The organism is Streptomyces sp. CAI-85, from assembly GCF_013363615.1.
GTDB classification, from domain to species: domain Bacteria; phylum Actinomycetota; class Actinomycetes; order Streptomycetales; family Streptomycetaceae; genus Streptomyces; species Streptomyces antibioticus_B.
In genome coordinates this window covers 1-55,609 of the sequence record NZ_JAANNX010000033.1, presented here as the reverse complement: position 1 = coordinate 55,609, position 55,609 = coordinate 1, and the positions used below count along the sequence as shown (strand labels likewise).

Annotated in this window: 55 protein-coding genes (1 of these 55 cut by a window edge); 17 read left to right on the top strand and 38 right to left on the bottom strand. The window is 71.8% G+C overall.

Translation table 11 applies throughout. The features are described from left to right. Both G6W55_RS26715 and G6W55_RS26710 read right to left on the bottom strand, forming a co-directional pair. A protein-coding gene (locus G6W55_RS26715) for an aldehyde dehydrogenase (protein WP_175523366.1) crosses the window boundary here: on the bottom strand, positions 1-1,323 show its 5' portion. It extends 93 nt beyond the left edge of the window; 1,323 of the gene's 1,416 nt are visible here — the first part of the coding sequence; the start codon lies at positions 1,321-1,323; its stop codon lies beyond the left edge, outside the window. 11 nt (positions 1,324-1,334) lie between these two features. Next, a complete protein-coding gene (locus G6W55_RS26710) occupies positions 1,335-2,696 on the bottom strand; it encodes a glutamine synthetase family protein (protein WP_175523365.1) in 1,362 nt (453 codons plus the stop codon). A gap of 128 nt (positions 2,697-2,824) precedes the next feature. Here G6W55_RS26710 and G6W55_RS26705 point away from each other — a divergent pair, with 128 nt between their 5' ends. Both G6W55_RS26705 and G6W55_RS26700 read left to right on the top strand, forming a co-directional pair. Continuing rightward, the gene (locus tag G6W55_RS26705) at positions 2,825-3,574 is read left to right on the top strand and encodes a FadR/GntR family transcriptional regulator (protein WP_175523364.1); all 750 of its coding nucleotides are present in this window, start codon (positions 2,825-2,827) and stop codon (positions 3,572-3,574) included. Positions 3,575-3,625: 51 nt separating this feature from the next. After that, positions 3,626-4,321: a gamma-glutamyl-gamma-aminobutyrate hydrolase family protein gene (locus G6W55_RS26700; protein WP_175523363.1), complete on the top strand. Its 696-nt coding sequence runs from the start codon at positions 3,626-3,628 to the stop codon at positions 4,319-4,321. Between the two features lie 12 nt (positions 4,322-4,333). Here G6W55_RS26700 and G6W55_RS26695 read toward each other — a convergent pair whose 3' ends face one another. Next, complete coding sequence (locus tag G6W55_RS26695; RefSeq protein ID WP_175523362.1) at positions 4,334-5,257, bottom strand: LysR family transcriptional regulator; 924 nt, start codon at positions 5,255-5,257, stop codon at positions 4,334-4,336. Positions 5,258-5,327: 70 nt separating this feature from the next. Between G6W55_RS26695 and G6W55_RS26690 the strand changes: the two genes are divergently transcribed. Continuing rightward, positions 5,328-6,506: a TDT family transporter gene (locus tag G6W55_RS26690; RefSeq protein ID WP_175523361.1), complete on the top strand. Its 1,179-nt coding sequence runs from the start codon at positions 5,328-5,330 to the stop codon at positions 6,504-6,506. Here the strand turns inward: G6W55_RS26690 and G6W55_RS26685 are convergent. From G6W55_RS26685 to G6W55_RS26670, 4 genes are all read right to left on the bottom strand, one after another. Next, positions 6,418-7,137, bottom strand: coding sequence for a helical backbone metal receptor (locus G6W55_RS26685; protein ID WP_175523360.1), 720 nt, complete (start codon positions 7,135-7,137; stop codon positions 6,418-6,420). The two genes, G6W55_RS26690 and G6W55_RS26685, sit on opposite strands and share 89 nt — an antisense overlap. After that, positions 7,137-7,724: a helix-turn-helix domain-containing protein gene (locus G6W55_RS26680; protein ID WP_175523359.1), complete on the bottom strand. Its 588-nt coding sequence runs from the start codon at positions 7,722-7,724 to the stop codon at positions 7,137-7,139. The genes G6W55_RS26685 and G6W55_RS26680 overlap by 1 nt, the downstream gene beginning before the upstream one ends. A 450-nt stretch (positions 7,725-8,174) precedes the next feature. Next, complete coding sequence (locus tag G6W55_RS26675) at positions 8,175-9,989, bottom strand: ABC transporter permease/substrate binding protein (protein WP_175523358.1); 1,815 nt, start codon at positions 9,987-9,989, stop codon at positions 8,175-8,177. Continuing rightward, entirely contained in the window at positions 9,982-11,091 is a 1,110-nt protein-coding gene (locus tag G6W55_RS26670; protein ID WP_175523357.1) for a glycine betaine/L-proline ABC transporter ATP-binding protein, read from the bottom strand. Before G6W55_RS26670 ends, G6W55_RS26675 begins: the two co-directional genes overlap by 8 nt. A gap of 216 nt (positions 11,092-11,307) precedes the next feature. On the opposite strand from G6W55_RS26670, the gene G6W55_RS26665 reads away from it, so the two are divergent. The 3 genes from G6W55_RS26665 to G6W55_RS26655 all read left to right on the top strand — a co-directional run bounded on the left by G6W55_RS26665 (position 11,308) and on the right by G6W55_RS26655 (position 14,965). Further along, positions 11,308-12,213 (top strand): 5'-3' exonuclease, encoded by a 906-nt coding sequence (locus tag G6W55_RS26665; RefSeq protein ID WP_175523375.1) that lies wholly within the window; start codon positions 11,308-11,310, stop codon positions 12,211-12,213. Positions 12,214-12,360: 147 nt separating this feature from the next. Then, positions 12,361-13,206 carry a siderophore-interacting protein gene (locus tag G6W55_RS26660; RefSeq protein ID WP_175523356.1) on the top strand — a complete coding sequence of 282 codons (846 nt, stop codon included), beginning with the start codon at positions 12,361-12,363 and terminating at the stop codon, positions 13,204-13,206. 181 nt (positions 13,207-13,387) lie between these two features. Continuing rightward, complete coding sequence (locus G6W55_RS26655; protein WP_175523355.1) at positions 13,388-14,965, top strand: amino acid permease; 1,578 nt, start codon at positions 13,388-13,390, stop codon at positions 14,963-14,965. On the opposite strand, the gene G6W55_RS26650 is transcribed toward G6W55_RS26655, so the two are convergent. Beyond that, positions 14,856-16,172 (bottom strand): site-specific integrase, encoded by a 1,317-nt coding sequence (locus tag G6W55_RS26650; RefSeq protein WP_175523354.1) that lies wholly within the window; start codon positions 16,170-16,172, stop codon positions 14,856-14,858. The genes G6W55_RS26655 and G6W55_RS26650 overlap by 110 nt on opposite strands. Then, entirely contained in the window at positions 16,165-16,632 is a 468-nt protein-coding gene (locus G6W55_RS26645; protein ID WP_175523353.1) for a helix-turn-helix domain-containing protein, read from the bottom strand. The genes G6W55_RS26650 and G6W55_RS26645 overlap by 8 nt, the downstream gene beginning before the upstream one ends. A 127-nt stretch (positions 16,633-16,759) precedes the next feature. On the opposite strand from G6W55_RS26645, the gene G6W55_RS26640 reads away from it, so the two are divergent. The 4 genes from G6W55_RS26640 (at position 16,760) to G6W55_RS26625 (ending at position 20,575) form a co-directional block, all read left to right on the top strand. Then, complete coding sequence (locus tag G6W55_RS26640; protein ID WP_254876461.1) at positions 16,760-16,969, top strand: AlpA family transcriptional regulator; 210 nt, start codon at positions 16,760-16,762, stop codon at positions 16,967-16,969. Positions 16,970-17,960: 991 nt separating this feature from the next. Beyond that, complete coding sequence (locus G6W55_RS26635) at positions 17,961-18,269, top strand: HNH endonuclease (protein WP_175523351.1); 309 nt, start codon at positions 17,961-17,963, stop codon at positions 18,267-18,269. A 187-nt stretch (positions 18,270-18,456) separates the two neighbouring features. Next, a complete protein-coding gene (locus tag G6W55_RS26630; protein WP_175523350.1) occupies positions 18,457-18,948 on the top strand; it encodes a hypothetical protein in 492 nt (163 codons plus the stop codon). Positions 18,949-19,120: 172 nt separating this feature from the next. Then, a complete protein-coding gene (locus G6W55_RS26625) occupies positions 19,121-20,575 on the top strand; it encodes a phage major capsid protein (protein ID WP_175523349.1) in 1,455 nt (484 codons plus the stop codon). A gap of 34 nt (positions 20,576-20,609) precedes the next feature. Here the strand turns inward: G6W55_RS26625 and G6W55_RS26620 are convergent, their stop codons facing one another. Beyond that, the gene (locus tag G6W55_RS26620; RefSeq protein WP_175523348.1) at positions 20,610-20,858 is read right to left on the bottom strand and encodes a winged helix-turn-helix domain-containing protein; all 249 of its coding nucleotides are present in this window, start codon (positions 20,856-20,858) and stop codon (positions 20,610-20,612) included. Between the two features lie 171 nt (positions 20,859-21,029). Between G6W55_RS26620 and G6W55_RS26615 the strand changes: the two genes are divergently transcribed. Next, positions 21,030-21,629: a hypothetical protein gene (locus G6W55_RS26615; protein ID WP_175523347.1), complete on the top strand. Its 600-nt coding sequence runs from the start codon at positions 21,030-21,032 to the stop codon at positions 21,627-21,629. A 134-nt stretch (positions 21,630-21,763) separates the two neighbouring features. On the opposite strand, the gene G6W55_RS26610 is transcribed toward G6W55_RS26615, so the two are convergent. From G6W55_RS26610 to G6W55_RS26595, 4 genes are read right to left on the bottom strand one after another with little or no spacing between them, the layout of a single operon-like run. Then, positions 21,764-22,021 (bottom strand): hypothetical protein, encoded by a 258-nt coding sequence (locus tag G6W55_RS26610; protein WP_175523346.1) that lies wholly within the window; start codon positions 22,019-22,021, stop codon positions 21,764-21,766. After that, positions 22,018-22,209, bottom strand: coding sequence for a hypothetical protein (locus tag G6W55_RS26605; protein WP_175523345.1), 192 nt, complete (start codon positions 22,207-22,209; stop codon positions 22,018-22,020). The genes G6W55_RS26610 and G6W55_RS26605 overlap by 4 nt, the downstream gene beginning before the upstream one ends. Beyond that, entirely contained in the window at positions 22,206-22,580 is a 375-nt protein-coding gene (locus G6W55_RS26600; protein WP_175523344.1) for a hypothetical protein, read from the bottom strand. The genes G6W55_RS26605 and G6W55_RS26600 overlap by 4 nt, the downstream gene beginning before the upstream one ends. After that, positions 22,577-22,846 carry a hypothetical protein gene (locus G6W55_RS26595; protein ID WP_175523343.1) on the bottom strand — a complete coding sequence of 90 codons (270 nt, stop codon included), beginning with the start codon at positions 22,844-22,846 and terminating at the stop codon, positions 22,577-22,579. The genes G6W55_RS26600 and G6W55_RS26595 overlap by 4 nt, the downstream gene beginning before the upstream one ends. A gap of 496 nt (positions 22,847-23,342) precedes the next feature. Here G6W55_RS26595 and G6W55_RS26590 point away from each other — a divergent pair, with 496 nt between their 5' ends. Next, positions 23,343-24,326, top strand: coding sequence for an RluA family pseudouridine synthase (locus G6W55_RS26590; RefSeq protein ID WP_175523342.1), 984 nt, complete (start codon positions 23,343-23,345; stop codon positions 24,324-24,326). On the opposite strand, the gene G6W55_RS26585 is transcribed toward G6W55_RS26590, so the two are convergent. The 6 genes from G6W55_RS26585 to G6W55_RS26560 all read right to left on the bottom strand — a co-directional run bounded on the left by G6W55_RS26585 (position 24,320) and on the right by G6W55_RS26560 (position 30,005). Beyond that, entirely contained in the window at positions 24,320-25,840 is a 1,521-nt protein-coding gene (locus G6W55_RS26585; protein WP_175523341.1) for a cytochrome P450, read from the bottom strand. The genes G6W55_RS26590 and G6W55_RS26585 overlap by 7 nt on opposite strands. 75 nt (positions 25,841-25,915) lie before the next feature. Beyond that, positions 25,916-26,536: an ATP/GTP-binding protein gene (locus tag G6W55_RS26580; protein WP_175523340.1), complete on the bottom strand. Its 621-nt coding sequence runs from the start codon at positions 26,534-26,536 to the stop codon at positions 25,916-25,918. Continuing rightward, positions 26,517-27,065 (bottom strand): DUF742 domain-containing protein, encoded by a 549-nt coding sequence (locus tag G6W55_RS39635; protein WP_254876460.1) that lies wholly within the window; start codon positions 27,063-27,065, stop codon positions 26,517-26,519. Before G6W55_RS39635 ends, G6W55_RS26580 begins: the two co-directional genes overlap by 20 nt. Then, entirely contained in the window at positions 27,062-27,469 is a 408-nt protein-coding gene (locus G6W55_RS26570) for a roadblock/LC7 domain-containing protein (protein ID WP_030795547.1), read from the bottom strand. Before G6W55_RS26570 ends, G6W55_RS39635 begins: the two co-directional genes overlap by 4 nt. After that, a complete protein-coding gene (locus G6W55_RS26565; RefSeq protein ID WP_175523339.1) occupies positions 27,466-29,106 on the bottom strand; it encodes an ATP-binding protein in 1,641 nt (546 codons plus the stop codon). Before G6W55_RS26565 ends, G6W55_RS26570 begins: the two co-directional genes overlap by 4 nt. Positions 29,107-29,378: 272 nt before the next feature. Continuing rightward, positions 29,379-30,005: a TetR/AcrR family transcriptional regulator gene (locus G6W55_RS26560; protein ID WP_175523338.1), complete on the bottom strand. Its 627-nt coding sequence runs from the start codon at positions 30,003-30,005 to the stop codon at positions 29,379-29,381. A gap of 188 nt (positions 30,006-30,193) precedes the next feature. Here G6W55_RS26560 and G6W55_RS26555 point away from each other — a divergent pair, with 188 nt between their 5' ends. From G6W55_RS26555 to atzF, 4 genes are read left to right on the top strand one after another with little or no spacing between them, the layout of a single operon-like run. Beyond that, a complete protein-coding gene (locus G6W55_RS26555) occupies positions 30,194-31,018 on the top strand; it encodes an urea amidolyase associated protein UAAP1 (protein WP_175523337.1) in 825 nt (274 codons plus the stop codon). After that, entirely contained in the window at positions 31,015-31,617 is a 603-nt protein-coding gene (locus G6W55_RS26550) for an urea amidolyase associated protein UAAP2 (RefSeq protein ID WP_175523336.1), read from the top strand. Before G6W55_RS26555 ends, G6W55_RS26550 begins: the two co-directional genes overlap by 4 nt. Further along, complete coding sequence (locus G6W55_RS26545) at positions 31,614-35,120, top strand: 5-oxoprolinase/urea amidolyase family protein (protein WP_175523335.1); 3,507 nt, start codon at positions 31,614-31,616, stop codon at positions 35,118-35,120. Before G6W55_RS26550 ends, G6W55_RS26545 begins: the two co-directional genes overlap by 4 nt. A gap of 14 nt (positions 35,121-35,134) precedes the next feature. After that, a complete protein-coding gene (gene atzF / locus G6W55_RS26540) occupies positions 35,135-36,787 on the top strand; it encodes an allophanate hydrolase (RefSeq protein ID WP_175523334.1) in 1,653 nt (550 codons plus the stop codon). A gap of 186 nt (positions 36,788-36,973) precedes the next feature. Here the strand turns inward: atzF and G6W55_RS26535 are convergent, their stop codons facing one another. From G6W55_RS26535 to G6W55_RS26475, 13 genes are all read right to left on the bottom strand, one after another. After that, complete coding sequence (locus G6W55_RS26535; RefSeq protein WP_175523333.1) at positions 36,974-39,823, bottom strand: RNA helicase; 2,850 nt, start codon at positions 39,821-39,823, stop codon at positions 36,974-36,976. A gap of 44 nt (positions 39,824-39,867) precedes the next feature. Further along, positions 39,868-40,812 (bottom strand): twin-arginine translocase subunit TatC, encoded by a 945-nt coding sequence (gene tatC, locus G6W55_RS26530; protein ID WP_175523332.1) that lies wholly within the window; start codon positions 40,810-40,812, stop codon positions 39,868-39,870. A gap of 47 nt (positions 40,813-40,859) precedes the next feature. Then, the gene (gene tatA, locus G6W55_RS26525; protein WP_175523331.1) at positions 40,860-41,150 is read right to left on the bottom strand and encodes a Sec-independent protein translocase subunit TatA; all 291 of its coding nucleotides are present in this window, start codon (positions 41,148-41,150) and stop codon (positions 40,860-40,862) included. Between the two features lie 961 nt (positions 41,151-42,111). Next, positions 42,112-42,306 carry a hypothetical protein gene (locus tag G6W55_RS26520; protein WP_175523330.1) on the bottom strand — a complete coding sequence of 65 codons (195 nt, stop codon included), beginning with the start codon at positions 42,304-42,306 and terminating at the stop codon, positions 42,112-42,114. A gap of 19 nt (positions 42,307-42,325) precedes the next feature. Beyond that, positions 42,326-42,616 (bottom strand): hypothetical protein, encoded by a 291-nt coding sequence (locus G6W55_RS26515; protein ID WP_085208284.1) that lies wholly within the window; start codon positions 42,614-42,616, stop codon positions 42,326-42,328. Further along, the gene (locus tag G6W55_RS26510; RefSeq protein WP_175523329.1) at positions 42,613-43,668 is read right to left on the bottom strand and encodes a YafY family protein; all 1,056 of its coding nucleotides are present in this window, start codon (positions 43,666-43,668) and stop codon (positions 42,613-42,615) included. Before G6W55_RS26510 ends, G6W55_RS26515 begins: the two co-directional genes overlap by 4 nt. Before the next feature lie 18 nt (positions 43,669-43,686). Further along, a complete protein-coding gene (locus G6W55_RS26505; protein WP_175523328.1) occupies positions 43,687-44,640 on the bottom strand; it encodes a YafY family protein in 954 nt (317 codons plus the stop codon). A gap of 223 nt (positions 44,641-44,863) precedes the next feature. Further along, positions 44,864-45,235, bottom strand: a complete 372-nt coding sequence (locus G6W55_RS26500) for an FKBP-type peptidyl-prolyl cis-trans isomerase (protein ID WP_030795519.1) — start codon at positions 45,233-45,235, stop codon at positions 44,864-44,866. Positions 45,236-45,290: 55 nt separating this feature from the next. Continuing rightward, positions 45,291-46,271 (bottom strand): FKBP-type peptidyl-prolyl cis-trans isomerase, encoded by a 981-nt coding sequence (locus tag G6W55_RS26495; protein WP_175523327.1) that lies wholly within the window; start codon positions 46,269-46,271, stop codon positions 45,291-45,293. 158 nt (positions 46,272-46,429) lie between these two features. Continuing rightward, positions 46,430-47,098 (bottom strand): hypothetical protein, encoded by a 669-nt coding sequence (locus G6W55_RS26490; RefSeq protein ID WP_175523326.1) that lies wholly within the window; start codon positions 47,096-47,098, stop codon positions 46,430-46,432. Positions 47,099-47,115: 17 nt separating this feature from the next. Then, a complete protein-coding gene (locus G6W55_RS39455; protein WP_175523325.1) occupies positions 47,116-47,748 on the bottom strand; it encodes a matrixin family metalloprotease in 633 nt (210 codons plus the stop codon). Between the two features lie 219 nt (positions 47,749-47,967). Continuing rightward, the gene (pafA, locus tag G6W55_RS26480) at positions 47,968-49,329 is read right to left on the bottom strand and encodes a Pup--protein ligase (RefSeq protein WP_030795508.1); all 1,362 of its coding nucleotides are present in this window, start codon (positions 49,327-49,329) and stop codon (positions 47,968-47,970) included. Positions 49,330-49,338: 9 nt separating this feature from the next. After that, on the bottom strand, positions 49,339-50,607 hold the full coding sequence (locus G6W55_RS26475) for an MFS transporter (protein ID WP_175523324.1): 1,269 nt from the start codon (positions 50,605-50,607) through the stop codon (positions 49,339-49,341). 78 nt (positions 50,608-50,685) lie between these two features. Between G6W55_RS26475 and G6W55_RS26470 the strand changes: the two genes are divergently transcribed. Next, the gene (locus G6W55_RS26470; RefSeq protein WP_217687389.1) at positions 50,686-51,741 is read left to right on the top strand and encodes a LacI family DNA-binding transcriptional regulator; all 1,056 of its coding nucleotides are present in this window, start codon (positions 50,686-50,688) and stop codon (positions 51,739-51,741) included. 106 nt (positions 51,742-51,847) lie between these two features. Here G6W55_RS26470 and prcA read toward each other — a convergent pair whose 3' ends face one another. The 5 genes from prcA to dop all read right to left on the bottom strand — a co-directional run. Next, positions 51,848-52,600, bottom strand: a complete 753-nt coding sequence (prcA, locus tag G6W55_RS26465; RefSeq protein WP_175523322.1) for a proteasome subunit alpha — start codon at positions 52,598-52,600, stop codon at positions 51,848-51,850. 62 nt (positions 52,601-52,662) lie between these two features. Beyond that, positions 52,663-53,508 carry a proteasome subunit beta gene (gene prcB / locus G6W55_RS26460; protein WP_175523321.1) on the bottom strand — a complete coding sequence of 282 codons (846 nt, stop codon included), beginning with the start codon at positions 53,506-53,508 and terminating at the stop codon, positions 52,663-52,665. Continuing rightward, complete coding sequence (locus G6W55_RS26455) at positions 53,460-54,065, bottom strand: endonuclease VII domain-containing protein (protein WP_175523320.1); 606 nt, start codon at positions 54,063-54,065, stop codon at positions 53,460-53,462. Before G6W55_RS26455 ends, prcB begins: the two co-directional genes overlap by 49 nt. 48 nt (positions 54,066-54,113) lie before the next feature. Then, complete coding sequence (locus G6W55_RS26450; RefSeq protein ID WP_030795495.1) at positions 54,114-54,332, bottom strand: ubiquitin-like protein Pup; 219 nt, start codon at positions 54,330-54,332, stop codon at positions 54,114-54,116. Positions 54,333-54,521: 189 nt separating this feature from the next. Then, a partial coding sequence (dop, locus tag G6W55_RS26445; RefSeq protein WP_175523319.1) for a depupylase/deamidase Dop occupies positions 54,522-55,609 on the bottom strand: 1,088 nt, incomplete at its 5' end.

Genomic DNA, 55,609 nt, shown 5'->3' with positions numbered 1-55,609 from the left:
CTGCTTGTAGCCGCCGAAGGGGGTCCAGTAGCGGACGCTGGAGTGGGAGTTGACGGACAGGTTCCCGGCGCGCACGGCCCCCGCGACGCGCAGGGCGCGGCCGATGTCCCGGGTCCACAGGGATCCGGAGAGGCCGTAGGGGGTGTCGTTCGCGAGCCGGATCGCGTCCGCCTCGTCGGTGAAGGGGAGCAGGACGGCCACCGGGCCGAAGATCTCCTCGCGGGCGGCGTCGGAGTCGGGCGCGGCGTCCGTGAGGACGGTCGGCGGGAACCAGAAGCCGGGCCCCTCGGGTGCCGTGCCGCGCAGGGCGGTGGCGCCGTGGGGCACGAACGACCGTACGCGGTCCACCTGTTGACGGGAGATCAGCGGGCCCATTTGGGTCGCCTCGTCGGCGGGGTCGCCGACCACGACGGCCGACAGTTCCCGGGCGAGCAGCTCGGCGACCTCGTCGTGGACGGTCTCCTGGACGAGGATCCGGGTGCGGGCGCAGCAGTCCTGGCCGGAGTTGTCGAGGAACGAGAAGGGGTCGACGGCCGACTTCAGATCGGCGTCGGCGAAGACGATGTTCGGGCTCTTGCCGCCGAGTTCGAGGGTGACGGGCTTCACCTGGCGGGCGCAGCGCTCCATGACCTCGCGGCCGGTGCGGGTGGAGCCGGTGAAGACGATCTTCGCCACGCCGGGGTGGTCGACGAGCGCCCGTCCGGCCACCGCGCCATGGCCGGGCAACACCTGGAAGAGGTGCTCGGGCAGGCCCGCGTCCAGGGCGAGTTCGGCCAGTCTGAGCGCGGTCAGCGGGGTGGTCTCGGCGGGTTTGAGGACGACCGCGTTGCCGGCGGCGAGGGCCGGGAAGGCGCCCCAGGCCGCGATCGGCATGGGGAAGTTCCAGGGGGCGATCACGCCGACGACGCCGAGCGGTTCGTGGAAGGTGATGTCCCAGCCGCCGGGGACGGGGATCTGCCGGCCGGTGAGGCGCTCGACGCCGCCGGCCGCGTAGAGCAGCAGGTCGCGAGCGTTGCCGGCCTCCCAGCGGGCGTTGCCGAGGAGGTGTCCGGCCTCGCGGACCTCCAGGCGGGCCAGCTCTTCGAGGTGGCTGTCGACGGTGTCGGCGAAGCGGCGCAGCAGCCGGGCCCGGTCGGCGGGGGCGGCGGCGGCCCAGCCGGTCTGGGCGGCGCGGGCGCGGACGACCGCGCGGTCCACGTCGGCGGCGTCGGCGGCCGGGACGGTGGCGACGACCTCCTCGGTGGCCGGGTCGAGGACGATCAGCTCATGCGGATACGGGCCGGACTGGTCTGGCTGGTCTGGCTGGTCTGGCTGGTCGGACACGGAGGGACCCTTCACAGGCGTTCGAAGGAGCGGCGCAGCTCCCAGTCGGTGACGGCGGCGTCGAAGGCGTCCAGCTCGACGCGCGCCATGTTGCGGTAGTGGGCGACGACGTCCTCGCCGAACGCGGCCGCGGCGAGCGGGCTGGCCGACCACAGCTCGGCGGCCTCGCGCAGGGTGGTGGGGACGTGCGCGAGTCCGGCGGCGTAGGCGTTGCCGGTGCAGGGCTCGGGCAGTTCGAGCTTCCGCTCGATGCCGTGCAGTCCGGCGGCGACGAGCGCGGCGACCGCGAGGTGCGGGTTGACGTCCCCGCCGGGCAGCCGGTTCTCGAACCGCAGCGACCGGCCGTGTCCCACGACGCGCAGGGCGCAGGTGCGGTTGTCGTGGCCCCAGGCGACGGCGGTGGGGGCGAAGGAGCCGGGCTGGAACCGTTTGTAGCTGTTGATGTTGGGGGCGTGGAGCAGGGAGAAGTCGCGCAGCGCGGCGAGCTGTCCGGCGAGGAAGTGCCGCATGGTGTCGGTCATGCCGCCGTCGGCGGCGGCGAAGGCGTTGCGGCCGTCGGCGTCCGTGAGCGAGAGGTGGATGTGGCAGGAGTTGCCCTCGCGCTCGTTGTACTTCGCCATGAAGGTGAGCGAGACGCCCTCCTGGGCGGCGATCTCCTTGGCGCCGGTCTTGTAGATCGCGTGCTGGTCGCAGGTGACGAGCGCCTCGTCGTAGCGGAAGGCGATCTCGTGCTGGCCGGGGTTGCACTCGCCCTTGGCGGACTCGACGGTGAGGCCGGCGCCGGCCATCTCGTTGCGGATCCGGCGCAGCAGCGGCTCGACCCGGCCGGTGCCGAGGATCGAGTAGTCGACGTTGTACTGGTTGGCCGGGGTGAGGCCGCGGTAACCGGCGTCCCAGGCGGCCTCGTAGGTGTCCTTGAAGACGATGAACTCCAGCTCGGTGCCGACCTGGGCGGTCAGTCCGTGCTCGGCGAGGCGCTCCAGTTGGCGGCGCAGGACCTGGCGGGGCGCGGCGACCACGGGCGCGCCGTCGTTCCAGGCGAGGTCGGCGATGACGAGGGCCGTGCCGGCGTTCCACGGGACCCGGCGCAGGGTGGTGAGGTCGGGGCGCATGGCGAAGTCGCCGTAGCCGTTGTCCCAGGAGGACATGGCGTAGCCGTCGACGGTGTTCATCTCGGTGTCGACGGCGAGGAGGTAGTTGCAGCCCTCGGTGCCGTGCCGCAGGACCTCGTCGAGGAAGAAGCGGGCGGCGAACCGCTTGCCCTGGAGCCGCCCTTGCATGTCGGGGAAGGCCAGGACGACAGTGTCGATCTCACCGCTCGCGACGAGGGCGTGCAGTTCCTCGACGGCGAGCGGGGGTGTGCGGTCTGCCACGGGAGGGCCTCCTTCGGGGCTTTCCTCGGCTTTCCTCGGCGTTCCCCGGCCCGCCTGGGCTGTTTTCCGGACGGCCGGGAGCCATAAGGTATTGCGGAGAACCATTGCTTGGGAAGGGGGCACGGCCGGTGCCGGTGGACGCGGACGGATCGGCGAGCGGGTCGTACGGCGACCGGCTGACGCGGGTGCTGCGCCCGGTGCGGGCCGGCAACGGCTTCGAGGAGGCGCTGGAGCAGATCCTCCAGGTGGTCCGTCTGGGCCTGGTGCCGGCGGGCGGGCGGCTGCCGGCCGAACGGGAGCTGGCGGAGCGGCTCGGGATCAGCCGGGTCACGCTGCGCGAGGTGCTGAAGGTGCTCCAGGACCAGGGGCTGCTGGAGTCCCGGCGCGGCCGGTACGGCGGGACGTTCGTGCTGCCCCGGCCGGACGGGGGCGGCGGCGAGGCCGCGCTGCGGCGCCGGATCGCCGAGGTCGACGTCGAGGACGTGCTGCGGTTCCGGGAGGTGCTGGAGTCCGGGGCGGCGGGGCTGTGCGCGGCGCACGGGCTGACCGGTGAGCGCGCGGACCGGCTGCGCGAGGCGCTCGCGCGGACCGCGGACGCCCCGCTGGCCGACTACCGGCGGCGGGACACCCTGCTCCATCTCACCCTGGCGGAGCTGTGCGGTTCGCCGTCGCTGGCGGCCCGGTACGCGGCGGTGCGGGCGACGGTGAACGACCTGCTCGACTGCATCCCGCTGCTGGTGCGCAACCTGGAGCACTCGCAGCGTCAGCACACGGCCCTGGTGGAGGCGGTCCTCGACGGGGACGCGGACGGGGCGCGGGAGATCGCGCGCGAGCACTGCGCGGGGACGGCGGCCCTGCTCCGGGGGTTCCTGACGTGAAAAGGTTTGCGTAGAGTCCATTGGGACGGTGAGCGGCGTGCGGGAGGGCGGATGGTGAACGGCGGACGGCCGCTGATCGGTGTGAGCACCTATCTGGAGGCCGGTACGCGCTGGGGCGTGTGGGAGCTGGAGGCCGCGCTGCTGCCGGCCGGCTATCCGCGGCTGGTGCAGCGGGCGGGCGGTCTGGCCGCGATGCTCCCGCCGGACGCCCCGGAGCACGCCGCGGCGACGGTCGCCCGGCTGGACGGTCTGGTCGTCGCGGGCGGGCCCGATGTGGAGCCGGTGCACTACGGCGCGGAGCGCGACCCCCGCACCGGCCCGCCGGCCCGGGAGCGGGACGCGTGGGAGCTGGCGCTGATCGACGCGGCGCTGGCGGCGGAGGTGCCGCTGCTCGGCGTCTGCCGGGGCATGCAGCTTCTGAACGTGGCGCTGGGCGGCACGCTGACCCAGCACATCGACGGGCATGTGGAGACCGTCGGCGTCTTCGGGCACCACCCGGTCAAGCCCGTCCCCGGCACGCGCTACGCGGAGGCGGTGCCGGAGGAGAGCGACGTGCCGACCTATCACCACCAGGCGGTGGACCGCCTCGGCTCGGGCCTGCTCGCGTCGGCGCACGCGGCGGACGGCACGGTGGAGGCGATCGAACTGCCCGCCGCCGGATGGGTGCTGGGCGTCCAGTGGCACCCGGAGATGGGCCGGGACCTGCGGGTGATGCAGGCGCTGGTGAGGGCGGCGGCCGCCCGCTGACCAAACGGGGCCCTAACCTCGGGTCAGGGACAGCAGCTCCCGGGCCGGTCCCGTCGGGCGGTGGCCCGTGGGCCAGACCGCGCGCAGGTCGCGGGCGAGGGTGACGCCGTCCACCGGGATGCCGACCAGACGGCGCAGCGCCAGCTCCTCCCCCACCGCGAGTTCGCTCAGGACGGCGGGGCCCGCCCCGCTCACCGCGGCCGCCTTGACCGCGGTGGTCGAGGACAGCTCGATCAGCGGCCGGGCCAGCCCGCCGAGCGCGGTGTCCAGGACCTGCCGGGTGCCGGAGCCCTTCTCGCGCAGGATCAGCGGGGTCGACGCCAGCTCGGCGGCCGGCAGGGCACGGCGTCGGCGGGCCCAGGGGTGCCCGGGGGCGACCACCACGACGAGCTGGTCATGGGCGATGACCGTCGAGTCGAGGCCGCCCGGCACCGTGAGCCCCTCCACGAACCCGAGGTCGGCCTCCCCGGAGAGCAGCCGCCCGGCGACCGCCGCCGAGTTCCCGGCGAGCAGCGAGACGGCCGTGTCGGGGCGCTGGGCGCGCAGCGCGAGGAGCCAGCCCGGCAGCAGGTACTCGGCGATCGTCATGCTGGCCGCCACCCGCAGCCGGGAGTCCCGCCGGTCGCGCAGCGCCTGCGCGCCCGCGTCGAACGCCTCCGCCGCCTCGACGATCCGCCGGGCCCAGTCGGTGACCAGCGCCCCGGCGTCGGTGAGCCGCGAGCCGCGCGGTGAGCGGTCGACGAGGGCCACCCCGAGCTGGCGTTCCATCGAGCGCACCCGGCTGCTCGCGGCGGGCTGGGTGATGCCCAGCTCGCGCGCGGCCTGGCCGAGGCTGCCCAGCCGGGCCACGGCCAGCAGCAGCTCCAGCGCGCCCAGGTCCGGGACCCGGTGGGCCAGGGAACCGACGACCTCGGGCTGTTCCTGCGCACTCCCCATAAGGCCAGTTTATGCCCCCATAGAGTCGTCCTCCCTGGTCGCGGCGGTCCGGGCGGGCGACCGTGGAGCCATGGTCACCGCAGCCCATCCCCTGCCCGCGCACCTCGGCCCCCACCCCGGGCCCCGCGCAGCCGCCGTCCGGCACCTCGGACCGAACTGGTACGCCACCGTCATGGGCACGGCGATCGTGGCCGGTGCGGGGGCCGCGCTGCCGTTCCCGGTGCCGGGGCTGCGCCCGCTGTGCACGGCCGTGTGGGCCCTGTCCCTGATCCTGCTGGTGACCCTGCTGACCGCCCGTGCCCTGCACTGGCGCCACCACCGCGACCGGGCCCGCGCCCATCTGCTCGACCCGGCGACGGCGCCCTTCTACGGCTGTCTCGCGATGGCCCTGCTGTCCGTGGGCGGCGGCGCGCTCGCCGTCGGCCGGGACTGGATCGGCGTCCGGGCGGCGGTCCTGCTCGACGCCGTGCTGTTCACCGCCGGAACGGCCGTGGCGCTCACGGCCGCCGTCGCCGTGCCGTACCTGATGGCCGTACGGCATCGGGTGGCGGCCGCGGAGGCGACGCCCGTGTGGCTGCTGCCGCTGGTGGCGCCCATGGTGTCGGCGGCGCTCGGGCCGTCGCTGGTGCCCTATCTGCCGGCCGGGCAGGCCCGGCAGACGCTGCTGTTCGGCTGTGTCGCGCTGTTCGGGCTGAGTCTGTTCGCGACGCTGCTGATGCTGCCGCTGGTCTTCGCCCGGCTGCTGACGGGCGGGCCGCTGCCGGCGGTGCTGGTCCCGACGCTCTTCCTGGTGCTGGGGCCGCTGGGGCAGTCCACCACCGCGGCCGGGAAGTTCGCCGAGGCCGCCCCGGGGGTGGTGCCCGGCCCGGACGGGCGGGGCTTCGCGGTGTTCGCCGTGCTGTACGGGGTGCCCGTGACGGGGTTCGCGCTGCTGTGGGCGGCGCTGGCGACCGCCCATGTGGTGCGCGCCCGGCGGCGGGGCATGGGGTTCGCGATGACCTGGTGGGCGTTCACGTTCCCGGTGGGCACCTGTGTGACCGGCGCGGCGGCGCTGGCCCGGCACACCGGGCTCGCGGCCTTCGACGTCCTGGCGGGCGTGCTGTACGCCGTGCTGGTGGGCGCCTGGCTGGTGGTCGGGGCGCACACCGTGCGCGGGCTGGTCAGCGGAGAGCTGCTCGCAGGGCCTCGCCCAGCACCCGCGGCGCCTCGGCCAGCGACGGCCCGTACCACGTCAGGTGCCGTCCGCTGACGAGCGCGTGAGGCAGCCCGGGGAACGCCTCGGGGCCGTCGTCCGCGGTGAAGCGGTAGGGCTCGTCGGGCAGCACCACGAGGCCGGGCCTCGCGGCCCGCAGCTCTTCCAGGGGGATCCTCGGGTAGCGCTCCGGGTGGCCGCGGTAGAGGTGGTCGACGCCGAGGCGGGCGAGCACGTCCCCGGCGAAGGTGTCGCGGCCCAGCACCATCCACGGGCGGCGCCAGATCGGTACGACGGCCGTGGCCCGGGGTGTGAGGGGGTCCGGCCGCTCCCAGCGCTCCCGGGCCTCGTCCAGCCAGCGGGGCCGGCCGGCCGTGCCGCAGGCGGTCAGCACCCGTTCCAGCTCGCGGAAGGCGCCGGGGACGTCCCGGACCTCGGTCACCAGCACCTCGGTGCCGGTGGCGCGCAGCGCGTCGAGGTCGGGGGCGCGGTTCTCCTCCTCGTTGGCGATCACCAGGTCGGGGCGGAGCGCGGTGATCCGTTCGAGGTCGGGGTTCTTGGTCCCGCCGATCCGGGTGACGTCGAGGCCCGCCGGACGGCTGCACCAGTCGGTGGCCCCGGCCAGCACCCCCGGCACCGACACGGCGACGGCCTCGGTGAGCGACGGCACCAGCGAGACGACCCGCACTAGCGCTTCCGGCCGCCCTCGCGGTCCCGGACCGCCTCGATGTGTTCCGCGACGGCGACGACGACCACCCGGGTGTCCGGTTCGGTGGCGCGCCAGCGGTGCCGGACGCCGCCGGTCAGGTACAGGGTGTCGCCGCGGCCCAGCCGGTACGCGCGGCCCTCGGCCTCGATCTCGACGGCGCCGTCGGCGACGTACAGGAGCTGGTCGTTGCGGTACTGGAACTCGCGGCCCGGGTCCTGCTCGCCGGTGAACTCGGAGGCGTGCATCTGGTGGTGTCCGCGCACCAGGGACCGGGAGCGCGGCTCGGGTCCCGGCCCGGTGGCCTCGGTGACGTCGGCGCGCACGACGTCGACGCTGCACGCCGGGTCGGCGGCGGCGAGGAGTTCCACGGCGGTGGTGCGCAGCGCGTCGGCGACCTTCTCCAGGGAGCCGGTGGAGGGCCGTGCCCGGTCGTTCTCGATCTGGCTCAGGAACGGCACCGACAGGCCGCTGCGCTCGGCCACGACGGCGAGGGTGAGCTGGAGGGAGCGGCGGCGCCGACGCACGGCCGCGCCCACGCGCAACGGTTGTTCTTTGTGGTCGCCCATCGCTCCGGCTCCCTCCTTCGCTCGTCGCCCGGGCGCCTCGCGCCCTCATGTCCGTCCGCTGTGTTCTCTCCGAGGAGTTCTCTGCACCCTACGCATGTTCGGCAAACCGTTTCATGTGCCCGTCGCATCGAGGGCGCACGGGATGGCGCGCGACCCGACAGTTCACGCCAGCCGACGGGGCGGCCGGTGCGGCGGGCGAGCGCGCGCCCCGGTTCGTTCTCGGTTCAATGCGCGGACGGCCGCGAGTGTTCCCGCTCGTGGCCGCCCGCGCAAGACTCAGGCTCGGGCGAGGGCATGGCTCTGCGTGGTTGGCCGGATCTGTGCCGTGCCGGCGGGGCGGACGGGAGGGGCCGCGGGCCGGGGCGGACGGCACGAGGGGCGGGCACCGGTCCACGTCCGAGAACGTGTTCCGGCGCCCGCCCCTCGTCGGACGGCCGCGGTGCTGTCAGGTCACCGGCCCGCCCCGCTCTTCTCCCCCGATTCGGCCACCGGTACCCACTTCTCGACGAGACCGGGGTGTTCCTTCAGCCAGGTACGGACCGCGTCCTGTTCCCGGCCCTTGCCGGCCTTCTGGATCCGCGCCTCCAGACCGGTGAGCTGTTCCTCGGTCATGGAGAAGTCCTTGAGCCAGGCGCCGACCTCGGGCCGGTCGGCGGCGAGGTCCCGGCGCGCGATCGTGTGCACGCCGTCGCCCTGGCCCCAGGCGCCCTCGGGGTCCTCGAGCTTCTTCAGGTCGTACTCGCTGTACGCCCAGTGCGGCGACCAGAGCGTGACGGCGATGGGCTCCTTCTTGGCGTACGCGCGCTTGAGCTCGGCGAGCATCGCGGGGGTGGAGCCGTCGACGACCTTGTACGTGTCCTCGATGCCGTAGCGCGGGAGGACCTCGTCCTTGAGGAGGCCCATCATTCCGGCGCTGGGCTCGATGCCGGTGATCCGGCCGCCGAACTCGGAGGCGTGCGCCTCGAGGTCGGCCAGCGAGTTCACGTCCTTCATGTAGGCGGGGACGGCCAGCTCCAGGGAGGTGGGTCCGTACCACTTGCCGAGGTCGGCGAGCTGATCGCCGTACTTCTTCCAGTACTCGGCGTGGGTGGTGGGCAGCCAGGCGTCGGTCTGGAAGTCGATCCGGCCGGTGGCGAGGCCGGTGTAGAGGGGGCCCGCGGTGTACTGGGTGGCGGTCACCTCGAAGCCGCGCCGCTCCAGGAGTTCCTTCCAGAGGTAGGTGGAGGCGATGCCCTCGTCCCAGGGGATGTAGCCGATGGTGATCTCCTCGCCCCGGCCGACGTTGGTGGCGGAGGTGTCGGCGGGGCCGTTCTTGGAGCCGGTCAGGCCGAGGCCGCCGGCCGCGAGCGCGAGGACGACCACGCCGACGACGGCGACGGCCGCGCGCGGGCGGTACGTCCACATCGTCGTCCGGGCCCTGGCTGCGGCCCGGCGGCCGAGCGGGGAGATGCGGGTGCCGAGGGCGCCGGTCATCCGGTCCAGGTAGATGGCGAGGACGACGATGCCGAGGCCCGCCTCGAAGCCGAGGCCGATGTCGAGCCGGCCGATGGCCTCGTTGACGGCGCCGCCGAGGCCGCCGGTGCCGACCATGCCGGCGATGACGACCATCGACAGGCCGAGCATGATGACCTGGTTGACGCCCGCCATGATGGTGGGCAGGGCCAGCGGGAGCTGCACGCGCAGCAGGGTGTCGCGGGGCCGGGTGCCGAACGCCTCGGCGGCCTCGACGAGTTCGGCGTCGACCTGGCGGATGCCCAGCTCGGTCATGCGGACACCGGGGGCGAGCGCGAAGATCAGGGTGGCGACGACGCCGGCCGGGACGCCCATGCCGAAGAACAGGATGGCCGGGATCAGCAGCACCATCGACGGCATGGTCTGGAGCAGGTCCAGAACGGGCCGCAGGGCGGTGGCGACCGCCTTGGAGCGGGCGGCCCAGATGCCGAGCGGGACCGAGATCACCAGGGCGATCAGGGTCGCCACGAGCACCAGGGAGAGCGTCGACATCGCCTCGTCCCACAGGGCGAGGGAGTCGATCAGCGCGAATCCGGCGAAGGCCAGGACACCGGCGGCGAGGCCGCGCAGCCACCAGGCGAGCACGGCGAGGATGCCGGCCAGGAGCAGCGGCTCGGGGGCGGTGAGGACGGCGTCGAGACCGTCGTAGAGGCCCTCGACGACGGTCTTGACCGCGTCGAAGAGCCAGGACAGGTGGGTGACGAGCCAGTCGACGCCGGAGTCGACGTGGTCGCCGAGATGGAACCTAGGCACGGGCGGTCACCTTCTTCGTCCCGTCGCAGGGCAGGCCGATGTCCAGGGCGTCCGCCCGGGTGTCGGTCCAGGTGCCGGAGCGGGTGTCGCCGAGGAAGCGGACCAGGCGCTGTCTCGGGACGACGCCGACGAGTCCGCGGGCGCCGTCGACGACGGCCACCGGGTGCGGCAGCCGGGCGCTGAGCGCGCACAGGGCGGTGAAGGGGGTGTCCGGGGTGGCGGTCTCGCAGCCGCAGTCGGCCTCGTCGCCGTCGGTGCGGGTGTCCATGACGGCACCCGCGGTGAGCACCCGGGTGCGGTCGACGTCCTGGATGAAGGAGGAGACGTAGTCGTCGCCGGGGCGCAGCAGGATGTCCTCGGCGGTGCCGGTCTGCACGATGCGGCCGTCGCGCATGACGGCGATGCGGTCGCCGAGGCGCATGGCCTCGTTGAGGTCGTGGGTGATGAAGACGATGGTCTTCTTCAGGGTCTGCTGGAGGGTGAGGAGCTGGTCCTGCATGTCGCGGCGGATCAGCGGGTCCAGGGCGCTGAAGGACTCGTCCATCAGGAGCAGCTCGGCGTCGGTGGCGAGGGCGCGGGCCAGGCCGACGCGCTGCTGCATGCCGCCGGACAGCTCGTCCGGCCAGGACGCCTCCCAGCCGGCCAGGCCGCACAGGCGCAGCGCCTCGGCGGCGCGTTCCTCGCGCTCGGGGCGGGGTACGCCCTGGACGGCGAGGCCGTAGGCGGCGTTGTCGAGGACGCTGCGGTGCGGGAAGAGCGCGAAGTGCTGGAAGACCATGCTGATCTTGCGGGCGCGGACCTCGCGCAGGGCGCGGGCGTCGAGGGCGGTGAGGTCCTCGCCGTCGAAGAGGACGCGCCCCGCGGTCGGCTCCAGCAGCCCGTTGAGCATGCGCAGCAGGGTGGACTTGCCGGAGCCGGACAGGCCCATGACGACGAAGATCTGGCCAGGGTCCACCGTGAAGGAGGCGTCGATGACGGCGGCGGTGGTGCCGTCGGCGCGCAGTTCCTCCCGGTCGGCTCCGCCGCGCAGCCGTTCGACCGCCTCTTCCTCTCGTCCGCCGAACACCTTGTACAGATGGTCGGCCTCAAGCCTGGTGGACACGCGTACCTCATCGTTCGGGGACAGGACCGGAGCGGCACGGGCGAGGGGCCCTGCGCCGCTCCGGGGCGGCGCCTGCCCTGGTCCGAAGGGGTCAAACGTACGAGTGGTCCTCCTCACAGCGGGTTTGCGGGGAGATCCGCGCGTGCCACGGGAGTGAATACCGGCGGGTCACATGGGCACCCGTGAGGCATGATGCGAGGCGTGACCGGACGACTGATGCTCCTCGACACCGCCTCGCTGTACTTCCGCGCCTACTTCGGGGTGCCGGACTCGGTGCGGGCGCCGGACGGCACCCCGGTCAACGCCGTGCGCGGTCTGCTGGACTTCATCGACCGGCTGGTCAAGGACCACCGGCCGGACGAGCTGGTGGCGTGCATGGACGCCGACTGGCGGCCGCAGTGGCGGGTCGATCTGATCCCCTCGTACAAGGCGCACCGGGTCGCCGAGGAGCGCGCGGCGGGTCCGGACGAGGAGGAGGTGCCGGACACGCTCTCGCCGCAGGTGCCGGTCATCGAGGCGGTCCTGGACGCGCTGGGCATCGCGCGGGTGGGGGTCGCCGGGTACGAGGCGGACGATGTGATCGGCACGTTCACGGCGCGGGCGCGCGGCCCGGTCGACATCGTCACCGGTGACCGCGACCTTTACCAACTGGTGGACGACGCGCGCGGGGTGCGGGTGCTGTATCCGCTCAAGGGTGTCGGCACGCTCCAGCTCACGGACGAGTCCTGGCTGCGCGAGAAGTACGGGGTCGACGGGCGCGGGTACGCGGATCTGGCGCTGTTGCGGGGCGATCCGAGCGACGGGCTGCCGGGGGTGCCGGGGATCGGCGAGAAGACGGCGGCCAAGCTGCTGGCGGAGTTCGGCGATCTGGCGGGGATCCTGGCGGCGGTCGACGATCCGGCGGCGCGGCTGACGCCGTCGCAGCGCAAGCGGCTCGACGAGTCCCGGCCGTATCTGGCGGTGGCGCCGACGGTGGTGCGGGTGGCCGCGGACGTGCCGCTGCCGGACGTGGAGACCGTGCTGCCGCGTTCTCCGCGCGACGGGGCGACACTGGAGGGACTGGCGGAGCGGTGGGGGCTCGGCGGGTCGCTCCAGCGGCTGCTGGGCACGTTGGGCGCGTAGGCGCCGCCCACCGGGACCGGGCACCGGGATCGTGCGCCGGGACCGCCCACCGGGAGGGGGAGGCCGACCGACTTTCCGGAGGGTGAGCATCACCAGGGGAGGGGATGCTAACTTAGGTAAACCTAACCATACTGATGGGAGGCCGTCATGGCAGAACGTCCGGCACGGAAGCCCCGGAAGCCGCATTCCGCGCAGGTCGTCCGCACCGAACGGCTGACCCCGCACATGCAGCGCGTGGTGCTCGGCGGCGAGGGTCTGGCCGAGTTCGAGGCCGACACGTGTACCGATCACTACGTGAAACTGCTGTTCGGCCCCGAGGGTGTGACCTACCCGGAGCCGTTCGACCTGGAGCGGATCCGCGAGGAGTTCTCGCCCGAGCAGTGGCCGGTCACCCGGACGTACACCGTGCGGCACTGGGACGCCGAACACCGCGAGCTGACCCTGGACTTCGTCGTCCACGGCGACGAGGGCCTCGCCGGGCCGTGGGCGGCCCGCGTCCAGCCGGGCGAGACCGTGCGCTTCCTGGGCCCCGGCGGCGCCTACGCGCCCGACCCGGCCGCCGACTGGCATCTGCTGGCCGGTGACGAGAGCGCCCTGCCGGCCATCGCGGCGGCCCTGGAGTCGCTGCCCGCCGGTGCCGTGACGCACGCCTTCATCGAGATCGCGGGCCCCGAGGAGGAGCAGAAGATCGACTCCGACGTGGAGGTCACCTGGCTGCACCGCGGCGACCGGCCCGTCGGCGAGCGGCTCGTCGAGGCCGTGCGCGCGCTGGAGTTCCCCGAGGGCCGCGTCCACGCGTTCGTGCACGGCGAGGCGGCGGCCGTGAAGGAACTACGCCGGCTGCTCCGGGTCGAGCTGGCGATCCCGCGCGAGGACCTGTCGATCTCCGGCTACTGGCGCCTCGGCCACAACGAGGACGGCTGGCAGGCGTCCAAGCGCGAGTGGAACGCGCGCGTGGAGCAGGAGCAGGAGGGCGCCGCCCCGGCGGCGTAGTCGGCTCGCCCCCGCATCGGCTGCTCCCTACCCCGCTGACGCGACATATCGCGATCGGGTGGAACCGGTGCGGGAGTGAGCACTTGGGCCCGCCGCGGACACCATGGCGTGACGCGCACGAAACAGGCGGTACCTAATTTCTGTCGCCCGACAGGAATTCGCCTCCAAGGCAGGTGCCGCCGTGACGACCACCTCACCCACCGACGTACGTCCCGATCCGCCGCACTCCCCCGGGCCCGCCGACGCCTCGCTCGCCGAGTTCGGCTACCCCCAGGAACTGCACCGCAGCCTGGGCCGGTACGCCTCGTTCGCCGCCGGGTTCTCCTTCATCTCCGTCCTGACGACGGTCTTCCAGTTCTTCGCCTTCGGATACGCCTTCGGCGGCCCCGTCTTCTTCTGGGCCTGGCCGGTCGTGCTGGCCGGGCAGCTCATGGTGGCCGCCTGCTTCGCCGAACTGGCCGCCCGCTACCCGATCTCGGGCGCGATCTACCAGTGGTCGTCGCGGCTCTCCACGCCCGCCTTCGGCTGGTTCGCGGGCTGGATCATGGTGATCGGGCAGATCGTGGTGGTCGCCGCGGCCGCCCTCGCGCTCCAGATGGTGCTGCCCGCGATCTGGCCGGGCTTCCAGCTCATCGGCACCGACCCCGCCCCCACCTCACCGGACGGCGCGGCCAACGCGGCCCTGCTCGGTGTGGTCCTGCTGGCCCTGACGACCCTCGTCAACGTCGTCGACAACCGGGTGATGTCCGTGATCAACCGGGTCGGGGTGACCGCCGAGATCATCGGCGCGGTGCTCATCGTCGTCCTGCTGCTCACCCACTCCGAGCGCACCCCGACCATCACCTTCCACACCGAAGGCGCCGTGCAGAACGGCCTGTTGGGGGCGCTGCTCGTCGGCTCCTTCACCGCCGCCTATGTGATGATCGGCTTCGACAGCGCCGGTGAGATGAGCGAGGAGACCCACCATCCGCGCCGCACCGCGCCCCGCACGATCCTCACCGCGCTCGGCGCGGCCGGTCTGCTCGGCGGTCTGATCGTCCTCGGCGGTCTGCTCGCCGCCCCCAGCCTCACCGACGGCCGGCTCGCCACCGACGGACTCAGCTACGTCCTGACCAGCAGCCTCGGCGACGGCGTCGGCAAGCTGCTGCTCGCCGACGTGGTGGTGGCGATCGCGGTGGCCACCCTCGCCATCCAGACCTCGGCCTGCCGGATGCTGTTCTCCATGGCCCGCGACGGACAACTCCCCTTCTCGGCCCGCCTCGCCCGGGTCAATCCCCGCACCGGCATGCCCAGCGCCCCGGCGATCGTCGTAGGCACCCTCGCGGCCGCCCTGCTCCTCCTCAACTTCGCCTCCCCCGACGCCTTCCTCGCCATCGGCACGACCTGCATCGTCATGCTGTACCTGGCGTACGCGATGGTCACCGGCCCCCTGCTGGTACGCCGCCTGCGCGGCGAGTTCTCCTCGACCGGCCACGACGAGACCGGCGCCCCCCTCTTCTCCCTGGGCCGCTGGGGCATCCCCGTCAACGCCCTCGCCCTTCTCTACGGCCTCCTGATGACCATCAACCTGGCCTGGCCCCGAGCAGCGGTGTACGACCCGGCGGGCGGGCACTGGTACTTCCAATGGTTCACGATGCTGTTCCTCCTGGTCAGCGTAGGGATCGGGGTCCTGTACCGGTGGCGGCGTGCACAACGCGTGCACTCGGCTCCGGAATCTGCCCCGCAGGCCCGAGAACTGGCCCAAGAACCGACTCCATGACGGACGCCGTGGTGTCCTCGTCGGTCGGCCAGTACCCGACGTACTTGTCGAGCGTGATCGACGGCTTGGAGTGCCCGAGCCGCACCTGAACGGTCTTCACGTCCTCGCGCTTCGTGATCAGCGTGGTGGCGTAGAAGTCTCGGAGGCTGTGCAGCGTGCACTTGTCCGGCACCCGCACGCCCGCCTTCGCACGCTTCAGCTCGGCCTCGGCCTGGTCCCGGATGTCCTTCCAGACACGGGACCAGGTCGACCGGCGTATCGGCCGGCCGTTGTCGTCTGTGAAGAGCAGCCGCGCGGCCCGGGCCCGCGGCTTGAGCGGGTCGGTCCGGTCCTCGATCTCCACAGCCGCCGGCGGGAATTGCGCCACGTGCAACGAGACGACCGTGACCGCCGACTGGGCAAGCGGCACCTCCCGGTACGACTCCGGGGTCTTCAACGGCCCGAGGTACTGCGCGCCCTTGTCCGGCGTCACGAGCTGCTGGAGCACGTCGACCCGGCGGCGCAGGAAGTCGAGGCCGTCTTCGAGACCGAACAGCTCGCCCTGGCGCAAGCCGCTCGAAGCCGCCAGCGCGACCAGCGCCCGGTACCGCGGCGGTGCCGCCTCGATGAGCGCCTGGACGACGAGCAGGTGAGGCACGATCACCTGTCGGCGGATCTCCGGCAGCGTCACCCCGTCGCACGGGTTCACCCGGACCGCGCCGTCGAGAACCGCCGTCCTCATCACCGTGTTGAGCACCTCGAAGTGGCTCGCCACGGTCGTCGGTTCGTAGCGTTGCGCCTGGCCCTTCACCCAGGCCTGAACCTCGCTGCGCTTGATGCCCACCACCGCGCGGGGCCCGAACGTCGGGTAGAGGTGCAGCCGTAGCGTCCGCTCGACACGCGACTCGGTCCGGTCCCGGTGGATCGCCGACGTCCGCCACTGCTCCCCGAGCACCTGGAACGTCTGGCGGCCGGCCACACGGTCGAGGAACTGGCCGCTGTCGAGGTCCGCCTTGATCTTCGCCGCGCGGGTGTCGGCATCGCCCTTCTTCGCGAAGTTCTCGGCGCGCTGCTCGCCGCGCGCGTCCCGGTAGCGGACCTGCCACCGCTTGCCCTCCCCATGGTTCGAGGACGGCACGAGCGTGCGCGTACGGCTGGAGTGCTCGGCGCAGGGCCTGGCGCCCTTCCTGGGCCGCGTCAGGTGCCACCGGTCGTAGACGTCAGCCATCGGTCGACTTCCGGACAGCGTCGCTCTGCGCCTCAATGCTCTCCGGTGTCCACTGTCCGCGAGGCACCTCGAACTCCGAGTCGGGCACCTCGCTGAAGTAGTCGCGGGCGACCACGCGACCGATCGGCGTCTGACCACGGATCCACGCGCGGGCGAACCCCGGAGTCGTCGTCACGCCCTCGATGAACTGGTACGGCACCACTTCGTTCCCATCAACCGGCGGAACGAGCAGATGCACCGGGGCAACGGAGAGCACATAGGCCAACTTCAGTAGCTCATCAACGGTCACTTCCCGGCGGCGCCGGCCGTCCTTGTCGCGTCGACCGCTCTCGAGGTTGTAGAGCGTGTGCGCGGTGAGCTCGGGTGCGCCCAGCTCCGCGCAGCGTTCCGCGAGCTGCTTCACGTTCATGCCCCGCTTCCGGCGCACCTCCGCGATTCGCTCTGCCACGACGTCGCTCACGGTTTCATCGTTCGTCACATCGGCGAACCTAGCCGTCGGGTTGCGAAATGACAAGCAGCGATGCGAGACTCCGCGAGTCACGCCGTATCGACGGAAACTTTCGCCGAATCAACGACCGGAGATGTCCATGGCACGCACGACCCTCCCGAAGCCCGCGGCTGCGAAACCGCGCCCCATGGCCACCGCGCAGGACGTCGCCGACTACTTCCGCGTGCCGATCGCCACCGTCTACCAGTGGAACTACAAGGGCACTGGGCCCAAGTTCCGGAAGATCGGAAGGCACGTCCGCTACCGCTGGGACGACGTCGAGGCGTTCGACCCCTCGCAGCCCGCGTGAACCGCTCCCCTCTCGACCAGCCAAGAAGGGGGTGCACATGGACGACGCGGAGTCAGCGCGGGCCAGTGGTGGCGTACCGAACGCCTTCGGGAACGCCTTGGCGTGGACCTGGGCAAAGGACATGCCCCGCGCGCTGCGCGCGGGGTTCCTGAAACTCCTCTACGCCCTCCGTGCGATCGCTCGCCCCGACGGGCGCATCAGTGGAGAGCGGGGCCCCTACCGCATCACCCAGATTGCGCAGGCCTGCGGCGCCGACGAGAAGGACACGCGGCGATACCTCCGCGCCGCGGTGGCTGCCGGGGTCGTCGCCATCGAGGGTGAGCAGAAGCGCGGCAGGACTGCCCAGTACGTGATCCTCGTGTCCCCCGTACCCCGGTGGGACTTCGCGGCCGCCGAGTTGGAGGAGTCCCGTCCTCCTTCTAAGCCGGCCAAGAAGCCACCGCCATGGAAGGGGGAGCGGAGCGAGCGGAGTTCGGGGGACCGACCCCCGAACCTGAGCGAGGGAAGTTCAGGGGACCACCCCCCGAACCTGAGCGATGACGGTTCGGGGGACCGACCCCCGATTGGGTTCGGGGGACCGACCCCCGATCAGTTCGGGGGACCGACCCCCGACTACTCAGGTAGTACTCATGTCTCTACTCACGAGATGGCTGGTGTAGGAGATCAACCACAGGACGCACGCGCGCCCGAAGCCGACGAGGAGCGGCCACCGCTGCACTCGGTGCCGACCGCCGGCGTCCGCGATCCGCTACCGGCCGGCGGAGGGGTCCCCGGGCAACAGCCGATGATCGTTGCTCTGACCAACCCTGAGCCCCGCGCAGCCCCCGCCGCGCCCCAGCAGGCCCCGGGGGACCCTGAGGCCCCGCACGGCCGCTGTGCGGGCTGTCGGCGCCCTCTGGCACGCAACCGCCCCGCATGCCTGCGCTGCGGCCTGATGGCTGGCGCTTCATGAGTCAGGGCCCGGCCACACCACCAGACAGGAGTAACGACCATGCCTCGCCGTCGTGATGTCGATGCGTACGCGTACCGCCGGGCCCGCGCGCAGCTACTCGCCCACTCGGACGTGTGCGCCTTGTGTGGGCACGCCGGGGCGACGACCGCCGACCATGACATCCCGGTGTCGCGCGGCGGCACGCACGGCCTGGACAACCTGGTGCCGGCGCACGGTACCGAGGGCTGCCCGGTGTGCGGCCGCTGCTGCAACCAGGAGAAGGGCGACAAGACCCTGACCGAGTTCAGGGCGGGCAGGCTCAACACCTCGGTCGACTGGTACGCGGGCCCGGAAGCGAACGGCCTCTGAGTCCGCGTCGGCGCGGCCCGAATTTTTGGTGACGGGGCGCCCGTTCACCCCGCGTCCAGTGCACAAAAAAACGTCCCCGGAGGAAACCAGCCGGGAGTGATCATGGCGGGCGACCGCCGAAAGGACTCCGATGTCTGAAGAAACCGCAGGTCATAACCCCTCCGAGTCGGGTGGTGAGCTGAGTTCCATGATGGAAGTCAGCCGCCAAAATGGCGGGAGTGGGGAACTGAGCGCCGCGCTCGTCGAGTGGCTCGCCGCGCGCCCGCACGCGCCGTCCCCGCAGCGTGAGATGGCCCTCGCCCTGGCGGCGATCGTCGACGCCGGCAGCGAGTCTGCTTTCGCTGCCTACCAGGAGCTTCAGCGGGTGATGGCCGCGATCCGGCGTCTCAACCGCCTGGCGGCCCGCCAGGCCGAGGCCGCCGCGGCCTCGGCGGTGGCCCCCGAGGCGGAACCGGCCGCGGTCGCCGAGTCGGCCCGTGACCTGACCGCGCTGGTCGGCGCGTACGGGCGCGGCGACGTCGACGCCTTCAACGCGATGATGAGCGCTCTCGAGGTCGGTGAGCTCCGCTCGCTGCTGTCGGTGGCGTGCGGGCTGCTGCGGCAGTGTGAGCTGCGCATGGGCCAGAACCTGACCGTGCGCCCCGCCGAGGACCTGGAAGACGGCCCCGAGGGCGTCTGAGGCCGTACGCTGGGGGACGGCACGGGACGTGCGCGCGGCGGGAACCTCTCCGAGACCGCCAGCGCCTTCCCCGGGGCCCGGGACCGACTCCGCCGGCCGAAGCTCTCCGAGCATCCGGTGTCGAGCGGTCGGGGTGGCCGTCCCATGTCGCATTCATGCCCAGGAGGGCCCGATGGACCCCGTCCGCATTCCCACCCTCGCCGAGCTGCGCGAGCAGTACACCGACCTCGCGCAGCTCGAGGAAGCCGCGAGCATCGCCGTCGACCGCCACGGCGCCGCCATCGAGCGGCTCCACATCGAGGCCGGCACCGCCGACCTCACCGCCTCCCAGCAGCGCGCCTACGACGCGCACAGCCGCGCGCTGGTGGAACTGCGCGAGTTCGTCGCCGAGCAGCGCCAGGCGCGCCTTGAGGCGTCCCGCTCCCAGTACGGCGGCCAGTTCGCCCCGGGCGCGCCTCCGGCCGCCGGTGCGGGGTTGTCGGAGGTGCGGCAGCGCGCTCTGCGGCTGGTCGACGACGAGGTCCGCATGCGCGGACTCGACAGCGCCGCCGGGGACCGCATGGAGGCGCTGATCCGCGCCGACTCCGATGACGTCGACGGTGAACTCGTCGCGCAGCGCACGCTGCTGACGATGAATCGGCACTACCGCACGGCGTTCCGTCAGCTCATCAGCGAGCGGAACCCGATGCTGACGGACGACGAGATCCGCGCCGTGCGCGCGGTGCGCGACTTCGAGCGGCGTGCGATGGCGATCGGCACCCCGTCGACGGGCGGGTTCGCCGTCCCGGTGATCATCGATCCGACGATGTTCCTCACAGCCCAGGGACTCGGGAATCCCGTCTACGCGCTGGCCCGGGTCGAGGTGATCACGAACGACACGTGGCGCGGGCTGACGACCGCCGGCGTCACGTGGCAGTGGAACGCGGAGGCCGCGGCGACGACCGACAACGCGCCGTCGCTCGCCCAGCCGGAGATCCCGACCAACCGCGCCGACGGGTTCATCCCGTTCTCGATCGAGGCCGGCTCGGACATCGTCGACTTCGAGGCGCAGATGATGGCTCTGCTCGCCTCCGGCTACACCGACTTGGTGGGTGCCGCGCTCACCACGGGACTGGGGGCGTCGAACCAGCCCACCGGGATCGTGACCGCTCTGGACGCGAACACCAACGCGGAGATGGTGGTGACCACGGGCGGGACGATCGGCGGCCTGGCCGACATCGCCCGGGTGTGGGCCGCGCTGCCCGCCCGGGCCCGCAACGGCGACCGCGTCGCGTGGATGAGCTCGGTCTCCGTCCGCAACCAGATCCAGGCCCTGAGCGCCGACAACGGCGAAGGGAACCCGGTCTACTCCCTGGAGGGCGGCATGCTCTACGACCGCCCGTACGTCACCAACGAGCACATGGCCGCGATGCCGACCGGGACCGCTGCGGCGAACATGCTCGTCGTCGGTGACTTCTCGGGCTACGTCGTCGCGCAGCGTGCCGGGATGAGCATCGAACCGGTCTCGCACCTGTTCGATGTGACCAACAACCGGCCCACCGGCCAGCGCGGGCTGTTCGCGTGGGCCCGCATCGGTGCCGACTCGATCGACGACACCAGGTTCCGGCTTCTCCAGAACAAGACCTGACCAGCGCCCGATCGGCGACGGCCGCCAGGAGCAACTACCCCTGGTGGCCGTCGCCGTCGGGAGCGACGACGAACGTGCCCTTGTTCGGCAGCGTCACGACAAGGCCGCGCTCCCTCAGCTCCTGGACGGCTCGCCGCGCGGTGCCCGGGGCCACTCCGTACTGGGCGCCCATGTCCCGTTCGTTCGGGAGCCTCGCGCCGTGAGGCAGGCGGCCGGCGCGGATCTCTGCCTCCACCTGGTCCGCCACGCGCACATAGACGTACTGGAACGGGTCCTCGCTCATGCTCCGGAACGTACGGCGGCACCTCTCCCCGTACATCCGTAGGTGGCTCCATGTGGCCGTATGGGGTGCCATGTAGTGGCCTATAGCGGTAGCGTCCGAGCAGGAGAAAGCCCCGGCGAGGCGGCGAGACCTCCCAGGGCATGGCCACAGCTATGAAGGAGCTGCGACACCATGGAACCTACAGCGCGTCCCCGGGAGGCGTTACTGCGGCCGGTGGAGTCCTTGCCGGGGGTGCTGGTGCATCCGGCCGCAGACCGCCGGTTGGCCGCTGAACAGTGGCTGTTGTCGACCCTAGGCGACGACGCGCGCGCCCGGGCTCGCCGGGAGTGGACCGATCACCGGGTGGCCGTGCTGCCGCTGGGGACGCTCGTGTCGGCCGTACGGCTGCCGGCGCGCCTGGTGCTCGCGGTGGCCGGCGGCCGCACGCCGTCCGCCGACGTCGACCAGTTCCTCGCCGAGGTCCTCGACGACGGCCCGGTGATCTGCGACCCGCGGGGGCTGCGCTACTACGCGCTGGTTCCGGCGAGCATGCCGGCCACGTGGCGGGCGGCCGCCGAGGAGTGGAGTTCCGCCGAGATCGAGTGTCTGGGCCGCGGCTGCTACCTCGGCGTGCCGCGCCTGGACGTCGTCGACCAGGATCCCCGGGTGGGCTCGTACTGGTCGGTGCCGATGGAGTCGGCCGCCAGGCTGTGCGGGCCGATGGCGGTCGCCCGGCTGATCGCGGCCGGATGGCACGAGCTGAGCGGACGGGACGCCGATGAGGAAGCCTGAGATCCGGCTCGTCCTGTACCTGGCCGCCCTGCTGGTCCTCGCGGCGGCGCTGGTGTGGGGGATCGCCAACAGCAGTTGCTGAGCCGCAGCACACAGGGCCCCGGACGCCGTTGCGCGGCCGGGGCCCTGTGCTGTCATACGCCCTGTTCAGGCCCGTCATACGGGGGCCGTGGCGCGTACAGGGCGCCGGTGGGGATGGTGAGCGCCGCGGGCCTGCGCCGGCCGGTCTCGGCGGCCGCCAGGCGCTCGGCGGTGCGCTGGCCTTGGGCGACGATCCGCACCGCGTGGCGGACCACGGCAGAGGCATCGAGGCCGCCGCGCTGGAGGACTGCGAGGTCCTCGGCCAGGCTGTCCGTCATCCGTACGGACAGCACCCTGGGACGGTGGCTCACCGCGCCTCCGTGGCGCGGGCCAGGGCCCGCGAGTAGAGCCGGACGCCGTAGCGGTCGCCCGTGCGGTACGCGGCCGCCAGACAGGCACGCAGCACCGGCACGGGGATCTCCTCGGCCGGCCGCCGGGCGAGCCGGGCGAGGGCGGCCCGCTCGGTCGGACGCGGCACCGGGAACCGCCGCGCCCTCACCGGCCGTCACCCTCACGCACCCGGCGCAGCGCCTCGTCCATGTCCTGCCCGGACACGCTGTCGCCGGTGGGCACGGCCCGCAGCCGCGGCCGCCGGCGCCGCTTGGGGGCGGGCTGCGCGATCACGTCTTCGGAGTGCGCCAGGTATAGGTGCCGGCGGTCGAGATGCACCCCGGATTCGAGCACCAAGGCGGCGGACTCGGCGACCACCTCGATGCCGATGGCCTCTTCCTTTGAGGTCCCCTCCGGGCGGTGACGGGACGCCATGAGGACACCGACGAGGACGTTCACTTCGGCCACCTTGATGAGCAGCCTGGACAGACGGTCCTCGGCATCCCTCAGGCGCCGCTCGAGGTCGGTGCGCGTGCTCATCGGCCCTCACCCACCGTGCGGTAGCCGGTGGCCGGGGTCTCGGCGAGCCGGATCCGCAGGTACTCCGCGGACCACCCCGGCTCGTCACCGCTGCGCAGGACGCCCTCCAGGGCGACCCGGGCGTGCAGCACCCGGTCGGACAGGATCCGGTCGCGCACCTCACTGTCGCCCACGGTCGCGGGGTAGGGGAGAGCGACGGCCTCGAGGACGGCCTCCAGGAGCACGCGCAACTCACGCGCCTCGCCGGACTCGGTACGGTTCTGCATAGGTCTGGACTCCTTGATCACGAAGGGGTGCGGATCAAGGCGCCGTCCGGTGTTCCCGCACCGGGCGGCGCCGCTGTGTCTCCAGGTGGAGACGGGCGGAGTCCCGGGGGTGCGCGTGCATCGCAGTGCACAACGCGTGCACATGAGGACCGAAGACAGCGGGAATCACTGAGAAATGCTGAGAGTTGTTTTGGCAGGTCAGAGAGTCTGCCGGAAGATCGCCGCAGGTCGCGGCAGGTGCGCATCCACTGGTACTTCCAGTGGTTCACGGTGCTGTTCCTACTGGCCACGGTGACATCGGGCCTGGCCTTCCGGACGCACCGCCGCCGCACGGCACCGGAAGCAGCGACCGTGTGAGTACGCGCCCGGGGGACGCCCCTGGGCGCGCGTGCGCGTGTGGGGCGAGCTGCCCGTCGGCGGTCCGGGGCGCTAATCGCAGGGGCGCAGGCTGTGAGGGCGGTCAGGGGGCAGGACCGGCCCCGTAGGCTGGGGCGCGATGAGACGTCGTGTTGTTGCCCCGCCCTCTCCCCTGCCTCAGCGTGACGGGATCGATCCGGTGCGGGTGCGGTTGCCCGGGGTGGGGAACTGGGCGACCGCGCGGGAGTATCTCGTTGAGCGGCTGAGCGGGGCCGGGGCCGGGGTGGTCGACGGGATGTTGCGGGACGGGCGGATCGTCGGGGCGGACGGGCGGGCGGTGGCGCCGGACGCGCCGTACGTGCCGGGGATGTTCGTCTGGTTCCACCGGGAGCTGCCCGCCGAGGTGCCGGTGCCGTTCCCGCTGGAGGTCGTGTACCGCGACGCGCACATCGTCGTCGTCGACAAGCCGCACTTCCTCGCCACCACCCCGCGCGGCAGCCATGTCACCGAGACCGCGCTGGCCCGGCTGCGGCGTGAGCTGGATCTGCCCGCGCTCGGTGCCGCGCACCGGCTGGACCGGCTCACCGCCGGGCTGGTGCTGTTCACCGTGCGGCCCGAGGAACGAGGCGCGTACCAGGGCCTGTTCCGCGAGCGGCGGATGCGCAAGGTGTACGAGGCGGTCGCCCCGTACGACGCCACGCGCGCGTGGCCGGTGACCGTGCGCAGCCGGATCGTGAAGGAGCGCGGGCGGCTCGCCGCGTACGAGGTACCCGGCGAACCGAACGCGGTCAGTGTGATCGAGCCCGTGGAGCACCGGTCCGACGGGCTCGCCCGGTACCGGCTGGTGCCGGGGACCGGGCAGACCCATCAGCTCCGGGTGCACATGACCGCCCTCGGCGTACCGATCCTCGGCGATCCGCTCTACCCCGAGGTGGCCCCGCCCGTGCCGCCCGGCGACTTCCGGCGCCCGCTGCAACTGCTCGCGCGGGAGCTGGAGTTCACCGATCCGGTCACGGGCAGGGAGCACCGGCTGCGCAGCGGCCGGGTCCTCGACGCGTGGGCGGCGTACGGCCGTTGGGCGGCCGGGGGACCTGACGTCGCAGAGCCGTCAGGGCCTCAGTAGCCGCGCCACCACGCCAGGAACCGGCGCCAGGCGTTCGGCCGGCGCGGCGGCAGGGCGGTGGACGCGTCGAACGGCGGGGCGGCGACCGGTTGCGGCGCCGGCACCGGCTCGGGCGTCGGCGCCGGGACCACTGGCGGCTCCGGCACCGGCGGTACCGGCCGGGGCTCCATGACCATCGGGGCGACCATCCGCTGCGGCGGCACGTGCGCGTGGCTCGGCCTGAGTTTGACGTCCTGCGGGGGCCGCGGCTCGAAGTGCACCGGCAGTTCCACCAGATGCCGGGACGCGATGGACGTCGTCCAGCGCAACTCCTCCTCGTCACAGTCGAGTTGGATGTCCGGCAGCCGGGTCAGCAACGCGTCCACGCCGACGTCGGCGATGGCGCGGCCGATGTCCTGGCCCGGGCACTCGTGCGGACCGCTGCCGAAGGCGAGGTGCGAACGGTTGCCGCGCATATGGGCGGAGAGGTCGGGGCGCACCCGCGGGTCGACGTTTCCGGGGGCGGGCGCGAAGAACAGCCCGTCGCCCTTGCGGATGCGCTGGCCGCCCAACTCGGTGTCCTGCTTGGCGAAGTAGCCGAAGATCGTGCTGAACGGCGGCTCGTCCCACAGGGATTGCTCGACCGCCTCCGGCACCGTCATCTCGCCGCCGTTGAGCTGGGCGAGGAAGCGCGGGTCGGTGAGGATCATGCGCAGCACGTTGGAGAGCAGGTTGACCGTCGCCTCGTAGGCGGCGAAGAGCACCAGGCGCAGATGCTCGCGGACCTCGTCGTCGGTGAGTCCCGCCGGGTCGGCGATGAGATGGCTGGCGAAGTCGTCGTCGGGCTGGGCGCGGCGGCGACTGGTGAGCCTGCTGAGGGCGCCGACGACGTACTCGTGGCTGGCGACGGCGGTCTCGCTGCCCTTGAGCGCGTCCCGGGCGGCGGCCACCATCGTGTCGTTGTACTCCTCGGGCATGCCGAGGATCTGGCACAGCACCGCCATGGGCAGGTGTTCGGCGAACTGCCCGACCAGCTCCGCGGTGCCCTTCTCGCAGAAGCGGTTGACGAGGGTCTGCGCGGCGCGGTGGATGTACTGGCGGGTGCTGCGGTCGTCGATGGTGACCATGGCGGCGGTGACCGCGCCGCGCAGCCGCCGGTGCTCGTCGCCCTCGGCGTGCGCGCAGATGGGCTGCCAGGCGATGTGCGGCATCAGCGGGTGGTCGGGCCTGACCCGGCCGTCGCGCTGCGGCGCCCAGATCCGGGTGTCCTTGGTGAAGTGCGAGGGGGAGCGCGTCAGTTGCAGGTTCTCGGCGTGTCCGAGGACCATCCACATCGGCAGGTCGTCGTGGAGCAGGACGGGGGCCACGGGGCCGTACTCCTCGCGGAGTTGCTCGTACAGCTCGCCCAGGTCCTCCGCGCCGGGGCCGTAGAGGCGGGCCGGGGCGCCGGGGGCGCGGCCGTGCGCGGGGCAGCCGGGCGGCGGGTCGAGGGCGAGGTCGTGCGGGCCGCTGGGGGTGGGGTGTTCAGACGTCACAGGAGTCGCTCCGAAAGCGTGCTGGATCCGGTGTCGGGGGGGCGGAAAGGAAGCAGGGCGGGGGGCGGCGGCGGTTCAGATGAGGCTGTTGCTGAGCGCCAGGGAGTGCAGGAAGCGCATCAGGGTCATGAGGACGTCCCGGCTGGAGGCCCGGCGGCGGGCGTCGCACTCGACGATCGGGATCTCGGGCGCCAGATCGAGCGCCGCCCGCAGGTCGTCGAGCCGGTAACGGGGCCCGTCGGGGAACTTGTTGACGGCGACGACGAACGGCACGCCGCCCTCCTCCAGCCGTCCCATCACCTCGAAGCTGACCTCCAGACGGCGGGTGTCGACCAGGACGACCGCGCCCAGGGCGCCCTCGAAGAGGCCCTCCCACAGGAACCAGAAGCGTTCCTGGCCGGGGGTGCCGAAGAGGTAGAGGACGACCTCGTCGGTGATCCGGATACGGCCGAAGTCCATGGCCACGGTGGTGGCGGTCTTGGTCTCCGAGCCGTAGTCGTCGTCGACCCCGATCCCGGCCTGGGTCATGGTCTCCTCGGTGGTCAGCGGTTTGATCTCGCTGACCGCGCCGACCATGGTGGTCTTGCCGACGCCGAAACCGCCCACGATGACGATCTTGGCGGCGGCCGTGGTGGTCTGCGGCAGCCGGTCCTCGGACCGTGGGCCGGGGATCGTGTCAGAGGCGTTGAAGTCCATGCATCACCGCTTCGAGAAGGGATCGGTCGGGGAGGTTCTGCCGGACGATCGGGGCGCGGGCCTGGACGAGTTCGGCCGCCAGCATCTCGGTGAGCAGCACCGTCACCACGCTGAACGGCAGGCTGAGATAGGCCGACACCTCGGCCACCGACAGCGGGGCGCCGCACATCCGCAGCACCGCGCTCTGTTCGGGGCTCGCGGACGACGGGGCCTGGGCGCGCGCCACCACCAGCGTCACCAGATCGAGGGGCGCGCGCTCGCCGTCGGCCTCCGAGATGACGTAGAACCGCTCGGGGTTCTTGTTCTCGCCGTCCTTGTCGGGCGTCCCGGACGACGCGCCGGACGGTGCCGCGGACGGGGCGACGGGCTGGGTGCCGGGCTGCGCGGTGGACGGTCCGGCGGACTGCGGTGCGGGCGCCGCGGACGGAGGGCCGGTGCGCCCGGCGGGCGGGCCGGTGCGTGGGGGCGGGTCGGGCGGCGGGGAGGGTGCGGGCAGGGGTTGTCGCCGCCGGCGTTGGGGAGGGGTCATACGGTCTGCCCGTTCCGCCGGGGCGGGCTGGTCAGATGGGCGCCGATCCGCACCACGAGGTCGCGCATCATGCCGCTCATCCGGCCGGCCTCGCAGCGCACGTCGGCGAGGACGGCGAGATAGGCGTTGGCGCCCGCGGACATCAGATAGAAGTAGCCGCCGTTCAGCTCGATCATGACGAGGTTCATCTCGCCGTCGCTGGAGTGGATCTCCTGGGCGACCGCGCCGGCCAGGCTCTGGAGGCCGGCGCAGGCGGCGGCTACGCGGTCGGCGGCGTCGGGGTCACCGGCGTAGCGGGCGATCCGCAGGCCGTCGGCCGAGAGCACGACGATCATCTCGATGCCCGGAACGCCGTCGTACAGCTCCTTGAGCAGCCAGTCGAAGTTCTGCCGCTGCTGGATCACGTGAGGTCCCCTTCATCGTCGGCCTCGGACTTGGCCTTGTCCTCGAGCAGGTGCACATATGCGGTGGGGTTGCGGGTGAAGTCGGTGGGGTGCACTCCCGGCGGGGCCTCCTTCTTCAGGCCCTCCCAGAACGCCTCGAACGCCAGCCCCGGCTCGGGCTTCTTCTTCTCGGGCGCGGGCTCCGGCTCGGGCCGGGCGAACGGGTCCGGTTCGCCCGCACGTTCGGCGGCCTGGGCGGCGTACGCCTCGCGGTAGCGCTGGGTGATGGAGATGGTCGCCTTGCTGCGGCGCTGCGGCAGCCCCTGTTCGGTCCACTCGGTGACCTCGGGGACGTCGTCCTGCATCGAGACGTTGGCCGGGATCTTGGGGTTGGTGGGGCGGCGCCGCTTGGGCGGGCGCTTGGGGCCTTCGAGGGCGCCCAGTTCGGCCTTGGGGATGGCGGTGGCGCCGATGCCGTGCGCGAAGCCGGGAGCGGGGTCGCCGGTCATCATCTCGCTGGGCACGATGAGCACGGCGCGGACGCCGCCGTACGCCGAAGCCCGCAGCGACACCTGCATGTTGAAGGAGGTGCACAGCCGGCCGACGACGGCGAGGCCGAGGCGCGGGGCGCCGCCGATGTCCTGGAGGTCGACGCCCTGCATGGCGTCCTCCAGCATCTTCTCGGCCTTGCGGCGGGACTCCTCGCTGAGGCTGACGCCGGCGTCCTCGATCTCGATGGCGATACCGGTCTGCACCTCGGTGGCGTTGACGTGCACCTTGGTCTGCGGCGGCGAGAAACGGGTGGAGTTGTCGAGGAGTTCGGCGAGCGCGTGGATGAGCGGCTCGACCGACAGGCCGCGGATGTTGACCTTGGCGATGGAGTCGAGCTGGATGCGCCGGTACTCCAGGATCCGGGACATGGCGCCGCGCAGCACGCTGTAGAGCGGGACCGGGTTGGGCCAACTGCGGCCGGGGCGGCCGCCGCCGAGGACACCGATGGAGTCGGCGAGGCGGCCGATCATCGAGGTGCCGTGGTCGACGCGGAGGAGGTCGTCGAAGACCTCGGGATTGCGGCCGTGGTCCTCCTCCATCTCCCGCAGTTCCGCGGACTGCTGGTGGACGATCGCCTGGACGCGGCGGGCGATGTTGACGAAGGCCCGCTGGGAGGAGTCGCGCAGGGCCATCTCATGGTCGACGATCTTGAGCATCCGCGCGACGATCGCGTGCTGCGCGGGGGCCAGTTCACGGAAGTAGGCGTCGGTCTCGTTCAGATGCCGCAGGACGTCCCGGGTGGTGTTGCCGCCGCGCAGCCAGAGGACGGCGGTGGGGACGTACTCGTCGGCGATACGGCGGTTCTGTTCCTCGTGGGCGGCGACCCGCTGTTCCGAGCGGACCACGCGCTGTTCCAACTGGGCGGCCTGCTTCTCCAGTTGGTCGCGCCGCTCGCCGAACAGCCGGGCGTGGCGCACCGCCTGGGCGCCGGCGGCGGTGACCAGCAGGGTGGCGACGGCTCCGCAGACGCCGACGGCGAGCCGGGCGGGCGTCGCCACGAGGGCGACGGCGGCGCCGGTCGCCGCGGCCGTCAGTATCGCGGGGAGCAGCATCAGGCGGGCGAAGGGAAGTTCTCGGCGACCGGGTGGGGACTGAACTCTCGCCATGTGGGCACCCTCTGTAGGGATCTGTCGGCATCTTCGGAATTTTTGGGAACAAGCGCACGAATTCAGCGCAACTCGGTGCGCCGCGGGCGAGCTTAGTCCGACCGGATCATCGCTGTGTCATATTCGGCAACCGCCTGAAACCGCCCCCGAGGGTGGAGTACCCTCAGCCCCATTTACACCCTCAGACACCATTCGAACACATGGAGTAACGGCGTTCGGCCGCACGGAAGTCACTCACCGGGACGGGTGAGCAAGGTACTTCTCTCCTCTTGTCAGGCCCCGGCGATCCGCAGCGCCGCGTCGGCGGTGGCGCGGGCGAACTCCCCCACGGAGCGCTCCGGATCGGAGCGGTGGACGAGGATGACGCCCTCGATGAGCCCGAAGACCAGGTCGGTACGCAGGTCCAGCTCACCCTTCGCGAGCGCCGCGCCCGCCGTCGTCGCGGCGATCAACTGCCGGTAGCCGTCCTTGAGTTCGGCGCGTACGGCGTGGAAGCCGGCGAAGCGCTCGGTGCGCACCTCGGGCAGCAGGTAGAGCCCGCCGAGATTGTGCGGCCCGGCGCACAGCAGCTCGACGTCGGTACGGCACAGCTCCCACAGCCGGTCCTCGGCGGACCGGGCGTCGTCGGCGAGCAGGGCGCGGGCGCAGGTGAGCGAGGGCGTGACCGTGGACTCCAGAAGCCGGGCGAGCAGCTCCTCCTTGCCGGAGACGTAGTGGTACATGGACGCCTGCCGCATCCCGGCCCGTTCGGCGACGGCCCTGGTGGTGGTGGCCGCGTACCCCCGCGTGGTGAACAACTCGGCGGCGGCGGCCAGCAGTTCGTCCAGGGGATCCAGTCCGCTCTCCACCCGCTGCACCACCCGAGGCCGACCCACCCGACGCCCACCACTCGTGCCCATGCGTCCGATCCTCGCACACGGCACCGAAACGGCGGGGCCGCGCTCGGGCAGCCGGTCAGCGCCTCGACCGGCCGTGAGCACCCGGTAACACCCCCGCAACCGCCGAGCAACCGCCCCGACCCGCCCCGCCCCTAATTTCTGTCGGGCGACAGAAATTGATGCCGAGCCGCAGGAGAAGAGGTCCCGTGATGGCGACAGCGACCACCTACGGAGCGCGTGCCCATGCCCGGGCGCAGGAGGGGGCGCGGGCCGAGGCCATGCCCGTCGTGCCGGCCGCCGACTGGCCGGCGCCGCCCTGCGAGGCGGGGCATCTGGTGTGGGCGGAGACCGTGGCGGGCGGCAACTACACCCACCGGGTCCTCGCCCGCGGCACCGAACTGCGCCTGACCGACCTGCGCGGCGACGCCTGCGCCCATCTGCTGCTGTACGTCGACGGCCGCCCCTGGGAGCGGCTGAACGTCGCCGACACGGTGAAGGTGCAGTGGAACGCCTACCTCGGCCGGGGCGTCCTGCTCCTGTCCGACCAGGGCCGCGTGCTGGCCTCGCTGGTCGACGACACCTCCGGCCGGCACGACGCGCTGTGCGGCACCTCCACCCTCGTCCGCAACACGGCCCGCTACGGCGACGGCACTCCGCAGAGCCCCTCCCCCGCCGGACGCGAGCTGTTCAAGCTGGCCGCCGCCAAGAACGGCCTCACCGCCCGCGACCTGCCGCCCTCCCTCTCCTTCTTCCAGGGCGTGGAGATCCGCGACGACGGCTCCCTCGACTTCACCGGCTCGGCGGGACCGGGCGCGAGCGTCACCCTGCGCGCCGAACAGGACCTCACGGTGCTGATCGCCAACGTGCCGCACCCGGCCGACCCCCGCCCCGACTACGTCAGCACCCCGCTGGAGGTCCTCGCCTGGCGCGCGGACCCCACCCGTCCCGGCGACCCGCTGTGGGACGCCACGCCCGAAGGCCGCCGCGCCTTCCTCAACACCGCCGAATTCCTCACCGCGAGGGGGCTCGCATGAGCGTCAGGACCGTGATTCCCGCCCGCTCCGCCTGGTCGGCCGTCGTCCCCGAGGGCGCCTCGCTCACCATCACCGACCTGCACGGCAACCAGGCCGTCGACTTCCTCGTCTACGACGCCCACGACACGTCCGTGCGCTACAGCGCCCCCGACACCGTCCAGGCCCAGGGCGGCATCTTCCTCACCACGGGCAGCGTGCTGCTCTCCGACGAGCACACCCCGCTGATGACGGTGACCGCCGACGCCGTGGGCCGCCACGACACCGTCGGCGGCGCCTGCTCCAAGGAGTCCAACACCCTGCGCTACGGCCACCACACCTACGCCCAGCACGCCTGCGTGGACAACTTCCTCGCCGAGGGCGCCAAGCACGGCCTCGGCAAACGGGACCTGGTCTCCAACATCAACTGGTACATGAACGTGCCCGTCGAGAAGGACGGCACCCTCGGCATCGTCGACGGCCTCTCCGCCCCCGGCCTCGCCCTCACCCTGCGCGCCGAACGCGACGTGCTGGTGCTGGTCTCCAACTGCCCCCAGATCAACAACCCCTGCAACGGCTTCGAGCCGACGGCGGTCGAGATGACGATCGGAGACGCCGGATGACGTTCGACACGCTGCTGGTCGCCAACCGGGGCGAGATCGCCGTACGGATCATCCGCACGGCCCGCGAACTGGGCCTGCGCACGGTCGCGGTGTACTCCGACCCCGACCGCTCCGCCCCGCACGTACGCCTCGCCGACGAGGCCGTACGGCTCGGCCCGGCGCCCGCGAAGGAGTCGTACCTCGACGCCGACCTGGTACTCAAGGCCGCCAAGGACACCGGCGCGGGCGCGATCCACCCCGGCTACGGCTTCCTGTCCGAGGACGCGGTGTTCGCCCGCCGCTGCGCCGACGCCGGGATCGTGTTCGTCGGCCCGACGCCCGAGCAGCTCGAACTGTTCGGCGCCAAGCACACGGCCCGCGCCGCCGCCGAGGCCGCCGGTGTCCCGCTGGCCCCGGGCACCGGGCTCCTGCCGTCCCTCACCGCGGCTCTGGCGGAGGCCGAGACCATCGGCTACCCCGTCATGCTCAAGGCGACCGGGGGCGGCGGCGGGATCGGCATGTCGGCCTGCCGCTCGGCCGCCGAACTCACCGACGCCTGGGAGCGGGTGCAGCGCGTCGCCGCCGCCTCCTTCGCCACCGCCGGCGTGTTCCTGGAACGCCTCGTCGAGCACGCCCGCCATGTCGAGGTGCAGGTCTTCGGCGACGGCGCGGGCCGGGTCGTCACCTTCGGCGACCGCGACTGCTCGCTCCAGCGCCGCAACCAGAAGATCCTGGAGGAGGCCCCCGCCCCCGGCCTGCCCGACCGTGTCCGCGCCGAACTCGCCTCGGCGGCCCGCGACTTGTGCGCCTCCGTCGGCTACCGCTCCGCCGGCACGGTCGAGTTCGTGTACGACGCCGCCCGCGAGGAGGCGTACTTCCTGGAGGTCAACACCCGCCTCCAGGTGGAACATCCGGTCACCGAGGAGATCTACGGCGTCGACCTGGTCGCCTGGATGCTGCGGCTGGCGCGCGGCGAGCGGGACGTCGTACACGATCCGGGACCGCCGCGCGGCCACGCCGTCGAGGCCCGGCTGTACGCCGAGGACCCCAGCCGCGACCACCGGCCCAGCGCGGGCCTGCTCACCCGGGTCGAGTTCCCCGCCGGGGTGCGCGTCGACGGCTGGGTGGAGACCGGCACCGAGGTGACGACGTCGTACGACCCGATGCTCGCCAAGGTCATCGCGTACGGCGCGGACCGCGAGCACGCGCTGCGCCGGCTGGACGAGGCGCTGGCCCGCACCCGGATCGACGGCATCGAGACCAACCTCGGGCTGGTGCGGGCGGCGCTCGCCGACCCCCGGTTCGCGACGGCCGCCCACTCCACGGCGACGCTCGCCGAGGTGCACGATCCGACGCCGCGCGTCGAGGTGGTCTCCGGCGGCACGCTGACCACCGTGCAGGACTGGCCGGGCCGCACCGGTCACTGGCAGGTCGGGGTGCCGCCGTCCGGCCCGATGGACGACCGCTCCTTCCGCCTCGGCAACCGGGCGCTGGGCAACCCCGAGGGCGCCCCCGGTCTCGAATGCACCCTCCAGGGGCCGTCGTTGCGGTTCACCCACGCCACCACCGTGTGCGTGACCGGCGCCCCGGCCCCGGTCACCGTCGACGGCACACCGGTTCCGCAGTGGGAGCCGGTGACGGTGCCCGCCGGATCCCTGCTGGAGATCGGCGCCCCCGGCGAACACGGGCTGCGCACCTACGTGTTGGTCGCGGGCGGTCTCGACGTGCCCGCGTTCCTGGGCAGCGCGAGCACCTTCACGCTGGGCCGGTTCGGCGGTCACGGCGGCCGGGCCCTGCGTACCGGCGACGTCCTGCACGGCGGCACCGTCACCGAGGGCGTCCCGGTCACCGACCGCCCGGAGTTCGGCTCGCTGTGGCGGCTCGGCGCGGTCGAAGGCCCGCACGCCGCACCGGAGTTCTTCACCGAGGACGACATCCTCGACTTCTACGCCGCCGACTGGAAGGTCCACTTCAACTCCGCCCGCACCGGGGTGCGCCTGGTCGGCCCCAAGCCGCGCTGGGCCCGCACCGACGGCGGCGAGGCGGGCCTGCACCCCTCCAACATCCACGACACCCCCTACTCGGTGGGCGCCGTCGACTACACCGGCGACATGCCGGTGCTGCTCGGCCCCGACGGCCCCTCGCTCGGCGGATTCGTCTGCCCGGCGACCGTGCTCAGCTCCGAGCGCTGGAAGCTGGGCCAGGTGCGCCCCGGCGACACGGTCCGCTTCGAACCGGTCGACGAAGACGGCGCCCCGCGCCCGGAGATCGTGGACGGCGGTGTCCTCGCCCGCGACGGCGACGTCACCTACCGCCGCAGCGGCGACGACAACCTGCTCGTCGAGTTCGGCCCGATGCAGCTCGACCTCGCCCTGCGGATGCGGGTCCACGCCCTGATGGAGGCGGTCACCCAGGCCGCGCCGGACGGCGTCACCGACCTCACCCCGGGCATCCGCTCCCTCCAGATCCGCACCGACCCCCGGCGCCTCTCCCCCCGAGAACTCCTGCCACAGGTCAGGCAGTTGGTGGCCGATCTGCCGCCCACCGACCAACTGGTGGTGCCGTCGCGCACCGTGCACCTCCCGCTGTCCTGGGACGACCCGGCGACCCGCGAGGCGATCGCCCGCTACATGGCGGGCGTCCGCGACGACGCCCCCTGGTGCCCGTGGAACATCGAGTTCATCCGCCGCGTCAACGGCCTGGACACGGTGGCCGACGTCTACGACACCGTCTTCGCCGCCGAGTACCTGGTCCTCGGCCTCGGCGACGTCTACCTCGGCGCCCCGGTGGCCACCCCGCTCGACCCCCGCCACCGGCTGGTCACCACCAAGTACAACCCTGCCCGCACCTGGACCGCCGAGAACTCCGTCGGCATCGGCGGCGCCTACCTCTGCGTCTACGGCATGGAGGGCCCCGGCGGCTACCAGTTCGTGGGCCGCACCACCCAGGTGTGGTCGGCGTGGCAGCAGCGCGGCGCGTTCGAGCCGGGCTCGCCCTGGCTGCTGCGCTTCTTCGACCGGATCCGCTGGTACCCGGTCGAGGCGGACGAACTCCTCGAACTGCGGGCCGACATCATCTCCGGACGGTTCGTGCCGCGCGTCGAGGAGGGCACCTTCTCCCTGGCCGCCTACCAGTCCTTCCTGGACGAACACGCCGGTTCCATCGACGAGTTCAGGACCCGGCAGCGCACCGCGTTCGCCGCCGAGCGCGACGCGTGGGAGGCGGCGGGCGAGTTCACCCGCGCCGAGGCCGCGTCCGCCCCGGCCGCTCCCCCGGCCGAGGTACACGTCCCGGCGGGCGGCCGGCTGGTCGAGGCCGAGTTCACGGCCTCGGTGTGGCAGGTCGACGTGGCGCCGGGCGACCGGGTGACGGCGGGTCAGCCGCTGCTCGCGCTGGAGGCGATGAAGATGGAGTCCCGGGTGCACGCGCCGGCCGACGGCGTGGTGGCACAGATCCTGGCGGGTCCCGGCGACCAGGTGGAGGCGGGGACGGCCCTGGTCGTCCTGGCCCCGGCCGCCGGCTGAGAGAGGAACAGCACATGACCACCACGCTCACCCGGCTGCAAGCCGCCTACGACCGCATCGACGCGGTCGACCGCCCGGAGATCTGGATCGATCTGCGCCCGCGGGAGGAGACCGAGGCGGAGGCCCGCTCGATCGACGCCCGGGTGGCGTCCGGCGAGCGGCTCCCGCTCGCCGGACGGCTGCTGGCCGTCAAGGGCAACATCGACGTGGCGGGCCTGCCGACCACGGCGGGCTGCCCCTCGTACGCCTACCGTCCGGCCGCCGACGCACCGGTGGTGGCCGGGCTGCGGGCGGCCGGCGCGCTGGTGCTGGGCACGACGAACCTGGACCAGTTCGCGACCGGCCTGGTCGGCACCCGCTCTCCCTACGGCGCGGTGCGCTGCGCCGTGGACCCGGAGCGGGTGAGCGGGGGCTCCAGCTCGGGTTCGGCGGTCGCGGTGGCCCTGGGCATCGTGGACCTGGCGCTCGGCACCGACACGGCGGGCTCGGGCCGGGTACCGGCGGCCTTCAACGGCATCGTCGGCCTCAAGCCCACCCCGGGCCTGGTCCCGACCGAGGGCGTGGTCCCGGCCTGCGCGTCCCTGGACTGCGTGACCGTGTTCGCCCGCACCCTCCCGGAGGCCGAGCGCGCCTTGGCGCACATGATGACGGGCACGGTCCCCGCCGTCCCCGGCCGCGCCCCCGGCCCGTGGCGGATCGCCGTCCCGCCGCTCGACCGGCTCGGTGCACTGGACGAGGGCTGGACCACGGCCTACGAGCAGGCGGTACGGCGGATGGAGGCGGCCGGCGCCGAGATCCGCACCCTCGACCTGACCCCGTTCACCGAGGCCGCGGCGATGCTCTACGAGGGCGCGTTCGTCGCCGAGCGCTACACCGCCGTAGGAAGCTTTGTCGACAAGGCGATGGAGGCGGGCGGGGCGGCCGGTACGGACCTCGATCCGACGGTCGCCGGCATCATCTCCCGCGCCCGGGACATCCCGGCCCACCGTCTCTTCGCCGACCGGGACCGGCTGGCCGCCCTGCGCACCCGTGCGCTGGCCGAACTGGCCGGTGCGGACGCCCTGTTGCTGCCCACGACGCCCGGGCATCCGACCCTGGCCGAGGTCGCCGCCGATCCGCTGGGCGCCAACGCCCGGCTGGGCCGCTTCACCAACTCCACGAACCTGTTCGGTCTGGCGGCGGTGGCGGTCCCGGCGGGCGAGGTGGCCGGGCTGCCGTTCGGGGTGATGCTGATCGGCGCGGCGTTCACCGACGAACGCCTCGCGGCGGTCGCGGCCCTGCTGCGGCCGGACATCCAACTGGCCGTGGCGGGCGCCCATCTGACGGGCCAGCCCCTCAACCCCCAGCTCCTGGCACTGGGCGCGGTGCTGGAGCGGACGGCCACGACCGCCCCGGTGTACCGACTGCACGCGCTGCGGACCAGCCCGCCGAAGCCGGGCCTGGAGCATGTGGGGGCCGGGGGCGCCGGGATCGAGGTGGAGATCTGGCGCCTGCCCGCCGAGGGCCTGGGGCGCCTGGTGGCGTCCCTGCCCCGCCCGATGACGCTGGGCAGCGTGGAACTGCCGGACGGGACCGGCGTGCCGGGCTTCCTGTGCGAGCCCGGCGCGCTGGCCGACGCCGAGGACATCACCCGCTACGGCGGCTGGCGGGCCTACCTGCGCGGATGAGCCCGAGGGTCGGCCTGCTCCGTGCGTGGGCGAGGCCCGGGGCCAGCCCGCCACCTGCGCGGATGAGCCCGAGGGCCGGCCTGCTACGTGCGTGGGCGAGGCCCGGGGCCAGCCCGCCACCTGCGCGGATGAGCCCCAGGAGCCGACCCTGTCCCCTGCGCGTGTGAGCCCCGGGAACCGGCCCGGTCACCCCACCGACGAGTACGCGACGACCCCACGCAGCACCTGCTCGACCGCCTTGCGCGCGGACTTCGCCACCGTGGAGCCCTGGGGGGCCGCCGCGGCGATCTGGCCGAGCACATCGATGACCTGCTTGCACCAGCGCACGAAGTCGCCCGCCGGCATCTCCGCCTCGCGCAGCACCTCGTCGAGCCCCTTGCCGGAGGCCCACATGTAGGCGGCCCAGGCGAAGCCCAGATCGGGTTCGCGCTGTCCGACGCCCTCGGTCTGGCTGATCCGGAAGTCCTCCTCCAGGGCGTCGAGCCGCCCCCAGATCCGGACCATCTCGCCCAGCGCCGCCTTGGCGGCCCCGGAGGGCAGCTTGGGTGCCATCGCGTCGTCGCCGACCCGGGCCTCGTAGACCAGGGCGGAGACACAGGCGGCGAGTTCGGCCGGGCCGAGGCCCTCCCACACACCGGCCCGCAGGCATTCGCTGGCCAGCAGGTCCAGCTCGCCGTAGAGCCGGGCGAGGCGCTTGCCGTCCTCGGTGACCTCGTCGCCACGGAGGTAGTCCAGCTCGGTGAGCAGGGCGACGATCCGGTCGAAGGTGCGGGCGATGGTGTTGGTACGGCCCTCGATGCGCCGCTCCAACTGCGAGGTGTCCTTCAGCAGCCGGTGGTAGCGCTCGGCCCACCGGGCGTGGTCCTCGCGCTCGGCGCAGCCGTGGCAGGGATGGGCGCGCAGGGCGGTCCGCAGCCGGGCGATCTCCCGGTCGTCGGCGGCCTGGGAGCGCTTCTTCCGGGCCCGCTCCGGCGTGATGTGCCCGGCCTTGGTGCGCAGCGCGGAGGCCAGATCGCGGCGGGACTGCGGGGAGCGCGGGTTGAAGGACTTGGGGATCCGCATCCGCTCCAGCGCCTCGACCGGCACCGGGAAGTCCATCGACGCCAGCCGCTTCACCTGCCGCTCGGCCGTCAGCACCAGGGGGCGCGGGCCGTCGTGCGCCTCGAAACCGCGGTGGCCGTTGGCCCGCCCGGCCGGCAGACCGGGGTCCAGGACCAGGGCCAGGCCCGCGTACTTGCCGGTGGGGACGTGGATGACGTCGCCCGGCTTGAGCTTCTCCAGCGCGACGGCGGCCTCGGCGCGCCGCTGGCTGGCGCCCTGCCGGGCCAGCTCGGTCTCCCGGTCCTTGAGGTCGCGGCGCAGCCGCGCGTACTCCTCGAAGTCGCCGAGATGGCAGGTCATGGAGGCCTTGTAGCCCTCCAGTCCCTCTTCGTTGCGCTGCACCTGCCGGGAGATCCCGACGACCGAACGGTCCGCCTGGAACTGCGCGAACGACGTCTCCAGCAGCTCGCGCGAGCGGTGCCGGCCGAACTGCTCGACCAGGTTGACCGCCATGTTGTACGACGGCTTGAAGCTGGAGCGCAGCGGATAGGTACGGGTGCCGGCGAGTCCGGCGAGGTGGTCGGGGTTCATGGCGCGCTGCCACAGCACGACGGCATGGCCCTCGACATCGATGCCGCGCCGGCCGGCCCGCCCGGTGAGCTGGGTGTACTCGCCGGGGGTGATGTCGGCGTGCTGTTCGCCGTTCCACTTGACGAGCTTCTCCAGGACCACGGAGCGCGCCGGCATGTTGATGCCGAGCGCCAGGGTCTCGGTGGCGAACACGGCCTTGACCAGGCCGCGCACGAACAGCTCCTCGACGACCTCCTTGAAGGTCGGCAGCATGCCCGCGTGATGGGCGGCGATCCCGCGCTCCAGGCCCTCCAGCCACTCGTAGTAGCCGAGGACGTGCAGGTCCTCGCGGGGGATGGCGGCGGTGCGCTCCTCGACGAGGGCGCGGACCTCGGCGCGCGCGTCCTCGTCGTTGAGCCGCAGTCCGGCGTACAGGCACTGCTGGACGGCGGCCTCGCAGGCGGCGCGGCTGAAGATGAAGGTGATGGCGGGCAGCAGGCCCTCGGAGTCGAGCCGCTCGATGACCTCGGGCCGGCCCGGGGTCCACACCCGGGAGCGCTGCCGGCGCTCACGCTCGCGGTCGGCCTCGCGCAGCCCGCGGCCGCGTCTGCGGTCCTGGTAGGAGGGCCGGCTGGCCTCCATCCGGGCCAGCCGGGTGAGGTCGGGGTTGACGGCCCTGCGGTGGCCCTCGCCCTCCTCGAACAGGTCGTACATACGGCGGCCGGCCAGGACGTGCTGGAACAGCGGCACGGGCCGGTGCTCGGAGACGATCACCTCGGTGTCGCCGCGGACGGTGTCCAGCCAGTCACCGAACTCCTCGGCGTTGGACACGGTCGCGGAGAGCGAGACGAGGGTGACCGACTCGGGCAGGTGGATGATCACCTCTTCCCAGACGGCGCCGCGGAAGCGGTCGGAGAGGTAGTGCACCTCGTCCATCACCACGTAGCCGAGGCCGAGCAGGGTCTGCGAGCCGGCGTACAGCATGTTCCGCAGCACCTCGGTGGTCATCACGACCACCGGGGCGTCGGAGTTGACGCTGTTGTCACCGGTGAGCAGGCCGACCTTGTCCTGGCCGTAGCGGCGGCACAGGTCGGAGTACTTCTGGTTCGACAGCGCCTTGATGGGGGTCGTGTAGAAGCACTTCTTGCCCTGCTGGAGGGCGAGGTGGACGGCGAACTCGCCCACGATCGTCTTGCCCGAGCCGGTGGGGGCGGCCACCAGGACGCCCTTGCCCGCCTCGAGTGCCTGGCACGCCTCGATCTGGAAGGGGTCGAGGCCGAAGTCGTACATCTCGCGGAAGGACGCGAGTGCGGTGGCCTGCTCGACGGCACGCATGCGCGCCGCCGCGTACCGCTCGGCCGGTGAGAGATCCTCTGTCATCGTGCTTTCGAGCGTACCGGGCGCCGCTGACAACGGGACGATCATTATCCGGATCGGGCCCGGCAGGGGCAGGTCAGGCCGGCGTCACGTCACGTCACGTCGTCGTATCCGTTGACGCGCTCGGTGCTGGTCTGCCCGGGCACGGTGCGGGTGGTGCCGATGTTCTCGACCTCGCCGATGTCCTCGGGGGTGAGGTCCAGCTCGGACGCCTCGTCGTCGGCGGGGCCGAGTTCGTCCCGGCGGCGTCTGCGGCGGTCGTTGAGCAGGGAGAAGCCGGTGGCGAAGAAGTAGAGGATCCAGATGGGTCCGGCGAGCGCCAGCATGGTGAGCGGGTCGGTGCTGGGGGTGGCGACCGCGGCGAACACCGTGATGCCGATGATCATGCCGCGCCACCAGCCGAGCATGCGCTTGCCGGTCAGCGCCCCGGTGAGGTTGAGCATCACCAGCAGCAGCGGCAGCTCGAAGGAGAGGCCGAAGACGAGCACCATGCGGACGATCAGGTCGAGGAGGTCGTCCAGCGGCAACTGGTTGTCCAGGTCCGCGGGGGAGAACTCCAGGAGGACCTTCGCCATGGTGGGCAGCGTCTTGTAGGCGAAGAACGCGCCGCCGAGGAAGAGCGGGACGCCGGTGCCGACGAACGCGTAGGCGTACTTGCGCTCGTGCTGGTGCAGTCCGGGCGCGACGAAGGCCCAGAGCTGGTAGAGCCAGACCGGCGACGCGAAGATCACACCGGCCATCAGGGAGACCTTGAGGGCGAGGGTGAAGGGGGTCAGCAGACCGTTGAGCACGATGCGGGCGCAGTTGCCGGTGTCCTGCTTCGCCAGCTCGGAGAAGGTGGCGTCGCACCCCACGGCGTTGAGGATCGGGTTCGTGAAGAACTCGATGATGTCCTTGTAGAAGAAGGCGGCGACGATCGTCACGAGGACGATGGCCAGCATCGCCTTCGCGAGCCGGTTGCGCAGCTCACGCAGATGCTCCGCGAGCGGCATCCGCCCCTCGGGGTCCTTCTCCTGCTTGCGGGCAGACTTGAGCAACCCACGTTCCCATCTCGTGCGGCGGGCCGGAGGTCACCGGCCCTGCATCAGCGCTTGGTCGTGTCCGTGGGCTCGGCGACCGGGCGCGAGCTGGTCACGTCACCGGGGGCGGCCTGGATGGTGCGCTGCGAGGGGGCCTGCTCGCCGGGGGCCGGCGGGTCGGCGGGGGCGGTGGCGGAGTTGCTGCCGTCGTCCTTCATCGCCTTGGCCTCGCTCTTGAGGATGCGCGCCGACTTGCCGAGCGAGCGGGCCATGTCCGGAAGCTTCTTCGCGCCGAACAGCAGGATGATGACGACGAGGATGAGAATGATCTCGGGGGCGCCGAGCCTTCCGAACATAAGTCTTTACCTTCTCACCGAGGCGGTTGGGTGGGGGTGCTGTCCGACCGGTCGGACAGGCGTCCGAACGACCGTGCTGGCAGCGATCGTAACGCTCAGGGGTGAACGTCCGGCAATCCCCGTGCGTACTCCCGGTCCGCGGTCCGCGCCTCGCTCTTCGGCCCGCGATCAGCAGCGTACCTGCCCCTGGCGCCGGGGCGGGAGGGCGAAGTGGCCCAAAACGCATTCCTCACCAGACTCACAAGGTGCAGGTACCGGACGCCCGGGTCCCCGACGGCGGTCCCCCACACCCCGACGGCCCGGTCCTCACGTCACACCGACGCCGGGGCTCGCCGTCGGTGCCTGGGCTCACCGTCTGTCGGCGCGGAAGACACGCACCGCGTGCCGGCCCGGGACTCCCAGGACGCCGGCGCCGGATTCGCCGCGCTGTGCGCACGGGAGACACACCCGCGCACCGGACCGGCAGTCACAGCATGCCGAACGCCGGGCTCGCCGCCTGCGGGCACGAGACTCACCGCGTGCCGACGCCGGATCCGCCACGTATCCACGTATCGGATGGAGACTCACACCATGCGACGCCGGGCTCACCGCGCCGGCAGCGGGTGCCCGCCACATAGCGACGCACGACTCACAGCACGCTGAGCGCCGGATTCGTCGCGTGCCGGCGCGGGAGGCTCACCACGTACCGCCCCGCACCGGCCGCGTGCCGGCGTGGGGCTCGCAGGATGCCGACGGCGAGGTCTCAGCCTGCGGAGACCCACCGTGCCGACACCGGGCCCGCCACGAGTCGGCACGGCGCTCACCTGCCGCCGATGCCCGCGCCGCGGCTATCGCGTGCCGACGCGAAACCCCAGGAACGCCGACGCCGGGCTCGCCGCGTGCCGGCTTCGGACCCGCCTGGTATCGTCGCGAAACTCACAGCGTGCCGGTATCGGGCCTGGATCCCGCCTCGCCGACGGAGTCACAACGTGTCGGCGGTCTTGGCCGCGCTCATCGCCGCCCGTTCCAGGTCCTCCGCGGCTCGGTTGATGCGGCGGGCCGATTCCGTGACCTGGTGGCCCAGGCGGCGGGCCTCCAGGAAGACGCGGGCGGCGAACACCGTGAGGACGGCGAGACCCAGGAAACCCATGGCAACGGCGAACATCGGCCAGAACATGAGCCGAGCCTAGACCGTGCTACGCGGTGTGCAGGCGCAGGGTGCGTACCCCGCCGCCGGTGAGCAGTTCGACGATCCGTTCGCCGGCCGGCTTGCGGACGGCCGCGCCGCACTCGGGGCAGGTGAACGAGTAGAACGTGGTGCGGCTGCTGGCACCTATCGCGAGCAGCAGCGCGCTCGCGCCCAGTTCGAAGCGGCCCCGGCAGTCCGGGCAGCCGGCCCGGAACAGGACCGGGCCCACGCTTCTCATCCCGGCGAACGCCGAGGCCACCGAGATGCCCCGCGCACCGGACGTCATCGTCTCGCTCACCGCTGCTGCTCCCGCCCCTCGATCGGACTCTCCTGCCGCCCCCCGGCAGTACCGGCCTGCTCGCCCGCGTCCATGCCGTCGTACGCCGTCAGCGCCTCGCTGGCCGCCCGGCGGGCGCTGTCGGCCAGCTCCGGGGGCGAGACGATCCGGCCGTCGCGGCCGAGCCGCAGGGCGAGGCGTCTGAGCGAGGCCGGGTCGGGCGTGCGCAGGGTGATACGCAGCCCGCCCTCGGGAAGTTCATCGGCGCTGTCGTGCGGGTAGTACTCGGCGACCCAGCGCCCGCCGGGGCCGACCTCCACGACGACCTCGGGATCCTCGGCGGCCGGCTGCACCAGCGCCTCCGACAGGTCCCGCAGCTCGATCTCGGGCGGCGCGGACGGCTCGTCGAGGATCTTGATCTCGGCGACGCGGTCCAGCCGGAAGGTGCGCCGGGCCTCGGAGCGCCGGCACCACGCCTCCACATAGGTGTGGCCGACGGAGACGAGGCGGATCGGGTCGATCTCACGCTCGGACAGCTCGTCGCGGGCGGGCGAGTAGTAGCGGATCCACAGCCGGCGGCGCTCGGAGATCGCCCGGTCGACGTCGGCGAAGACGCCGCCCTCGGACTCGAAGGTCACCGAGAGCCGGGCGCTGGCCCCGGCGGCCTCGCCCGCGGCGGCCTCCACCTTGGCGGTGGCGCGCAGCAGCGCCTGCCGGTCGCCCTCGCGCAGACCCGGCAGCGTGGCCACCGCGCGCGCGGCGACCAGCAGGGCGGTCGCCTCGTCGGCGGCGAGCCGCAGCGGTTCGGCGGCGTCGGCGCCCAGGGCGGCCGGGTTGTGCCACCAGATGCGCTCGCCGTCGGTGTCGATGTCCAGCAGATCGCCGCCGCGGAAGCTGGTGCCGCACATGGGCAGCACGTCGAGGTCGGAGACCAGTTCGTCCTCGGTGATGCCGAAGGCGCGTGCCACGTCCTCGATCCGCGCGCCGGGGCGTTCCCTGAGGTAGGTCACCAGGGAGAGCATCCGCCGGGTCTGGTCGATCGCGTTCGCCGGCCTGACCGGTTTGCCTGCCACTGTGTTGCTCGCTCCCCCTCAGCCCTTGGCCACGGCTCGCAGCCGGTCCACGACGTCCGCCCGCAGCTCGGCGGGCTCCAGCACCACCACGTCCGGCCCGAACTCCACCAGCCAGGCGTCCAGCCCGTGCCCGTACGGAATCTCCAACTCGTCCCAGCCGTTCCCGAGTTCCCGGACGGCCGCGGCTTTCGCCCGCAGGGGGTAACCGGCGCCCGCGCGCAGCCGGATCAGGGCGCTGCGGTCGGCGCTCTCCCCCGCCCAGCTCGCGACGGTCTCACGGACGGTGACGACGTCCGGGACGGGCGCGGTGAAGCTCGTGCCGCGCGAGCGGACCTTGCCGGTGATCCGCGACAGCCGGAAGACGCGCTCGGCGCCCCGGTCGCGGTCGAACCCGGCCAGGTACCAGTGGCCGCGCCAGCACTCCAGCGCCCAGGGCTCCACGAGCCGGGGCTCGGGCCGGGCGGCGGTGGCCTTGCGGTAGTCGAAGACGACGGGACGGCGGTCGCGCAGGGCCAGCATCAGCGGTTCGAAGGCCGCCTCGTGCACGGGGATCCGCGGTTCCAGCGCGCCGTGCGCCTCGTAGGGGTCGACGTCCTCGGGCAGGCCGGCGGCGCGCAGCTTCTGGAGGGCGCCGCTGGCGGCGCCGGCGAGCCGGGCCTGCTGCCACACCTTGGCGGCGAGCCCCAGGGCGGCGGCCTCCTCGGCGTCGAGGGTGATGGGCGGCAGCCGGTTGCTGTCGCGGCGGGCGAGGTAGCCGATCTCGCCGTCGAGGCTCTCCACGGTCTCGATGACCAGGCCCAGCTCGCGCAGATCGTCCTTGTCACGCTCGAACATGCGGTTGAAGGAGTCGTCGGAGCCGGCCTCGAGGTACGCCTCGACGGACTCGCGCAGCTCCCGCTTGCTGAGCGGCCTGCGCGTCCCGAGCAGACACAGCGCGAGGTTCATCAGCCGCTCTGCCTTGGCAATGGCCATCGACGCCCTTCGCCTTCTTCCCGGTGCTCACGACCCGACGACTCGGTGCTTACGAGCGACGACCGTACCGCTCCGCGGTGTCCTGACAAAAGCCGAGGGCCCATGCCCGGACAGGCATGGGCCCCAGGTGGTCACGACCGGTCGCACTCCGGTCGCCTCCCGGTCGTACGACGGTCGCCGGGCGATCAGACCGCGACGATCATCTTTTGATGATCTTTGATGATCAGACCTTGATCAGGTCCACGACGAAGATCAGCGTCTCGCCGGGCTTGATCGCCGGGGTGGGGCTGTGGTCGCCGTAGGCGAGGTGGGCGGGGATGGTGAGCTGGCGGCGTCCGCCGACCTTCATGCCCTGCACACCGCGGTCCCAGCCCTTGATGACCCGGCCGCCGCCGAGCGGGAAGGTGAACGGCGTGCCGCGGTTCCAGCTCGCGTCGAACTCCTCGCCCGTGCTGAAGGCGACACCCACGTAGTGGACGGTGACGTTCTGCCCGGCCTCCGCGACGGCGCCCTCGCCCTCCCAGATGTCCTTGATCTCCAGGTCCGCCGGGGGCTCGCCTTCGGGGAAGTCGATCTCGGGCTTGTCGATGCTCACTTCTTCTCTCCTTGTTGCGTGACGTGCGTCGGGAACAGCCTGTCAGACCCGGGGGTCAGACCGTGCCGAGGATGTCCACGACGAAGACCAGCGTGTTCTTGGCCAGCTCGCTGCTGGGGTTCGCGCCGTAGGCGAGCGCGGGCGGGATCACCAGCAGCACCCGGTCGCCGACGTTCTTGCCGACCAGGCCCTTGTCCCAGCCTTCCACCACGGAGCCGGTGCCGATCTGGAAGGCGGTGGCGCCGCCGTGGTCCCAGGAGGAGTCGAACTTCTTGCCGTCCTCCCACTTGACCCCGGTGTACTGGGCGATCAGGCCCTGTCCGGCCTCGACCTTCTTGCCGTCGCCCTTGATCAGCACCTGCTCCTTGAGCGTGGTGGGTGCCTTGACGCCCTTGGGGATGGTGATGGTGGCCGCCTGCTGCGGCTTGGCCTCGACCTCGGGCATGCCGGCGGCCGGGGGTGCCTGCTCGCCCTTGACCTCGGCCTTGGCGTCGACGGCGGTGCCGCCGACCGGGTCGACCACCCAGATCAGCACGTCGTCGGCGGAGATCCCGGAGGCGGTGTTGAGGTTCTCGCCGATCAGGTCGCCCGCGGTGCCCTGGACCAGGATGCGGCTGCCGGGCTTCTGGCCCTTCACCGCGTCGAGGACCTTCTCGGGCAACTGCTGGCTCGGCTTGCCGATCTGCTCGACGGCCTGCCTGCGGGGCGTGTCACCGGTGGCCGCGTCGGTCCAGGTGCCGCCGAGCTGCTGGTCGTCGCCCCACTTCTCGACGGTCCAGTCCAGCCGCACGAACTCGGAGTCCTTGATCGCCGTACCGCTGCCCGGCGTGACCGTCTTGACGACGGTCTTCTCGGACGGGTCGGTGTCCTTGGGAATCGTGATCTCGGGCTTCGCCCCGGCCTTGCCCGAAACCTCGGCGACGCCTCCCGAGGTGTCGCCGTTGTTCCCGTCGTCCGATCCGCACGCGGCGGCGGTGAACAGCAGGGCGGGAACGGCCAGCATCGCGGCCAGGCGTCGTTTCATGGTGTGGTTCATCCGTCCAACTGGGATCGGGGGTGGGGGCAATGGCCGCCACTCTACGACCTGTGCGCGCCGGGGGCAGATCAGCACGCGACACGCCGCCGCCCGGACCGGTGTACGGCCCGGGCGGCGTTCACGCGTGCACGGCTCCGCGGGGCGGAGGGTGCGGTGGGTCAGGAGGCCGAGTGGCCGTCCAGCGAGCGGAGTTCACCGAGGAACTTCGCCCGGTCGGCGCGGGCGGCCGGTCCGCCGTCGTGCGCGCCGTCCGCGTAGGTGGCGTCGACGACGGTGTCACCCGCCTCCCGGTAGAGGAAGTTGGGCGTCAGCGCCGGGGCGCTCTCGGAGTCGACGGCCTCGTAGGCGCTGCCGAAGACGACGAGGGAGGCGCCCTTGGTGAAGACGTTCTTCGCCGGGGCCTCCCCGATCTCGTAGCGGACGCCGTCGGCGGTGCCGCCCATCGACCGCAGGACGACCTCGGCGCCCTTCTTCAGGCCGCCCTTGTGGACCTCGTCGACCCGGACGACGACGGGCGTGTAGACGACCTCGAAGGTCGATCCGTCGTCGAGCACGTCCTTGGCGTACACATCGGGACGCGTCTTCACGACCGTGCCCTCGAAGACGTTCTCGTTGAGCGGGAATGCCAGGGCGGCCTCGGGGCTGCTGTCGACCGCGTACGGGTGGCCGGATATGACCCGGACCGGCTCGGCCCCGTCCTTCTTCGCGGCACCGGACCCGCTGTCCGTGCCGGTTCCCGCGCAGGCCGTGGCGCCGAGCACCAGCAGGGCGACGGCGGCCGCGGCACGGGCCGCGGCGCGCGGCCTCGTCGTGCGAACTGCACTCATCTCTTGGTCTCCCCCGTTCAGTAGATGGCCGTGACGCCGGCGATGTCGTCGCTGTTCAGCGAGCGCCGGGTACCGCTGTTGATCGCCGTCATGACCGACTTCTTCTCGGCGTCGGTGTACGCCGTGCCGTCGGTGCAGTGCGGCGACCAGGGGTGGGCGAGTCCGGTGAAGTGACCGATCTCGTGCACGGCGACCGTCTGCACGTCCGCCTTGCCGGCGTTGATGTCCTGGCTGCCGTTGACCCAGGTGAACCGGTTGGACAGGTACAGCGTGCCGCCGTTGTGGGTGCTGCCGGAGCGCTGGGCGGAGGCGTAGCCGGGCGCGCTGCCCATGAGGCTGGTGTAGCTGTAGGACGCGCGCCAGGCGTAGATCTGCCAGCCGCTGGTGTAGACGGGCGCGTTGTAGCGCAGCGCGGAACCGCTGCGGTTCCACTGCGCCAGCCCGCCGTTGAGCCCGCTCCTCAGCCCGCTGGGGAACGTGGTGTTGGCGCCGATGGTCTTCGCGTTGGCGGTGCTGTTCCACTTCGTCATGCCGGTGCGGCAGTACGCCTCGGCGGGCGAGGCGGTCACTCCCACCAGCGCTGTCGCGGCGACGAGTCCCGCCGTCCCGAGGACGACCGCCGTTCGGGCATGTGTCGTGACTGAGCGCACAATGAGCCCCCGTTGTGTGTCGATGCTTCTGACGTCCCCCGTCGGGACATCACAGCGAGCCGTCAGCCCGGTCATGGCCATGACGACTGGCCAGAAATTAACACCAACTCGCCCCGCCTGCACCCGAATTGACAGAGACGCACGGAAAAGCCCGGTGCCCGGAGGCGACGAACACCTCCGGACACCGGGCCTGAACCGGCTCACACACGCACCACCGGCTCACATACCGGCGATCAGCTTCTCCACCCGGTCGTCCACCGAACGGAACGGGTCCTTGCACAACACGGTGCGCTGCGCCTGGTCGTTGAGCTTCAGATGCACCCAGTCCACCGTGAAGTCCCGGCGCTGCTCCTGGGCCCGGCGGATGAAGTCCCCGCGCAACCGCGCCCGCGTCGTCTGCGGGGGCACCGACTTGCCCTCGAAGATCTTCAGGTCGTTGCAGATCCGGGTCGCCTGCCCCTTGCGCTCCAGCAGGTAGTACAGACCACGACGACGGTGGATGTCGTGGTAGGCGAGGTCTATCTGCGCCACCCGCGGATGCGACATCGTCATGTTGTGCTTGGCCCGGTACCGCTCGATGAGCTTGTACTTCATCACCCAGTCGATCTCGGTGCCGATCCGGTCGAGATCCTCCGCCTCGATCGCGTCCAGCGTCCGGCCCCACAGCTCCAGGACCTGATCGACCGTGCCCGTACGGATCCCGCGGCGCTCCACGAAGTCCACGGCCTTCTCGTAGTACTCGCGCTGCACCTCCAGCGCCGACGCCTCACGGCCGCTGGCGAGGCGCACCTTGCGCCGGCCCGTGATGTCATGACTGACCTCACGGATCGCCCGGATCGGGTTCTCCAGCGTCAGATCACGCATCACCGTGCCCGCCTCGATCATGCGCAGCACCAGATCGGTCGCACCGACCTTCAGCAGCATGGTCGTCTCGGACATGTTCGAGTCCCCGACGATGACATGCAGCCGCCGGTACCGCTCGGCGTCCGCGTGCGGCTCGTCACGGGTGTTGATGATGGGTCGCGAACGGGTCGTCGCCGAGGAGACGCCCTCCCAGATGTGCTCGGCGCGCTGGCTGACGCAGTAGACGGCCCCACGAGGCGTCTGGAGCACCTTGCCCGCGCCGCACAGAAGCTGCCGGGTCACCAGGAACGGGATCAGGATGTCCGCGAGCCGGGAGAACTCCCCGTGCCGCGCCACCAGGTAGTTCTCGTGGCAACCATAAGAGTTGCCCGCCGAGTCGGTGTTGTTCTTGAAGAGGTAGACGTCGCCCGCGATTCCTTCCTCGTGCAGGCGTCGTTCCGCGTCCACCAGGAGTCCTTCGAGAATGCGCTCGCCGGCCTTGTCGTGGGTGACCAGTTCGGTCACATTGTCACATTCCGGTGTCGCGTATTCCGGATGCGAACCCACGTCGAGATACAGGCGGGCGCCGTTCCGCAGAAAGACATTGCTGCTACGGCCCCATGACACGACACGGCGGAAGAGGTACCGCGCCACCTCGTCAGGCGACAGGCGGCGCTGTCCCCTGAACGTGCACGTGACGCCGTACTCGTTCTCCAGCCCGAAAATGCGGCGGTCCATGACTGAACATTACGCCCGATCCCCTGAACTGAAACGGGGTTCGGCAGCACGGTTTGGATCATTTTCCGATGAAGCCGCAACGACCCCGCATTCCGCGGGCACCCCCAGTACCCTGCCCGTGACCAGCAAAACCACCAAAGCCACCGCACCCGCCACCCCCGGCAGAGCGAACCCCCACCGCGCCCCGCCCGCCTCGACCACCGGCCCCGCCAGAGCCGTCCCGGCCGACGCGCCCACCGTGAACATCGTCACCAGCCACGAGAACGCCTCCGTCACCGTCCCCCGCGGAGCATGCCGGTCCACGATCACGAACGCACACGCCAGCACCGGCGCCAGAAACACACCCGCGAGCACCGCCAGCCCCACCATCGCCACCGGCCCGGGCATCAGCGTCAACGGCAGATAACACACCGCCAGAAACGCCACCAGCACCCGCAGCCGCCGCTCCGGCACCCCGCTCCACCGCCGCGCCCCATACCCCACACCACCCACCAGCGCACCAAGCCCCAGCGCCGCCATCAGCCACCCGTACACCACATCACCGCCATGAGCATCCGCGTACGGCACCGCCGCCACCGTGATCGACCCCATCGCGATCCCCACCCACAGCAACGCCCCCAACAGCACCAGCAGCCCCGGCGACCGCAACGCCCCCAGCCAGTGCGCCTCCCGCGGCGCCGACCGCCACGCCCGCGACGGCGCCGACACCACCACCGACAACGCCCCCAGCACCCCCACACCGTTCAGCACCAGCAACGCCGCCCGCTCCGACCCCAGCGCCACGCACAACGTCACCAGCAGCGGCCCCACCGTGAACATGACCTCCTGCGCCACCGCGTCCATCGAATACGCCGTGTGCACCTGATCCTCCCGGCGCAGCACCGACGGCCACAACGCCCGCAGACCCCCCTCCAACGGCGGCGTGAACAACCCCGCCGCCCCCACCGCCGCATACGCGAGCAGCAGCGGATCCAGCCCCGTGAACGCGAACACCGCCATCGCCAGCGCCGACACCACCGCCGCCGGCAACTGCACCCGCGGCTGCCCGTACAGATCCACCAGCCGGCCCAGCAACGGCTGCCCCACCGCGTTCGCCACGCCGTACACCGCCACCAGCGCCCCGCCCAGGCTGTACGTACCGCCCTCGGCCCGCACGAACAGCATGATCGCGATCGCCGACGTCGCGTTCGGCAGCCGCCCCACCAGCGTCCCGCCCAGCAGCCGCGCGGCATGCCGCGCCCTCAGGATCTCCCCGTACCCCGCGAAACCAGCGGCCACCGGCCCGCCTCCGTCGGCTCGCCCGGAACGGCGGACCGACCCGGGGTTTTACGTATAACGTCTCTTGTCATACGTACCATGTGCGCTGTTCACCAGTCCAGACGAAGGAGCAGCACCCCGGTGGCCCGAGGCACCCGACCCACCAGCCGCGACGTCGCCCAGGCCGCCGGCGTCTCCCAGGCCGCCGTCTCCCTCGTCCTCGGCGACAAATGGCGCGGCCGCGTCTCCGAGACCACCGCCGCGCGCGTCCGCCAGGCCGCCCGCGACCTCGGCTACCGCCCCAACCTCGCCGCCCGCAACCTCCGCCTCGGCCACACCCGCACCGTCCTCCTCGTCGTCCCCGCCCTCACCACCGAATTCTTCGCCGGCGTCTACACCGGCGCCGCCCGCGTCGCCGCCGCCCACGGCTTCGGCGTCGTCCTCTACCCCTCCCCCGAAGGCGTCGGCCCGGCCCGCGACCCCTTCGCCTCCGCCCAGGCCGCCCTCGACGGCGTCATCGCCTCCTCCATGGCCGCCGACGCCCTCACCGCCATCCGCGGCGACCAACTCCCCCTCGTCATGCTCGACAGCGACCCCACCGGCAGCCTCGGCGCCGCCACCGTCAACCTCGACATCACCGACGGCATCCGCCAGATCACCGACCACCTCCTCGGCCTCGGCCACCGCCACTTCCTCCACCTCGCCGCCGACATCCCCTCCTGGACCTTCCACGTCCGCGCCCACGAACTCGCCCGCCGCCTCACCGCCGTCCCCGGCACCACCCTGCGCACCGCCCCCGCCGCCATCACCATCGACGACGCCCGACGCGCCGCCGAAACCGCCCTCACCACACCGGGACCCCGCCCCACCGCCATCGTCTGCGACGACGACAAACTCGCCGCCGGCGCCTACAAAGCCCTCCGCCGCCTCGGCCTGCGCATCCCCGACGACCTCTCCGTCACCGGCCTCGACGACCTCGCCCTCGCCACCGCCCTCGACCCCGAACTCACCACCGTCCGACTCGACGCCGAACAATTCGGCGAACGCGGCATGCACGCCCTCCTCGCCGTCCTGGACGGCCGCGAACCCGACGCCGGAGACATCCCCGTCCAACTCGTCCTCCGAGGCTCCACAGCCCCACCCAGCACCCCCTGAACGCCACCCGGCCCCTGAAAAGCCCCGCGCCCCGGCCGACGGACGACCGGGGCACAGAACACACCGCACAAACACTCACCAACAGGACACGACGCCCCGCACCGCGTCACTCCTCACCGGAACCCTCCTCCTCGGAACTCTCCGCCTCCGACTCGGCACCCCCCGCAGCCAGCAACCGCGACAACTGCGGACCCACGATCCGCTTGAACTTCCGCGACTGCGGACGCGTCCGGTCCAGCACCGCCACCTCCAGCCGCTCCGCGGGAATCTCCCGCTGCGTACCGTTGGTGTCCCGCGACAACGCCTGCACCGCCAGCTTCAACGCCTCCGCCAACGTCATACCGTCCTGATGACGCTGATCCAGATAACTGCTGATCTGCTCCGCGTTACCACCGACCGCCACCGAACCGTGCTCGTCCACGATCGAACCGTCGTGCGGCAGCCGATAGATCTGATCCCCGTCCGGCGTGGCACCCACCTCGGCCACCACCAGCTCCACCTCGTACGGCTTCTCACCCGCCGACGAGAAGATCGTCCCCAACGTCTGCGCGTACACGTTCGCCAGACCACGCGCGGTCACATCGTCCCGGTCATACGTGTAGCCCCGCAGATCGGCGTACCGCACACCACCGATCCGAAGATTCTCGTACTCGTTGTACTTACCGGCGGCCGCGAAACCGATCCGGTCATAGATCTCACTGAACTTGTGCAACGCACGCGACGGGTTCTCACCCACGAACACAATGCCGTCGGCGTACTGGAGCACCACCAGACTGCGGCCACGAGCGATGCCCTTGCGCGCATACTCCGCGCGATCCGCCATCGCCTGCTGAGGAGACACATAGAACGGAGTCGACACCGGTTATCCGTCCCTTTCTGTCGAAGTCACTGGATCACCTGCGATGAGAAACGGCCCCGCCCCTACAGCAGAGCGGCACGCGGCCCGTCCGGCTGCTCCAGCCGGCGCGCAAGAATCACACGGGCGATCTCGGAGGACTCCTCCTCCGTCAGCCTGCGGAAACCACTCTCGGTGATCACCGTGATGATCGGATAGATCCGGCGCGCGACATCCGGACCACCCGTCGCCGAATCGTCGTCCGCCGCGTCGTACAGAGCCTGCACCACCAACGTGGTCGCCTGCTCCTCGGTCAGAGCGTCATGGAACAGCTTCTTCATCGCACTCCGCGCGAACACCGAGCCCGAACCCGTCGCCGCGAAGTTGTGCTCCTCCGAACGGCCACCCGTCACGTCGTACGAGAAGATCCGCCCCTTGCCACGGTCCACATCGAACCCCGCGAACAACGGCACCACCGCCAACCCCTGCATCGCCATGCCCAGGTTGGAACGGATCATCGTCGACAGCCGGTTCGCCTTGCCCTCCAGCGAGAGCTGCGCCCCCTCGACCTTCTCGAAATGCTCCAGCTCCAACTGGAACAGCTTGACCATCTCGACGGCGAGACCCGCCGTGCCGGCGATACCGACGGCCGAGTACTCGTCCGCCGGGAACACCTTCTCGATGTCCCGCTGCGCGATGACATTGCCCATGGTCGCCCGCCGGTCACCGGCGAGCACCACACCGCCCGGGAACGTCACACCGACGATGGTCGTCCCGTGCGGCGCCTCGATCACACCCTGCGTACGGGGCAACTGCCGGTTGCCCGGCAGCATCTCGGGCTGATGCTCGGAGAGAAAGTCCATGAACGAGGACGACCCAGGCGTCAGGAAGGCAGCCGGTAGACGCCCGGTGCTACGAGTGTTGGCTTCCACGCGTTTCCTTCCACATATGTCGCAGCCCGCCTTATGGCATCGGGCCGATCCTTGAACTGCCCCAGTGCGGCATTGCAGCTGAAGCACAGTACGCCTCGGACCCTACCCGTCTGATGGCAGTGATCCACATGTTCGGCCGGAGCGGCCAGACATATACAGCAGACGCCGCCCTGAGAGGCGATCAATTCGTCGCGCTGGGCTTCGGTGATGCCGTACTGGCGCATCAGATGATCCCGCCGCCCCCGCTCGGCCCGGCACGCCTTGCACCGCGTCGACAGTCCGTCCGAAGCGGTCGCGTTGCGGTGCCAGGCGTCGTGCGGCTTGATCTCTCCGCAGGTCCGGCAGAGCTTGTGGCCCGCCGGGACGTCCACCTTCTCCCGGACCTTCTTCCCCAGGGCCTCCCGGCGCCGCCGGTAGTGCGCGGCGCTGTACTCCGCCACGCACTCCCGGCAGTGCACCTGGAGGCCGTCCCGCCGGTTCCGGTCACGCGCGAACGCCGCAGGCGGCAGGTCCCGCTCGCATTTCCGGCAGTGCTTCGCGTCCGGCTCGTCCGCCACCCTTACCCCCGCACCTTCATTTCGAAGGCGAAAGCGACCTACTAGGCCCTACTCGCCACCTTTTTGCACGAAGGACCTCACGAAATCCTCGGCGTTCTCTTCGAGTACATCGTCAATTTCGTCAAGAACGGAGTCCACGTCGTCGCTCAGCTTTTCCTGGCGCTCCTTGAGGTCTTCGGAGCCCTGCGCCTCGGTCGTCTGCTCCTCGGTCTCTTCCGTGGAGCGCGTCGCCTTCTGCTGTCCGCCGCCGGTGTCCTTGGTCGCCATAACCTTCACCCCGCTCAGTTCGCCCGACATGGTCGACAGGTCGGCATTCCTGCCGATCGGTGATGATCAGACCCTACAAGGCGGGTCCGACATCGGCCCCGCAGTTGTTCCAACGTACGAGGGCCATCTCGATGATTCCCTCGCGGCAGGATTTCCACCCTGTCCGCAAGGGTGCGTGCTGTGGCTCGTTCAGCCGCCCGACAGGACCCTGACCAGGTCTTCTGCCGTGCGGCAGCGGTCCAGGAGCGCCTTGACGTGATTTCGCGTTCCGCGAAGCGGTTCGAGGGTTGGGACGCGCTGGAGGCTGTCGCGGCCGGGGAGGTCGAAGATGACCGAGTCCCAGGAGGCCGCGGCGACGTCGTCGGCGTACTGCTCCAGGCAGCGGCCGCGGAAGTAGGCGCGGGTGTCCTCCGGGGGCTTGGACCGGGCGCGCTCGACCTCGGCCTCGTCGAGGAGCCGCTTGATGCGGCCGCGGGCCACGAGGCGGTTGTAGAGGCCCTTCTCGGCGCGTACGTCGGCGTACTGGAGGTCGACGAGGTGGAGGCGTGCGGCGTCCCAGTCGAGGTCGTCGCGGCGGCGGTAGCCCTCCATGAGCTCCCGCTTGGCGACCCAGTCGAGTTCGCCGGCGAGGCTCATGGGGTCGTTCTCGAGGCGCGTGAGCGTGTCCTCCCAGCGGGCGAGGACGTCCTTGGTCTGGTCGTCGGCGTCGGCGCCGTAGCGCTCCTCCACGTACTTGCGCGACAGCTCGAAGTACTCCATCTGGAGCTGGACGGCGGTCAGTGTGCGGCCGCTGCGCAGCGTGACGAGGCGCTTGAGCGTGGGGTCGTGGGAGACCTGGTGGAGGGTGCGTACGGGCTGGTCGACCGCGAGGTCCACCGCGATGAAGCCGTCCTCGATCATGGAGAGGACCAGCGCCGTGGTGCCGAGCTTGAGGTAGGTGGAGATCTCGGAGAGGTTGGCGTCGCCGATGATCACGTGGAGGCGGCGGTACTTCTCGGCGTCGGCGTGGGGTTCGTCGCGGGTGTTGATGATGGGGCGCTTGAGGGTGGTCTCGAGGCCGACCTCGACTTCGAAGTAGTCGGCGCGCTGGCTGAGCTGGAAGCCGTGTTCGTGGCCGTCCTGGCCGATGCCGACGCGTCCGGCGCCGGCGAAGACCTGGCGGGAGACGAAGAAGGGGGTGAGGTGGCGCACGATGTCGGAGAAGGCGGTTTCCCGCTTCATGAGGTAGTTCTCGTGCGTGCCGTAGGAGGCGCCCTTGTTGTCGGTGTTGTTCTTGT

Excerpts from the sequence above, each read along its gene's own strand:
- G6W55_RS26470 (WP_217687389.1), top strand. The coding sequence starts at position 50,686 with ATGTGCGCTGTTCACCAGTCCAGACGAAGGAGCAGCACCCCGGTGGCC.
- pafA (WP_030795508.1), bottom strand. The coding sequence starts at position 49,329 with ATGGACCGCCGCATTTTCGGGCTGGAGAACGAGTACGGCGTCACGTGC.
- G6W55_RS26520 (WP_175523330.1), bottom strand. The coding sequence starts at position 42,306 with ATGTTCTGGCCGATGTTCGCCGTTGCCATGGGTTTCCTGGGTCTCGCC.
- G6W55_RS26660 (WP_175523356.1), top strand. The coding sequence starts at position 12,361 with ATGGCAGAACGTCCGGCACGGAAGCCCCGGAAGCCGCATTCCGCGCAG.
- G6W55_RS26635 (WP_175523351.1), top strand. The coding sequence starts at position 17,961 with ATGCCTCGCCGTCGTGATGTCGATGCGTACGCGTACCGCCGGGCCCGC.
- G6W55_RS26600 (WP_175523344.1), bottom strand. The coding sequence starts at position 22,580 with ATGAGCACGCGCACCGACCTCGAGCGGCGCCTGAGGGATGCCGAGGAC.
- G6W55_RS26545 (WP_175523335.1), top strand. The coding sequence starts at position 31,614 with ATGACGTTCGACACGCTGCTGGTCGCCAACCGGGGCGAGATCGCCGTA.
- G6W55_RS26565 (WP_175523339.1), bottom strand. The coding sequence starts at position 29,106 with ATGGCGAGAGTTCAGTCCCCACCCGGTCGCCGAGAACTTCCCTTCGCC.
- G6W55_RS26680 (WP_175523359.1), bottom strand. The coding sequence starts at position 7,724 with ATGGGCGACCACAAAGAACAACCGTTGCGCGTGGGCGCGGCCGTGCGT.
- G6W55_RS26615 (WP_175523347.1), top strand. The coding sequence starts at position 21,030 with ATGGAACCTACAGCGCGTCCCCGGGAGGCGTTACTGCGGCCGGTGGAG.
- G6W55_RS26700 (WP_175523363.1), top strand. The coding sequence starts at position 3,626 with ATGGTGAACGGCGGACGGCCGCTGATCGGTGTGAGCACCTATCTGGAG.
- G6W55_RS26630 (WP_175523350.1), top strand. The coding sequence starts at position 18,457 with ATGATGGAAGTCAGCCGCCAAAATGGCGGGAGTGGGGAACTGAGCGCC.
- G6W55_RS26650 (WP_175523354.1), bottom strand. The coding sequence starts at position 16,172 with ATGGCTGACGTCTACGACCGGTGGCACCTGACGCGGCCCAGGAAGGGC.
- G6W55_RS26555 (WP_175523337.1), top strand. The coding sequence starts at position 30,194 with ATGGCGACAGCGACCACCTACGGAGCGCGTGCCCATGCCCGGGCGCAG.
- G6W55_RS26665 (WP_175523375.1), top strand. The coding sequence starts at position 11,308 with ATGCTCCTCGACACCGCCTCGCTGTACTTCCGCGCCTACTTCGGGGTG.
- G6W55_RS26560 (WP_175523338.1), bottom strand. The coding sequence starts at position 30,005 with ATGGGCACGAGTGGTGGGCGTCGGGTGGGTCGGCCTCGGGTGGTGCAG.
- G6W55_RS26620 (WP_175523348.1), bottom strand. The coding sequence starts at position 20,858 with ATGAGCGAGGACCCGTTCCAGTACGTCTATGTGCGCGTGGCGGACCAG.
- G6W55_RS26550 (WP_175523336.1), top strand. The coding sequence starts at position 31,015 with ATGAGCGTCAGGACCGTGATTCCCGCCCGCTCCGCCTGGTCGGCCGTC.
- G6W55_RS26535 (WP_175523333.1), bottom strand. The coding sequence starts at position 39,823 with ATGATCGTCCCGTTGTCAGCGGCGCCCGGTACGCTCGAAAGCACGATG.
- tatA (WP_175523331.1), bottom strand. The coding sequence starts at position 41,150 with ATGTTCGGAAGGCTCGGCGCCCCCGAGATCATTCTCATCCTCGTCGTC.
- G6W55_RS26595 (WP_175523343.1), bottom strand. The coding sequence starts at position 22,846 with ATGCAGAACCGTACCGAGTCCGGCGAGGCGCGTGAGTTGCGCGTGCTC.
- G6W55_RS26450 (WP_030795495.1), bottom strand. The coding sequence starts at position 54,332 with ATGGCGACCAAGGACACCGGCGGCGGACAGCAGAAGGCGACGCGCTCC.
- G6W55_RS26580 (WP_175523340.1), bottom strand. The coding sequence starts at position 26,536 with ATGGACTTCAACGCCTCTGACACGATCCCCGGCCCACGGTCCGAGGAC.
- G6W55_RS39635 (WP_254876460.1), bottom strand. The coding sequence starts at position 27,065 with ATGACCCCTCCCCAACGCCGGCGGCGACAACCCCTGCCCGCACCCTCC.
- G6W55_RS26505 (WP_175523328.1), bottom strand. The coding sequence starts at position 44,640 with ATGGCCATTGCCAAGGCAGAGCGGCTGATGAACCTCGCGCTGTGTCTG.
- G6W55_RS26625 (WP_175523349.1), top strand. The coding sequence starts at position 19,121 with ATGGACCCCGTCCGCATTCCCACCCTCGCCGAGCTGCGCGAGCAGTAC.
- G6W55_RS26590 (WP_175523342.1), top strand. The coding sequence starts at position 23,343 with ATGAGACGTCGTGTTGTTGCCCCGCCCTCTCCCCTGCCTCAGCGTGAC.
- atzF (WP_175523334.1), top strand. The coding sequence starts at position 35,135 with ATGACCACCACGCTCACCCGGCTGCAAGCCGCCTACGACCGCATCGAC.
- G6W55_RS26640 (WP_254876461.1), top strand. The coding sequence starts at position 16,760 with ATGGCACGCACGACCCTCCCGAAGCCCGCGGCTGCGAAACCGCGCCCC.
- G6W55_RS26495 (WP_175523327.1), bottom strand. The coding sequence starts at position 46,271 with ATGAACCACACCATGAAACGACGCCTGGCCGCGATGCTGGCCGTTCCC.
- G6W55_RS26490 (WP_175523326.1), bottom strand. The coding sequence starts at position 47,098 with ATGAGTGCAGTTCGCACGACGAGGCCGCGCGCCGCGGCCCGTGCCGCG.
- G6W55_RS26690 (WP_175523361.1), top strand. The coding sequence starts at position 5,328 with ATGGTCACCGCAGCCCATCCCCTGCCCGCGCACCTCGGCCCCCACCCC.
- G6W55_RS26695 (WP_175523362.1), bottom strand. The coding sequence starts at position 5,257 with ATGGGGAGTGCGCAGGAACAGCCCGAGGTCGTCGGTTCCCTGGCCCAC.